This is a genomic window from Streptococcus orisasini, assembly GCF_001431045.1.
In the GTDB taxonomy this organism is placed as follows: domain Bacteria; phylum Bacillota; class Bacilli; order Lactobacillales; family Streptococcaceae; genus Streptococcus; species Streptococcus orisasini.
The window spans coordinates 1-53,571 of record NZ_BCLE01000025.1; the positions used below are offsets into that span (position 1 = coordinate 1).

General features: G+C 40.4%; 43 protein-coding genes and 1 riboswitch. Of the genes, 37 read left to right on the forward strand and 6 right to left on the reverse strand.

Annotated elements, in window-relative coordinates; translation table 11 throughout:
* A partial coding sequence (locus SCSH_RS04565; RefSeq protein WP_057490713.1) for an NAD(P)H-hydrate dehydratase occupies window positions 1-608 on the forward strand: 608 nt, incomplete at its 5' end.
* 19 nt (window positions 609-627) lie between these two features.
* Here the strand turns inward: SCSH_RS04565 and SCSH_RS04570 are convergent.
* Window positions 628-1,272: an HAD family hydrolase gene (locus tag SCSH_RS04570; protein WP_057490748.1), complete on the reverse strand. Its 645-nt coding sequence runs from the start codon at window positions 1,270-1,272 to the stop codon at window positions 628-630.
* A gap of 298 nt (window positions 1,273-1,570) precedes the next feature.
* Between SCSH_RS04570 and xseA the strand changes: the two genes are divergently transcribed.
* The 12 genes from xseA (at window position 1,571) to SCSH_RS11245 (ending at window position 10,671) form a co-directional block, all read left to right on the forward strand.
* Window positions 1,571-2,914: an exodeoxyribonuclease VII large subunit gene (gene xseA, locus SCSH_RS04575; RefSeq protein ID WP_057490714.1), complete on the forward strand. Its 1,344-nt coding sequence runs from the start codon at window positions 1,571-1,573 to the stop codon at window positions 2,912-2,914.
* A complete protein-coding gene (locus tag SCSH_RS04580) occupies window positions 2,889-3,104 on the forward strand; it encodes an exodeoxyribonuclease VII small subunit (RefSeq protein ID WP_027975732.1) in 216 nt (71 codons plus the stop codon). Before xseA ends, SCSH_RS04580 begins: the two co-directional genes overlap by 26 nt.
* 2 nt (window positions 3,105-3,106) lie before the next feature.
* Entirely contained in the window at window positions 3,107-3,976 is an 870-nt protein-coding gene (locus SCSH_RS04585) for a polyprenyl synthetase family protein (RefSeq protein ID WP_057490715.1), read from the forward strand.
* On the forward strand, window positions 3,969-4,796 hold the full coding sequence (locus SCSH_RS04590; protein ID WP_057490716.1) for a TlyA family RNA methyltransferase: 828 nt from the start codon (window positions 3,969-3,971) through the stop codon (window positions 4,794-4,796). The genes SCSH_RS04585 and SCSH_RS04590 overlap by 8 nt, the downstream gene beginning before the upstream one ends.
* The gene (locus SCSH_RS04595; protein WP_057490717.1) at window positions 4,783-5,244 is read left to right on the forward strand and encodes an arginine repressor; all 462 of its coding nucleotides are present in this window, start codon (window positions 4,783-4,785) and stop codon (window positions 5,242-5,244) included. Before SCSH_RS04590 ends, SCSH_RS04595 begins: the two co-directional genes overlap by 14 nt.
* Window positions 5,245-5,262: 18 nt before the next feature.
* Window positions 5,263-6,921 (forward strand): DNA repair protein RecN, encoded by a 1,659-nt coding sequence (gene recN / locus SCSH_RS04600; protein ID WP_057490718.1) that lies wholly within the window; start codon window positions 5,263-5,265, stop codon window positions 6,919-6,921.
* 223 nt (window positions 6,922-7,144) lie between these two features.
* The gene (locus tag SCSH_RS04605) at window positions 7,145-7,984 is read left to right on the forward strand and encodes a DegV family protein (RefSeq protein ID WP_057490719.1); all 840 of its coding nucleotides are present in this window, start codon (window positions 7,145-7,147) and stop codon (window positions 7,982-7,984) included.
* Window positions 7,977-8,825: an SGNH/GDSL hydrolase family protein gene (locus SCSH_RS04610; RefSeq protein ID WP_057490720.1), complete on the forward strand. Its 849-nt coding sequence runs from the start codon at window positions 7,977-7,979 to the stop codon at window positions 8,823-8,825. The genes SCSH_RS04605 and SCSH_RS04610 overlap by 8 nt, the downstream gene beginning before the upstream one ends.
* Window positions 8,800-9,399 (forward strand): YpmS family protein, encoded by a 600-nt coding sequence (locus tag SCSH_RS04615; protein ID WP_057490721.1) that lies wholly within the window; start codon window positions 8,800-8,802, stop codon window positions 9,397-9,399. Before SCSH_RS04610 ends, SCSH_RS04615 begins: the two co-directional genes overlap by 26 nt.
* A gap of 95 nt (window positions 9,400-9,494) precedes the next feature.
* On the forward strand, window positions 9,495-9,770 hold the full coding sequence (gene hbs, locus SCSH_RS04620) for a non-specific DNA-binding protein Hbs (protein ID WP_027975724.1): 276 nt from the start codon (window positions 9,495-9,497) through the stop codon (window positions 9,768-9,770).
* A gap of 181 nt (window positions 9,771-9,951) precedes the next feature.
* Window positions 9,952-10,422, forward strand: coding sequence for a Fur family transcriptional regulator (locus tag SCSH_RS04625; RefSeq protein WP_057490722.1), 471 nt, complete (start codon window positions 9,952-9,954; stop codon window positions 10,420-10,422).
* A gap of 99 nt (window positions 10,423-10,521) precedes the next feature.
* Window positions 10,522-10,671, forward strand: coding sequence for a hypothetical protein (locus SCSH_RS11245; RefSeq protein ID WP_193743681.1), 150 nt, complete (start codon window positions 10,522-10,524; stop codon window positions 10,669-10,671).
* 42 nt (window positions 10,672-10,713) lie between these two features.
* Here the strand turns inward: SCSH_RS11245 and SCSH_RS04630 are convergent, their stop codons facing one another.
* Window positions 10,714-11,751, reverse strand: a complete 1,038-nt coding sequence (locus tag SCSH_RS04630) for an oxidoreductase (protein WP_057490723.1) — start codon at window positions 11,749-11,751, stop codon at window positions 10,714-10,716.
* Window positions 11,752-11,867: 116 nt separating this feature from the next.
* Complete coding sequence (locus SCSH_RS04635) at window positions 11,868-12,803, reverse strand: dihydroorotate oxidase (RefSeq protein ID WP_057490724.1); 936 nt, start codon at window positions 12,801-12,803, stop codon at window positions 11,868-11,870.
* 214 nt (window positions 12,804-13,017) lie between these two features.
* Here SCSH_RS04635 and SCSH_RS04640 point away from each other — a divergent pair, with 214 nt between their 5' ends.
* The 4 genes from SCSH_RS04640 (at window position 13,018) to SCSH_RS04655 (ending at window position 17,821) form a co-directional block, all read left to right on the forward strand.
* The gene (locus SCSH_RS04640; RefSeq protein WP_057490725.1) at window positions 13,018-13,710 is read left to right on the forward strand and encodes a phosphoglycerate mutase; all 693 of its coding nucleotides are present in this window, start codon (window positions 13,018-13,020) and stop codon (window positions 13,708-13,710) included.
* Window positions 13,711-13,951: 241 nt separating this feature from the next.
* A complete protein-coding gene (gene pbp2b, locus SCSH_RS04645; protein WP_057490726.1) occupies window positions 13,952-16,030 on the forward strand; it encodes a penicillin-binding protein PBP2B in 2,079 nt (692 codons plus the stop codon).
* 9 nt (window positions 16,031-16,039) lie between these two features.
* Window positions 16,040-16,639, forward strand: a complete 600-nt coding sequence (gene recR / locus SCSH_RS04650) for a recombination mediator RecR (RefSeq protein WP_003089271.1) — start codon at window positions 16,040-16,042, stop codon at window positions 16,637-16,639.
* A 135-nt stretch (window positions 16,640-16,774) separates the two neighbouring features.
* Window positions 16,775-17,821, forward strand: a complete 1,047-nt coding sequence (locus SCSH_RS04655) for a D-alanine--D-alanine ligase (protein ID WP_057490727.1) — start codon at window positions 16,775-16,777, stop codon at window positions 17,819-17,821.
* A 55-nt stretch (window positions 17,822-17,876) separates the two neighbouring features.
* On the opposite strand, the gene SCSH_RS04660 is transcribed toward SCSH_RS04655, so the two are convergent.
* The gene (locus tag SCSH_RS04660) at window positions 17,877-18,437 is read right to left on the reverse strand and encodes a folate family ECF transporter S component (protein ID WP_057490728.1); all 561 of its coding nucleotides are present in this window, start codon (window positions 18,435-18,437) and stop codon (window positions 17,877-17,879) included.
* 46 nt (window positions 18,438-18,483) lie between these two features.
* Window positions 18,484-18,573: riboswitch (THF riboswitch) on the reverse strand.
* Between the two features lie 242 nt (window positions 18,574-18,815).
* Here SCSH_RS04660 and SCSH_RS04665 point away from each other — a divergent pair.
* From SCSH_RS04665 to SCSH_RS04745, 17 genes are all read left to right on the forward strand, one after another.
* Window positions 18,816-20,198, forward strand: coding sequence for a UDP-N-acetylmuramoyl-tripeptide--D-alanyl-D-alanine ligase (locus tag SCSH_RS04665; protein WP_057490729.1), 1,383 nt, complete (start codon window positions 18,816-18,818; stop codon window positions 20,196-20,198).
* Between the two features lie 50 nt (window positions 20,199-20,248).
* Entirely contained in the window at window positions 20,249-21,421 is a 1,173-nt protein-coding gene (locus SCSH_RS04670; protein WP_057490730.1) for a hypothetical protein, read from the forward strand.
* A gap of 52 nt (window positions 21,422-21,473) precedes the next feature.
* A complete protein-coding gene (locus tag SCSH_RS04675; protein WP_057490749.1) occupies window positions 21,474-22,151 on the forward strand; it encodes a YwaF family protein in 678 nt (225 codons plus the stop codon).
* A 200-nt stretch (window positions 22,152-22,351) separates the two neighbouring features.
* Window positions 22,352-23,896, forward strand: coding sequence for a peptide chain release factor 3 (locus SCSH_RS04680; RefSeq protein ID WP_057490731.1), 1,545 nt, complete (start codon window positions 22,352-22,354; stop codon window positions 23,894-23,896).
* Between the two features lie 406 nt (window positions 23,897-24,302).
* Window positions 24,303-24,776 (forward strand): Rrf2 family transcriptional regulator, encoded by a 474-nt coding sequence (locus SCSH_RS04685; protein ID WP_057490732.1) that lies wholly within the window; start codon window positions 24,303-24,305, stop codon window positions 24,774-24,776.
* Between the two features lie 365 nt (window positions 24,777-25,141).
* Window positions 25,142-25,570, forward strand: coding sequence for a YjdF family protein (locus tag SCSH_RS04690; protein WP_057490733.1), 429 nt, complete (start codon window positions 25,142-25,144; stop codon window positions 25,568-25,570).
* A gap of 500 nt (window positions 25,571-26,070) precedes the next feature.
* Entirely contained in the window at window positions 26,071-30,795 is a 4,725-nt protein-coding gene (locus SCSH_RS04695; protein ID WP_057490734.1) for an antigen I/II family LPXTG-anchored adhesin, read from the forward strand.
* A gap of 320 nt (window positions 30,796-31,115) precedes the next feature.
* The gene (locus tag SCSH_RS04700) at window positions 31,116-35,672 is read left to right on the forward strand and encodes an antigen I/II family LPXTG-anchored adhesin (RefSeq protein ID WP_057490735.1); all 4,557 of its coding nucleotides are present in this window, start codon (window positions 31,116-31,118) and stop codon (window positions 35,670-35,672) included.
* A 39-nt stretch (window positions 35,673-35,711) separates the two neighbouring features.
* Window positions 35,712-37,682 carry an Ig-like domain-containing protein gene (locus SCSH_RS04705; RefSeq protein WP_057490736.1) on the forward strand — a complete coding sequence of 657 codons (1,971 nt, stop codon included), beginning with the start codon at window positions 35,712-35,714 and terminating at the stop codon, window positions 37,680-37,682.
* Window positions 37,683-38,037: 355 nt separating this feature from the next.
* On the forward strand, window positions 38,038-39,591 hold the full coding sequence (cshA, locus tag SCSH_RS04710) for a degradosome RNA helicase CshA (protein WP_057490737.1): 1,554 nt from the start codon (window positions 38,038-38,040) through the stop codon (window positions 39,589-39,591).
* A gap of 1,078 nt (window positions 39,592-40,669) precedes the next feature.
* Window positions 40,670-41,131, forward strand: a complete 462-nt coding sequence (locus SCSH_RS04715; protein ID WP_193743683.1) for a PTS sugar transporter subunit IIA — start codon at window positions 40,670-40,672, stop codon at window positions 41,129-41,131.
* Window positions 41,124-41,408: a PTS sugar transporter subunit IIB gene (locus SCSH_RS04720; RefSeq protein WP_057490738.1), complete on the forward strand. Its 285-nt coding sequence runs from the start codon at window positions 41,124-41,126 to the stop codon at window positions 41,406-41,408. The genes SCSH_RS04715 and SCSH_RS04720 overlap by 8 nt, the downstream gene beginning before the upstream one ends.
* Before the next feature lie 21 nt (window positions 41,409-41,429).
* Complete coding sequence (gene ulaA / locus SCSH_RS04725) at window positions 41,430-42,692, forward strand: PTS ascorbate transporter subunit IIC (protein ID WP_057490739.1); 1,263 nt, start codon at window positions 41,430-41,432, stop codon at window positions 42,690-42,692.
* A gap of 60 nt (window positions 42,693-42,752) precedes the next feature.
* Window positions 42,753-43,373, forward strand: coding sequence for an SIS domain-containing protein (locus SCSH_RS04730; protein WP_057490740.1), 621 nt, complete (start codon window positions 42,753-42,755; stop codon window positions 43,371-43,373).
* A complete protein-coding gene (gene dapA, locus SCSH_RS04735) occupies window positions 43,370-44,272 on the forward strand; it encodes a 4-hydroxy-tetrahydrodipicolinate synthase (RefSeq protein WP_057490741.1) in 903 nt (300 codons plus the stop codon). Before SCSH_RS04730 ends, dapA begins: the two co-directional genes overlap by 4 nt.
* Before the next feature lie 3 nt (window positions 44,273-44,275).
* Complete coding sequence (locus SCSH_RS04740) at window positions 44,276-44,905, forward strand: beta/alpha barrel domain-containing protein (RefSeq protein ID WP_057490742.1); 630 nt, start codon at window positions 44,276-44,278, stop codon at window positions 44,903-44,905.
* Window positions 44,906-44,925: 20 nt separating this feature from the next.
* Window positions 44,926-47,028, forward strand: a complete 2,103-nt coding sequence (locus SCSH_RS04745) for a BglG family transcription antiterminator (protein ID WP_057490743.1) — start codon at window positions 44,926-44,928, stop codon at window positions 47,026-47,028.
* Window positions 47,029-47,192: 164 nt separating this feature from the next.
* Here the strand turns inward: SCSH_RS04745 and SCSH_RS04750 are convergent, their stop codons facing one another.
* Together SCSH_RS04750 and SCSH_RS04755 are read right to left on the reverse strand one after the other, a co-directional pair.
* The gene (locus SCSH_RS04750) at window positions 47,193-48,200 is read right to left on the reverse strand and encodes a GIY-YIG nuclease family protein (protein ID WP_057490744.1); all 1,008 of its coding nucleotides are present in this window, start codon (window positions 48,198-48,200) and stop codon (window positions 47,193-47,195) included.
* Window positions 48,201-48,236: 36 nt separating this feature from the next.
* Window positions 48,237-49,178, reverse strand: coding sequence for a polysaccharide deacetylase family protein (locus SCSH_RS04755; RefSeq protein WP_057490745.1), 942 nt, complete (start codon window positions 49,176-49,178; stop codon window positions 48,237-48,239).
* A gap of 448 nt (window positions 49,179-49,626) precedes the next feature.
* Here SCSH_RS04755 and SCSH_RS04760 point away from each other — a divergent pair, with 448 nt between their 5' ends.
* From SCSH_RS04760 to SCSH_RS04770, 3 genes are all read left to right on the forward strand, one after another.
* A complete protein-coding gene (locus tag SCSH_RS04760; RefSeq protein ID WP_057490746.1) occupies window positions 49,627-50,379 on the forward strand; it encodes a lysophospholipid acyltransferase family protein in 753 nt (250 codons plus the stop codon).
* Between the two features lie 161 nt (window positions 50,380-50,540).
* Window positions 50,541-51,203, forward strand: a complete 663-nt coding sequence (locus tag SCSH_RS04765; RefSeq protein WP_057490747.1) for a helix-hairpin-helix domain-containing protein — start codon at window positions 50,541-50,543, stop codon at window positions 51,201-51,203.
* Window positions 51,196-53,427 carry a DNA internalization-related competence protein ComEC/Rec2 gene (locus SCSH_RS04770; protein ID WP_193743682.1) on the forward strand — a complete coding sequence of 744 codons (2,232 nt, stop codon included), beginning with the start codon at window positions 51,196-51,198 and terminating at the stop codon, window positions 53,425-53,427. Before SCSH_RS04765 ends, SCSH_RS04770 begins: the two co-directional genes overlap by 8 nt.
* The last annotated feature ends 144 nt before the right edge of the window (window positions 53,428-53,571 follow it).

Here is a 53,571-nt window from a genome sequence, read left to right on the forward strand (position 1 = left end):
AAAAAAACCGCCTGTCAGAACTGACAGCTGCGGCTGATGTTATTCTTATTGGACCAGGCTTGGCTGAAGATGAATTAGCTCAAAAGACTTTTGATGCGGTGTGGAAGACTGTCAAGCCCAAGCAAACTCTGATTATAGATGGGTCAGCTCTAAACCTGCTGGCCAAAAAAGCCAGCATTCAATGGCCAACTAAGAACATTATTCTCACTCCTCATCAAAAAGAATGGGAAAGGCTGTCTGGTCTTGTAATTTCAGAGCAAACGAAAAAAGCAACACAGGCAGCGCTGGCTCATTTTCCCAAAGGAACCATTCTGGTTGCCAAATCGCATCGCACTAAAATTTATCAAGGCAATCGTGTCGGAGAGCTTCGCGTCGGCGGTCCCTATCAAGCGACTGGCGGCATGGGAGATACTCTGGCTGGCATGATAGCAGGTTTTGCCGCCCAATTTAAATCGGATCTTTTTGAAACAACTGCAGCGGCCGCCTACCTTCACTCTGCTATTGCCCAAGCTTTGGCACAAAAGGCTTATGTTGTTTTACCCACAAGGATCAGCAAAGAACTGCCAAAGTGGATGAAAGAAATGAGCGAGGATTCTCTGTCACAGTGAAAATACTGCAGCCAAGATCCTAGTCTTTCAGATACTGGTAAAGGTCATTGTAGTCTGTAATTAGTTGATCAGCTGCGCTTAGATCCTGAGCGGGGTAGTCTGGATTGGCAAAACCAAAACAATACATATTCGCAGCTTTAGCAGCGCGGGTGCCGTTTTTGGTGTCTTCTATGACAATACAGTCAGTCGGTTGAGCCTGTAAGAGCTGGGCGGCGTATAAGAAAACATCTGGAGCCGGTTTTGAATGAGGGACCTCTTCGCTAGTTACCATATAATCAAAGCAGTCTGCCAGTTCAAGTTCTGTTAAAGCGCGTTTAATCTCTTGCAAGGGAGAAGAAGATGCTACTGCTAAGCGGTAGCCATGGTCTTTGAGCCAGTGGATTAAGTCTTTAACACCTTTGATGGGCCTTACTCCGTCCCGTGCCATCAAGGCATCCCGACGCGCATTCATGTCGGCTATGTATTCGGCCACTGATTTTGGCAGGTTAAATTCATCTTTCATTTGCTGCCACATGAATTCAAAAGTAGTTCCCATGTATTGATACTGATGAGATTCATCTACGTCAATCCCTTCATCGCGCAGTATCTGTGTTTTAGTTTCAAAAAAGGTGTATTCTGAGTCAACAATAACACCGTCCATATCAAAAATAATAACTTTTTCCATATAACCATCCATTTCTATTCTATCTTATATTGTAAACGTATTCTTTTCTATTTTCAAGCGCAATTTGTCAGAAGCTGACAATTAAGAAACAAGGATAGCCATAAAATTTCAGTTGGTTCTTATCAGCAAAATAATTTTTATATGCACATATATACACAGAGCTGCCCCAGTGTTTTTAGGGCAGCTTTTTTCCTGTCTAAGGTCTGCTAAATTCTGTATTTTTTGCTATAATTGTATTACTATGCAGTTTGGATAGCTGAGGCAGATCCAAGACCTGATATCCTAGGAAAGGAGTTACATGGCTGAATATTTATCGGTGTCATCTTTGACTAAATATTTGAAGCTGAAATTTGACCGTGATCCTTATTTGGAGCGGGTTTATCTGACAGGTCAGGTTTCCAATTTTAGAAAACGGCCTAAACATCAGTATTTTTCGCTCAAAGATGAAAAAGCTGTCATTCAGGCGACCATGTGGAGCGGTATTTACCAAAAACTTGGTTTTGAGCTGGAAGAAGGCATGAAGATTAATGTCATTGGCCGCGTGCAACTTTATGAGCCATCGGGCTCGTATTCCATCATCATTGAAAAAGCAGAGCCAGATGGCGTTGGTGCCTTGGCGGTTCAGTTTGAACAGCTCAAGAAAAAGCTGGCTGAGGCCGGTTATTTTGATGAGCGTCATAAGCAGCTTCTGCCGCGTTTTGTCAAAAAGATTGGTGTTGTCACCAGTCCTAGCGGTGCAGTTATCAGAGATATTATCACCACAGTCTCGCGCCGATTCCCCGGAGTTAATATCTTGCTTTTTCCAACCAAGGTACAGGGCGAGGGAGCTGCGCAGGAAGTGGCTGACAAGATTCGTTTGGCTAATGAGCGTGATGATTTAGACCTGCTCATTGTCGGCCGTGGCGGTGGATCCATTGAAGATCTCTGGGCCTTCAATGAGGAAATGGTGGTGCAGGCTATTTTTGATTCACAGCTGCCAATTATTTCCAGTGTCGGGCATGAAACAGATACAACCTTGGCCGATTTTACGGCAGATCGCAGAGCAGCAACACCAACGGCAGCAGCTGAATTGGCAACACCTGTGACCAAGGCCGATTTGCTGGCCTTTCTTCAGGAAAGGCAGATGCGCTCTTATCAGGCTGTTATGCGCTTGATTCGGCAAAAGGATGAACAGCTGAAGAAACTGCAGCATTCTGTTATTTTCAGGCAGCCGGAAAGGCTCTATGATGCTTATGTTCAAAAGCTGGATCATCTGAAGACACGCTTGCTAACCAAAGTACAGCAGACTTACGATGTCCACGACCGAGAAGAAAAGCTTTTAAGGCAGCGTTTGCTGTCTCTTGATCTGTCAGGAACAATCAAACGATACCAAGAACAATTAAAACAAACTCAGCGTCTGCTCCTAAGCCACATGACTAGCCAGTATGACAGTAAATTAGCCCGCTTTGAAAAGGCACAGGATGCGCTGCTGTCTCTGGATACAAAGCGAATTGTTGCACGGGGCTATGCTATTGTCCAAAAGGACGATCAGATTATTCAGTCAGCTAAAGACCTTAAAAAAGGAGATCATCTCAGTCTGGCAATGAAGGACGGACACGTTCAAGTGGAGGTAGAAAATGTCGAACAAGAAGAAAACATTTGAAGAAAATTTACAGGAATTAGAGGAGATTGTTGGGAAACTCGAAAACGGTGATGTCCCTCTGGAAGAAGCCATTGCTGAATTTCAAAAGGGCATGGTGCTTTCTAAGGATTTGCAAAAAACATTGGAATCAGCTGAAAAGACCTTGGTAAAGGTTATGCAAGCTGATGGCAGCGAAGCGGAAATGGACTAACTGTGGATAAGAAGATTAAAAAAATTGACCAAGCGCTGCAGGACTACTATGCTCAAGAGGCTGTCTCCAAAGATCTTATTGATGCTGTCTTGTACTCCATTCATGCAGGCGGCAAGCGGATTAGACCTTTGCTGTTTTTGGAGATTCTGCAAGGCTTTGGTTTGAACTTAACAGCAGCTCACTATCAAGTGGCGGCAAGTTTGGAGATGATTCACACGGGCAGCCTCATTCATGATGATCTGCCTGCTATGGATAATGATGATTACAGGCGGGGACAGCTGACCAATCATAAAAAATTTGACGAAGCAACAGCGATTCTAGCGGGCGACAGTCTTTTTCTGGACCCTTTTGGTTTGCTGGCCAAGGCTGACTTAGCAGATAAGATCAAAATACGCTTGGTAGCCGAATTATCAGACGCTTCAGGCACCTATGGTATGGTGGGCGGTCAGATGCTGGATATTAAGGGCGAACACGTTCAGCTGGATTTGACTGATTTAGCCAAGATTCATGCCAATAAGACAGGGAAACTCTTAACCTTTCCTTTTGTAGCTGCGGGCATTGTAGCAGAGCTGCCGGAAAAAGCTATTAGTCAACTTCGTCGAGCAGGAGAATTGGTTGGCCTAGCCTTTCAGGTACGTGATGATATTTTGGATGTAACAGCAGAATTTGCTGAAATAGGCAAAACACCGCAAAAGGATTTGGCTGCTGAAAAATCAACCTATCCCAGTCTTTTGGGACTGGATAAGTCTTACGATATTTTAGAAGATGCTCTTAATCAAGCCCAGGCTATTTTTCAAGAATTAACTGCAGAGTTGCAGTTTAATGCTGATGGAATTAAAACGATAATAGAAAGGTTGCGTCTCCATGCCTAAGGAAAGAGTGGATGTTCTGGCCTATAAACAGGGACTTTTTGCTACCAGAGAACAGGCTAAACGAGGAGTTATGGCTGGTTTGGTTGTCAATGTCATCAATGGGGAACGTTATGATAAACCTGGTGAAAAAATTGATGCAGCTGTCGAATTAAAATTAAAGGGCGAAAAGTTAAAATATGTCAGCCGCGGCGGACTAAAATTGGAAAAAGCCTTAAATGTTTTTTCGCTTTCAGTGGACAATCTGATAACCCTTGATATTGGTGCCTCGACAGGAGGATTTACAGATGTTATGCTGCAAAATGGTGCCAAGCTTGTTTATGCTGTTGATGTTGGCACTAATCAATTGGTTTGGAAGCTGCGTCAGGATGAGCGCGTGCTGAGCATGGAGCAGTATAATTTTCGCTATGCAGAACCCAAGGATTTTAAGCAGGGGCAGCCGGCTTTTGCTTCCATTGATGTCAGTTTCATTTCCCTGTCCTTGATATTACCAGCCTTAGCCAGTATTTTAGCAGATGGCGGGCAGGTTGTTGCCTTAATCAAGCCGCAATTTGAGGCGGGGCGCGAACAGATTGGCAAGCATGGAATTGTCAAGGACAAAAAAATTCATAAAAATGTCTTAGAAAAGGTACCAGCATTTGCGACAGAGTATGGATTTACCGTCAGGAATCTAGATTTTTCACCCATTCAAGGGGGACATGGCAATATTGAATTTTTAGCCCATTTAGAAAAATCAAACCATCCTGAAAACAAGGCGGCATCAAGCATTGAGGCTCTTGTTAACCAAGCACACGAGGAATTTAAAAAAGATGAAAAAGCGTGAACGTTTAGAATTAATTAAAAAAATTGTTTTAGAAAATGATATTGAAACTCAAAACGAACTGGTTGGATTATTGAAAAAAGAGGGGTTGCAGGCAACTCAGGCAACTATTTCCCGCGATATTAATGAAGTAGGAATTATCAAAGTGCCGGCTTCAAACGGCCGTTATGTTTATGGACTGTCTAAAGGAACTGGCAGAAAAGAAACGTCTGTTCCTAAGCCAGAAGAAAGTTCCATAAAATCCATTTCAGAGCCAGCAGTCGGTTTAGAAAATTACCTTCATATTGATGTTGTTCCAGGTACCAGCTATCTGCTTAAGCGTTTTTTGCTGCAGCAGTTTAAGGGGCTTATTTTCAGTCTGATTGCTGATGATGACAGCCTGCTATTAATTGCCAAAAGTCCTAAGGACAGTGCTAGTATTCGTCGGGAGATTAATTCCTGGATGAATTAGACGAAAAAAGGAGTGAGTATGCTTTTAGAAATTGCTATAAAAAACTTTGCCATTATTAAAGAAATCTCACTCAGCTTTGAGAAGGGGATGACCGTTCTAACCGGTGAAACAGGCGCAGGAAAATCCATTATTATTGATGCCATGAATATGATGCTGGGCAGCAGAGCTAACACGGAAGTTATTCGTCATGGCAGCACTAAGGCAGAGATTGAGGGCTTTTTCTCCATTGATGCCAATCCGTTTTTGGAGCAGCTTTTGCAAGAAAATGGAATAGAGTATTCTGATGAATTGATTATCCGTCGGGAGATTTTGCAAAATGGCCGCAGTATTAGCCGTATCAACGGTCAAATGGTCAATTTGAGCACTTTGCGTGCAGTAGGCCAGTATTTGGTTGATATTCACGGCCAGCATGATCAAGAAGAGCTCATGCGTCCGCAAAAGCATATTCAGCTGTTAGATGCATTTGGAGATGAGGCTTTTCAGGCAGTCAAAGAGACCTATCAAGATTTATTTGATCGTTATAAAAGTCTGCGCAAACGTGTTTTGGACAAGAGGAAAAACGAACAAGAACACCAAGCACGAATTGAAATGCTGGAGTATCAGATAGCTGAAATTGAAGCAGCAGCTCTCAAATCTGGTGAAGATCAAAAACTGCAAAAAGAGCGGGATAAGCTCATGAATCATAAGCTCATTGTTGATACCCTGACTAATGCCTATGTTCTGCTGGATAATGATGATTTCTCAAGCCTAGCCAATGTCCGTTCTGCTATGAATGATTTGCAAAGTTTGGAAGAATACGATACTGACTACAAAGAACTATCTGACAGTCTCACCGAGTCTTACTATGTTTTGGAAGATGTGACCAGGCGCTTGGGCGATATCTTAGATGATTTAGATTTCGATGTCAATGCTTTGGCTGGAATTGAAGCGCGGCTGGATACCATCAATACGATTACCCGCAAATATGGTGGTTCTGTGGATGATGTTTTAGACTATTTTGCTAATATCACCAAGGAATACAATCACTTGACAGGAAATGATCTGTTCGTTGATGATATTGAAAAGGATTTAAAATCATTAGAACAGTCTTTAGTGGCCAAGGCAGCAGAGCTCAGTCAGAAACGCCGAGATATTGCAGATTATCTATCTAAAGAAATCAAGCAGGAATTAAAGGATCTTTACATGGATAAAGCTGATTTCAAAGTCGTCTTTTCAAAGGGAAAATTTAACCGCGAAGGAAATGAAATCATTGAATTTTATATTTCAGCTAATCCAGGAGAAGGTTTTAAGCCCTTGGTTAAAGTCGCTTCTGGAGGAGAACTTTCTCGCTTGATGCTGGCCATTAAATCAGCTTTCTCCCGCCGTGAAGATAAGACCAGTATTGTTTTTGATGAGGTTGATACAGGAGTTTCAGGCCGTGTAGCACAGGCTATCGCCCAAAAAATCTACAAGATTGGCAGCCATGGACAGGTTTTGGCTATTTCGCACTTGCCGCAGGTTATTGCTGTCAGTGATTATCAATATTTCATTGAAAAGAAAAGCAGCGAGGACTCTACCGTTTCTACTGTCCGTCTCCTAACTCCAGATGAACGAGTTGAAGAAATTGCCAAAATGCTGGCAGGGGACAATATCACTCCAGCTGCTCGTCAACAGGCCAAAGAACTGCTGAAAAAATAATGACTAAAAATCACCAATGATACCTCTAAAGCTGCACTTAACCATTAGCTTTAGGGGTATTTTTGACGTCTTCTTAATATTTATAGAAAGAATTGCTTGTTAAATGCTTCAAGACCTTGAAATATTGCATGAATTTCTTTCATAAAAATTCCCTTAAAGATGATTATTTGGTATAATAAAAACGATACTATAAAATTAGAAAGCTAATGAAACAGGATAGAAAATGAGCAAGATAAAAATTGTCACTGATTCTTCGATTACCATTGAACCAAATCTGGTTAAAGAATTAGATATTACTGTGGTTCCTCTAACGGTTATGGTAGATGGTGTTGTTTATTCCGATGATAATCTTAAGGAAGAAGGCAAGTTTCGCGCTCTGGCTAAAAACAGCAAGGCGCTTCCTAAGACCAGCCAGCCGCCAGTTGGCTTGTTTGCGGAAACTTATGAACGCCTTCTTAAAGAAGGAGCAGAGCAGATTGTTGCCATCCATATTACCCATGCCTTATCAGGGACAGTTGAGGCTTCACGTCAGGGAGCTAATATTGCTGGAGCAAATGTCACGGTATTAGACTCTGCTTTTACAGATCAGGCTATGAAATTCCAAGTAGTTGCCGCTGCTCAAGCAGCCAAAGCAGGAAGCAGTCTGGAAGAAGTTTTGACCAAGGTCGAAGAAGTCAAAAAGAAAACAGAGCTTTTCATTGGTGTATCTACCTTGGAAAATCTCGTTAAAGGCGGTCGTATTGGCCGTGTGACAGGACTCCTTAGTTCTCTGCTTAATATCAGAGTTGTCATGGAATTAAAAAATCATGCCTTGAATCCAGTTGCTAAAGGACGGGGCAATAAGACCTTTAATAAATGGCTGGATAGTTTCATTGTTCACATTAAAGACCGAAAAATTGCTGAGATTGGTATTTCTTATTCAGGAACTGCTGAACTTGCCAACAGTCTCAAAGACAAACTAAAGGCTCATGTTGAAAAAGAAATTGCTGTTTTGGAAACAGGTTCGGTCATTCAAACTCATACAGGAGAAGGGGCTTTTGCGGTGATGGTGCACTATGAATAAGAGATTCTCTCAAGGACTTGCTTTTTTTCTTGCAAGCCTTCTTGTTTTCAGTCTGCTGTTTTACTTTTTGATTCCGGCAAAAGATCCTGCTGTTAAACATCTAGGGCATAGATCCTCTGTAAAAAAATCAAGGGCTTTTAATTATGTAGCTATCGGTGATTCCTTGACAGAAGGTGTTGGCGATACAACTGAGCAGGGTGGTTTCATTCCACTGCTGTCCCAGGAGCTGCAAACGAGCTATCGTTATGAAGTATCCAGCAATAATTATGGGGTTTCAGGCAATACTAGCCAGCAGATTCTAACGCGGATGTCTCAGGGAAAAAAGATTCAAAAAAGTCTTACAAACGCTAATTTGATGACGTTGACAGTCGGTGGTAATGATGTATTGGCAGTTATCCGAAAGGATTTGGCCAACTTAAAAGTCTCCTCTTTCACAAAACCGGCTAAGCTCTATCAAAAAAATCTTAGAAAAATTATTGAGCTAGCCAGACAAAATAATAAACATCTGCCTATTTATGTGGTTGGTATCTACAATCCTTATTATTTAAATTTTCCAGACCTAACGCAGATGCAGGATATTATTGACAACTGGAATGAGGGAACGCAGAAAGTCACGACAGAATACAGGAACGTTTATTTTGTGCCTATCAACGATTTGCTTTATAAGGGGCTTGACAACAATCAAGCTGCTGTTGAAGCTTCAGACAGTGATGATTCTAGTAAAGTGACCAATAATGTCTTATCTGATGGTGATCGTTTCCATCCTAACAATATCGGATATCAGATTATGTCAAAAGCAGTAATGGAGAAAATCAGTGAAACAAAAAAGAATTGGAACTAAACAAAATTGGTGGAAGTGGGGCTTCTTGCTTTTATTAGCCCTCAACATTGCTTTTTGGGGAGTTATTATCAGTCGAGTATTGGGAGGTTCCCCTAATGATACAAAAAGTGCTCAGACAGTGACAAATCCGGTTAAAGTTGGGACAATTACAACAACTAAGGACGAACTTAACCAGACGCTGACTAGCTATTTAAATGACTATCAGTCTAAGGATCTGAACTATAGTGTCCGTTTAACATCAACAAATATTGAATTTCAAGGAACCTACAAACTTTTGGGGGCTGAAGTTCCACTCTATATTTACTTTGAGCCTTACCACCTAAAAAGTGGAGCTGTTCAGCTTAAAGTAACCTCATTGTCGGCAGGAAATCTGCCTCTACCAGAAGCAGAAGTGCTCAGCTACATCAGATCCAGCTACAAGCTGCCGAAATTTGTTGAAATTCTTCCCCAAAAGTCTGTTGTTAACATCAATTTGCAAAATATTGACAATGATAGCGGCCTTTATCTAAAATCAACGGCTATCAATTTAGCAACTGATGAAATTAACTTTGATATTTTAAAGAAAAACCGTTAAAAGAGCATTAAATACTTGACCTATATAAGTTTTTTAGGTATGATAGAATCTGTTAAAGCCTACAAGGCTTATAAAATTATTGGAGGATTTGTTAAATGGCTAACAAACAAGATTTAATTGCAAAAGTGGCAGAAGCTACTGAATTGACTAAGAAAGATTCAGCTGCAGCAGTTGACGCTGTCTTTTCAGCAGTATCTGAATACCTTGCAAAAGGTGAAAAAGTGCAACTTATCGGTTTTGGTAACTTTGAAGTTCGCGAACGTGCAGCACGCAAAGGTCGCAACCCTCAAACAGGTGAAGAAATCGAAATCAAAGCTTCTAAAGTTCCAGCATTCAAAGCTGGTAAAGCTCTTAAAGACGCTGTAAAATAATTATTATTTTTAAAGCCTGTCATAGCAAGCTTTTCGGCTTGTGCGACAGGCTTTTTTGTGTAAAAAGTGCATTTCCGAACAAAAATTCAGTATCCCTTGTCATTTAAGCCTTCTTGTCTCTTCTTCTCACAAAAATAGTGTATAATAGAAAAAGATAAATAGAAAGGAGCCGGGACTAAGAATGGCGCTGCATTTTTATGATAATGACCCAAAACAGGCTGCCTATAATCATGTGCTGGCACACCTCAAAGAAAAGCATATTCGTATTACGGAAACCCGTAAGGCAGTTATTGCTTATATGATTAATGCTCACCATCACCCAAGTGCAGAGCAGATTTATCGTGATCTTCTTCCTCAGTATCCCAGCATGAGTTTAGCGACCGTATATAACAATCTCAAAGTCTTGATAGACGAAGGCCTTGTTGCGGAGCTCAAACTCAGTAATGATAATACGGCCTATTTTGATTTTATGGGTGATGAGCACCTGCATATTGTTTGTGAGTCCTGCGGTAAGATTACGGATTTTGTAGATGCTGATATTTCTCCTATTAAAGAAGAAGCTAAGGAGCAAACCGGTTATGAGATTACCAGAGCACAGCTTCTGATATATGGCCTTTGTCCGGAATGCCAAAAAAGAGAGAAAAAGACATAAAAATTTAAACAAACCAGATGATTTGCTGCTGTCTGCGTTTGAAGAAATCTAGAAGAGTCATTCCTTGCATGTACTGTAACTAAAGGAGAAAAATCTGTTATGGAAAAATTGTTTCTCGTTTTTCTTATTGTATTTTCATTTGCCAAAATGATCAGTGTTATTTTTGTCAGCAAAACAATGAAGGCTCCTGACTTAAAAGCGCAGCATCAGTCTGAGACGGTCAAGGACAGTAAAGACGATTTTTCATAAAAGAAAGCACCCACAGAAAAATAACTGTAGGTGCTTTTCACTTTATTTGACCTGTCCGCGTTCATAGGAATTATTGTAAACCTTAAACTGGTGGTCGTGTAAAATCGCTGCAGCGTCTGCCAGCCAATTAACATTTCGAATCAGGCCCCGACCGATTTCAATCAGGTCAGCCTGTTGGGTTTGCAAGAGGTATTCATCTAATTCTGGAGAATTTAGCAAACCGACAGCAGTAGCAGGAATGGAAACAGCTTCTTTCATGCGGCTGGTGTAAGGTGCCTGATAGCCGCCGTAAACGGGAATGTTTGGACGGATATCGAGCAGCCCGCCAGTTGAAACATCAATACAGTCGATACCGTCACGTTCCAGCCAGCGTCCGATATTTTGCCAGTCCTCAATTGTATTTTGTATACCGCTGTCATCATAAGCGGTCAAGGACAGGCGGATCCAGACAGAACCACTAAAATTAGCTTTAATGTGAGGAAGCATTTCCTGAACAAAGCGGTAGCGGTTTTCCAGACTGCCGCCGTAACTGTCCTTGCGATGATTGGTTAAGGGCTCAAGGAATTGATTGATGAGATAGCCGTGAGCTCCGTGGAGTTCAATCAAGTCAAAGCCAGCTTCTTGGGCGCGCTTAGCTGCTGCTGCAAAAGAGTTTTGAACCCGTTTGATATCTGCAACTGTCATTTCGCGCGGAACTCCATAATCTTGGTTGTAAGCAAGGGCACTCGGTGCGATCCTGTCTATAGCATTAGCAGCTTTTCGACCGCCATGGCCCAACTGAACACCGACTTTGGCACCAAAAGCATGCAGCTCATCTACCAAAGACTTCAGCCCCGCAATATGGTCATCACTCCAGATACCTAAATCATTATTTGTTAAACGGCCATCTGGTTCTACGGCTGTCGCCTCTAAAATAATCAGACCAACTTGGCCAATGGCACGTGCTCCATAATGTGCATGGTGAAAAGGTGTGACTTTTCCGTCTTCTTTTTCAACAGCGTACATGCACATTGGCGGCATAACCACTCGGTTTTTAAGAGAAAGTCCTGCGACTTGAGCAGGTGACAATAGTAGTGACATTTTAAACCTCCTTTTTTGCTTCTTGCCTTCATTATAACAAAACTAGGGCTAAAAAAAGCAAGAAAAACTCTCAGATTCTGATTACTGAAGAATCTGAGAGTTAAGAAAGTCAATTATTAGTCAATATAATTTAGCTTGCCGCGGAAATCTTCTAAGCTTTCATAGCCTTTGGCTGCCATGATGTCTTTAAGTTCTCTGGTAATACGTTCAAAAACCTGAGGACCTTCTTGGTGGAGGGCTGTTCCGATTTGAATCATGCTGGCACCACAGAGAATATGTTCAAAAGCATCGCGGCCTGTTTTGACACCGCCTGTTCCGATAATTTGAATAGATGGATTGAGGCGCTTGTAAAAAGCGTGAACGTTGGCCAGAGCTGTTGGCTTAACATAGTCACCACCAATACCGCCAAAGCCGTTTTTGGGTTTAATAACGACTGTTTCGTCCTCGATGACTAATCCATTGCCGATAGAGTTAATGCAGTTGACAAAAGTGAGAGGGTATTTATTGAAAATCGCAGCTGCCTGATCAAAATGCACAATATCAAAATAAGGCGGCAGCTTGACACCGAGAGGCTTGGTGAAGTATGAAAAAACTTCTGCAAGAATTTGGTCGGTTGTTTCAAAATCATAGGCAATCTGCGGTTTGCCAGGAACATTTGGGCAGGAAAGATTGAGTTCGACTAGACCTTGGTAGCTGCTGGCTTCAACCTCTTTTAAAATCGTATGGGTCTCTTCCGGCGACATACCAACGAGCGAGAGGAAGTGGTTCTTGCTGCCTGGCTGATTTTGCAGTTCAATGACATAGTCCAGATAATATTGGAATCCTTTATTGGGAAGCCCCATTGAGTTGATAGAACCTAGAACCGTATCGGCGTAACGCGGTTCAGGATTGCCTGCACGCTCTTCAAGGGTGCCGGTCTTAGTCACAAATGACCCTGCCGCAGATTGTTCAATAGCGTCTAATTCTTTACGCGTCATGCAATAGACACCGGCCGCATTCATGAGACAGTTGTCAAAAGTAAAGGTGCCGATTTTTGTGTGAGTTGAAACCATGTGACCTCCAAAAAGTTAAATTTTTTCTATTGTAACACTAGATATGCGCAGCTGCAAGCCTGTTTGAGAATATTTTATGGCCCTTAAGACATTCGTAACAGAATCAAGGGATTTTCAAATCTTTTTAGAAAATATAGTAGATTTTTTCACGATATTTTTGTAAAATAAAACAGTAAACTATTTGACATTCGGTCAAGAACAAAGGAGAACTTTAATGGTAAAATTAGTATTTGCTCGTCATGGTGAATCAGAATGGAACAAGGCTAACCTTTTTACTGGCTGGGCTGATGTTGATCTTTCAGATAAGGGAACACAGCAAGCTATTGATGCTGGTAAATTGATTAAAGAAGCAGGCATTGAATTTGATATTGCTTTCACATCAGTTTTGACACGAGCTATCAAAACAACTAATTTGGCTCTTGAATATTCTGATCAGCTTTGGGTGCCTGTTGAAAAATCATGGCGCTTGAATGAACGTCACTACGGTGGTTTGACTGGTAAAAACAAGGCTGAAGCTGCTGAACAATTTGGTGATGAACAAGTTCATATCTGGCGTCGTTCTTACGATGTTTTGCCACCAGCTATGGCTAAAGACGATCAATACTCTGCACATACTGACCGCCGTTATGCTAATCTTGATGACACTGTTGTTCCAGATGCTGAAAACTTAAAAGTAACTTTGGAACGCGCTCTTCCATTCTGGGAAGACAAGATTGCTCCAGCTCTTAAAGATGGTAAAAATGTTTTTGTGGGTGCACACGGTAACTCTATCCGCGCTCTTGTAAAACATATCAAACAATTGTCAGATGACGAAATCATGGGTGTTGAAATTCCTAATTTCCCACCGTTGGTATTTGAATTTGATGACAAATTGAATGTTACTGCTGAGTACTACCTCGGAGAATAAGCTTTTGAGCTTGCATAATAAAGAGTGAGATTGGACTTATGTTCCAATCTCATTTTCTGTAGTAGAAGGCTTAAGTTTTTGTAAAAATAAGACAGCTGTTAAAACACTTTAGCATGAAGCTTTGCCTTGCTTTTTCTTTGCAGGAACTTTTAATTTTGTCTAGAATTGAAGAAAATGTCACAAGTTTTTACTTAAATTATGATAAAATAAAAGACGTAGTTTCATGAAAATAGGAGGAAAAATGGTAGGCAAACTAAAGAAACCAAAGAAGAATCAGTCCAGAACTTTTGTTCTTATCTCTAACAGAATCAATCTCCTATTTTTCTTCATTGTAGCTCTGTTTACGATTTTACTGCTGAGATTGGCACAGATGCAAATTTATGATGCTAAATTTTACAAGGCCAAATTAACGGAATCAACGAATTATACGATAAAAACTTCCAGTCCTCGGGGACAGATTTATGATGCCAAGGGTGTTCCGCTAGCGGAAAATGAGGTTAAGGAAGTGGTTGCTTTTACAAGAAGCAATACGATGACTGCTGAGGATATTAAAAAGAATGCGCAAAAGCTGGCAGATATGGTCACCCTTACAGAAAGTAAGGTAACTAAGCGTCAGATGAAAGATTACTATCTGGCAGATCCAAAGACCTATCAGAAAGTGGTAAAAAAGCTGCCTGATAAGAAAAAATATGATAATTTCGGCAATAATTTGAAAGAGTCAGATGTTTATGCTAATGCTGTCAAGGCAGTGCCGGATAGTGCTATTAGGTATTCTGAAGACGAAAAAAAGATTATTTATATTTTTAGCCAGATGAATGCGACATCGGTCTTTAACACGGCTTCTTTGACAACGGGAGATTTGACTGCCGAACAGATTGCCGTACTGGCAACCAACAAGTCAGATTTGGATGGTATTTCGGTTAAGACAGACTGGGAACGTAAGGCCGATAAAAATTCCATTACCTCCATTATCGGTAAGGTGTCCAGCCAGAAAACAGGCCTGCCTGCCGAGGAAGCCAGTGACTACGTTAAAAAAGGTTATTCGCTGAATGACCGTGTCGGCACCTCCTATCTGGAAAAGCAATATGAAGATTATCTGCAAGGCAGCCGGACAGTTCAGTCTATTAAGGTTAACAAGGAAGGCAAGATTATCAGCAATAAGACAACAGCCAAGGGAACCAAGGGTAAGAATTTGAAACTGACTATTGATTTGGAATTCCAAAAGGGTGTTGAGCAGATTCTCAGCCAATACTTTAAATCAGAATTAGCTGCTGGGAATACCAAGTATTCTGAAGGTGTTTATGCTGTTGTCTTAAATCCCAATACAGGCGCTGTCTTGTCCATGGCAGGCCTTGAGCATGATCTCAAATCAGGAGAGGTTTCCTCTAATGCGCTAGGTACCATTACCGAAGTTTTCACTCCTGGTTCTGTTGTCAAGGGTGCTACTTTGACTTCTGGCTGGGAAAACGGTGTTTTATCTGGCAATCAGGTGCTCAATGACCAAGCCATTCAGTTTGCAGGTTCTGAGCCTATTAAATCGTGGTTTACCAATGGTTCCATTCCTTTGACAGCCAGCCAGTCTTTAGAATATTCGTCTAATACTTACATGGTTCAGTTAGCCTTAAAACTAATGGGACAGGATTACCGAAGCGGTATGACACTGTCAACAGATGGCTATGAGAGTGCCATGGAAAAATTGCGGGCAACCTATGCCCAGTATGGTCTTGGTGTGGCAACTGAGATTGATCTTCCAGGAGAATCGAAAGGCTACACACCGGATAAATTTGATGTTGCCAATGTCCTGACAGAATCATTTGGTCAGTTTGACAACTATACAGCCATGCAGCTGGCTCAGTATGCTGCTACTGTTGCCAATGGCGGCAAGCGCATTGCTCCCCATTTGGTGGAAGGAATTTATGATAACAACAAGACTGGTGGCTTAGGCAAATTAGTCCAGTCTGTTGATACCAAGGTCTTAAATGAGGTACCAATTTCCAGTGATAATATGGCTATCATCAAGGATGGTTTCTACAATGTTGTTAATGGCGGCAGCTATGCGACAGGGAAAACTCTTGCTAAAGGTGCCAGTGTTCCTATTTCTGCTAAAACCGGAACGGCCGAAGCTTATGTCACTGGTGAAGACGGCAAATCTGTTTACACGTCTAATCTGAATGTTGTCGCCTATGCTCCCAGCAATAATCCGCAGGTTGCTGTAGCTGTCGTTCTGCCGCATGAAACGGACTTGCACGGGACAACCAGCCATGCCATTACCCGCGATATTATCAACCTTTACCAAAAAATGAATCCGATGAAACAGTGAGGAAAAAGAATGCTTTACCCAACTCCCATAGCTAAATTGATTGAAAGCTTTACCAAGCTTCCCGGAATTGGGATTAAAACGGCGACACGTCTAGCCTTCTACACAATTGGCATGAGCGATGAAGATGTTAATGACTTTGCCAAAAATCTTCTGGCTGCTAAGCGGGAGCTGACTTATTGTTCAGTTTGTGGCAATCTGACCGATGATGATCCTTGCAGCATTTGTACAGATGACAGCAGGGATAATTCGACCATTCTCGTGGTGGAAGACAGCAAGGATGTGTCGGCTATGGAAAAAATTCAGGAATATCATGGCCTCTATCATGTTTTGCATGGTCTCATCTCTCCCATGAACGGTATTGGTCCGGATGATATTAATTTAAAAAGCCTTTTGACGCGCCTGCGAGACAATAGTGACATTACTGAAGTTATTATCGCAACCAATGCAACAGCAGATGGGGAAGCAACGGCTATGTATATTTCCAGAGTGCTAAAACCAGCTGGAATCAAGGTCACACGGCTGGCCCGCGGGCTGGCAGTCGGTTCTGATATTGAATACGCTGACGAAGTAACTCTCCTGCGTGCCATCGAAAACAGAACAGAATTATAGTAGTGCTTTTTTCCGGCAGACGCTGCACCTTTTTGCTTGGTTAATTGTTAAAAAGAACCTTTTCAATATTTTTTGAAAAGGTTCTTTTTTTATGATATGATAAATGAAAAATGAGAAAAATAGAAAAGGTAGTTTATGTCAAAAGAAACACTGATTTTGTTATATGGTGGCCGTTCTGCTGAGCGTGATGTCTCGGTTCTCTCAGCTGAGAGTGTCATGCGGGCAGTGAATTATGATAAATTCTTGGTCAAGACTTATTTCATCACCCAAAAAGGTGATTTTATAAAGACTCAGGAATTTAGCAGTCAGCCTTCAGATTCGGAAAAATTAATGACCAACGACACTCTTGTTCTTTCTCAGAAAATCAAGCCTAGTGATATTTATGAAGAAGGAGCTGTCGTTTTTCCTGTCCTTCATGGACCGATGGGAGAAGATGGCTCGGTTCAAGGTTTCTTGGAAGTTTTAAAAATGCCTTATGTGGGTACCAATGTGTTGGCTTCTAGCGTAGCCATGGACAAGATCACTACCAAGCAAGTTTTAGAAAATGTCTCTATTCCTCAGGTGGCCTATGTGACCTTTATTGAAGGGGAAGACTTAGAAGCTAAACTGGCTGAAGCCGAAGCTAAACTGACTTATCCAGTGTTTGTCAAGCCGGCTAATATGGGCTCAAGCGTAGGTATTTCTAAGGCCAGTCATCAAGCAGAGCTGAGAGCAGCAATTGAACTTGCTTTGAAATATGACAGCCGCATTTTAATTGAACAAGGTGTCAATGCGCGTGAAATCGAAGTCGGCATTCTAGGAAATAAGGACGTTCAGACAACCTTGCCTGGAGAAGTGGTCAAAGATGTCGCTTTTTATGATTATGAAGCTAAGTATATTGATAATAAAATTACCATGGCTATTCCAGCTACGGTTGATGACAGTACGGCCGCAAAAATGCGCTCATACGCTGCGACAGCTTTCAGAACTTTGGGAGGCTGCGGTTTATCGCGCTGTGACTTCTTTTTGACAGCTGAGGGAGATATTTTTCTCAATGAACTAAATACCATGCCTGGCTTCACCCAGTGGTCCATGTACCCTTTGCTTTGGGAAAATATGGGACTTACTTATCCGGAATTAATTGAAACACTAGTCCAGCTGGCAAAAGAAATGTTTGCCAAACGAGAAAGTCATTTAATTTAATCGGCTATAATAAAAAATCAGAGATGGGATGGTTCTCTGATTTTTATTTTTATGGTTATGTTTTATGAATTAGTTTTTGTAATTCAGGAATTCGCTGCAGCTGCGGAATAATGGTCATAATCACAAGGACACGAATGGGAATCTCAAAGATTTTTAACCAGCGGCCAGCGATAAACTGAGCAATAATGGGTACACCGTAGTAAATTTGGATGAGCAATGGTGTAAAAATGAAGCTTCCGACAAGCATAATGACAGTCGTTGCTAAACTGACATGAAGCCAGTCTTTCCGACAAGTCCAGCTTAAGGATTTTCCATAGAAAAAAAGTCCATACAGCAGTCCTTGGAAGGCTTCTACAAGAGTCCACCAAATGATAAAATTACCGGCATTGCCTGAGAGAGTGTCCACAATGTCAAGCAGCCCTAGAGTTATGAAACTCCAAATAGGTCCAGCAATCATTCCGATAATAGTATTGGGAATGAAGGTCAGGCTGACTACCAGCTGCTGAGGAATAATGGGAATGGATAGTTTCCCAATGATAAAGGACAAGGCAATGGCCATAGCAAGGGTGACCAGACGTTGAACAGTTAATTGGGGAAGTTTGAAAAATGATAACATAGTTGCTCCTTAATATAAATGGAGCTGTTCATCAAGTAAACTTGAAAACAGCGGATGCAATGATTTACCGCGCGTTAGCTTCGTTGTGTGACAACATCCCATTCACACACACTTGACGCAAATCATCTACTCTGTGCAAATTAACTTTGCTTTTTTATCCAGTCAGAAAGTGATATCTCAGCCAAAAAATCCAGAAACAAAAGTTGATTCTTGTTTTTTAGATTGGCTGAAAAACATTGCCATCTAGGCAATGAACAATCACCTAATTAGTGGATAATACAATATTATACCACAAAGATATTTGTTGGCTAGTATTTATGGTATAATGGGCATAGTGATTTTAAATTAAATTAGAGTTTTCCTAAAAAGGATTTATGAATGAAATTAAGTTTATATGAGGCAGCCAAAGCTGTTGGTGCCAAAAATGATGTGACCCATTTTGAAGATCTTGATCTTCATCAGATTGAATTTGACAGCCGGAAAATTGTGTCAGGCGATCTTTTTTTACCGCTTAAGGGTGCGCGTGATGGCCATGATTTTATTGACATAGCCTTTGCAAACGGCGCAGCTGCTGTTTTTTCAGAACAAGACTTAGCTGGTACAAACCCCTACATTTTGGTTGATGACTGCTTAAAAGCTTTTCAGGATTTGGCTCAGTATTACCTGAAAAAAATGCGTGTTGATGTGATTGCTGTGACAGGTTCAAACGGCAAGACAACGACCAAGGACATGATTGCAGATATTTTGGCCAGTACCTATAAAACTTATAAGACCCAAGGTAATTACAATAACGAAATTGGCCTTCCTTATACGGTTTTGCATATGCCGGATGATACTGAAAAAATTGTTCTTGAAATGGGACAGGATCACCTTGGTGATATTGCGCTCTTATCTAATCTAGCTCATCCGCACATCGCTGTGGTGACACTGATTGGTGAGGCGCACTTAGAATTCTTCGGCAGCCGGGAAAAGATTGCCCAAGGAAAAATGCAGATTACGCAAGGAATGGACGGCCATGGTATTTTGATTGCACCGGCTGACAAGATTATCAATCAATTTCTGCCGGATAATCAAAAGGTTATTCGTTTTGGCTCTGACGCAGATATTTATGTGACAGAATTAGAAGAGCACAAAGATTTTCTAACCTTTAGCACTAACTTTTTGGAGCAGAGGGTTACCTTGCCTGTTACTGGCAAGTACAATGCTGCCAATGCTATGATTGCTGCTTATGTAGGCAAGCTGCTGAATGTGTCGGAAAAAAAGATTATTGCTGCCTTGTCTGAACTTCAGCTGACCCACAACCGTACTGAGTGGAAAAAAGCTGTCAATGGGGCAGACATTCTTTCAGATGTCTACAATGCCAATCCGACGGCCATGCGTTTGATTTTGGAAACTTTTTCGGCCATTCCAAGTAATGAAGGCGGTAAAAAAATTGCCGTTCTGGCAGACATGAAAGAGTTGGGGCCGGATTCTGTTCAGATGCATACCAATCTGATTACCAGTTTAAGTCCTGATGTTTTGGATACTGTGATTTTTTACGGGGACGATATTGCTGATTTGGCCCAGTTAGCCAGTCAGATATTTCCGCTGGGCAAGGTTTACTATTTCAAAAAGACAAAAGATCAGGATCAATTTGAAGAGCTGCTCAAACGGATTAAAGAAGTCTTGCAGCCTGAGGATCAAATCTTGCTTAAAGGGTCAAATTCAATGAATTTAGGCAAGGTCGTAACGTTTTTGGAGGCAGGTGAACTGCTGTCTTAATTTAATTATCAGACAGTAGTCTAGTTTGATAAATATTTTTGGAGAAAAAAATGAATTTAATAAAAGAACAGTGGCGCTTTTTCTTAGAAAATAAAAATAAGGTTTACCAGTGTTTTTATACGATTGCACTTATAGCTGTCGTTTATACATATTCTTTTAAACGTTATATGGTAGATGATACTTATGTAGAATTTACTTTGTTTTCTCTGTTGCTGAGCCTTGTGACCTTTATCTGGCATCTTTATTTGCATAAATGGTCAAAGGAAAACTTATTTGCCATAATTGCAGTAGCTATCTGTTTGGTCTTACTGCCTTCTGAGTTTTATTTGATAGATTTTGCTCCGGATTTTTCCCTGCTGTCTTTTTTCTTGCTGTCCGTTTCGGTTGATCCCAAGCAGCCCAATCTTGTTGCGATTATTTTTTATGCTAAAATTCTTTTAGCTATTGGAATTTTACTGTTTTACATCAGTGGCAAAATACCAGATGTTACCCTTTATAGGCCTGACAAGCATCTGGTTCGCCATTCTTATGGTTTTATACATCCCAATTCCTTGAGTATGTTTATCATAAGTTTGTTTTATGATTTTTCGCTCATGCGTAAAAAGATAGTGCCGGTATCTGAGGTTCTATGGCTGATTGTCTTAGGCCTTCTGGTTTTTTCAATTACAGATTCAAGGACAGGCCTTCTTATTTTTGCACTTATCTTGGTTACCTCCTTGTTTAAAAAGCAGTTGCTGGCTTACAAGATATCAGGAAAATTTGTCTTTCAATCAATTGTTACGGTCTTTGTGCTTGGTACTCTAATTTCCTATTTTTACCAGTCTAAGTCGGCTGTTTTTGATTTTTTAAATTCAATATTGTCCGGCCGTCCGAGAAATGCTCATGCCTATATCAAGGCTTACGGCTTTAAACTTTTACCTAGACGGGTTCCAGATCTGCACTATGCAAATGGCAGCAGAATCTTTAATGAGAATTACTATGTTGATTCTCTTATGCGTCAAGGAATACTGGTTTATCTTTTGTTTCCAATTATGATTGCCCTGCAGACTTTAAAGAAACGATTTACCCTTTACCATTTTATCTTGATTTTATCAGCTTTTCTGATAGCAATGGTCGAAGATTATGGTGTCAGTCTTGGTATTTGTACAATTTTACTGTTTAACTATTTTGCAGTTCCTGATCAAACATCGTATAGCACGGAAGAAATTCAAGATCTGAATTAGGCAGAAAGCTAAAGAGTAAGTTCAAATGTATAAAATTAAAAGAAAGTTTATGATGAAGGCATTTTTAACTTCCCAGCAGACTCAGCCGCCCGAGATTTCTCTTTTATGGTATCTTGTGATGATGGCTGTCTTGCTTTTACTGATTTATACTTCTGTTAAGTATTACCAAAATCCTATTTATGTTAAGACCTTTAAGCTCTTTCAGGCTTTTCAGTTGGTGGCGCTCTATACTTGGTATGGGTTTGCAGCTATTCCCATTTCTAATAGTCTGCCGCTCTATCACTGTCGTCTGGCTATGTTTGCTCTTTTACTGCTGCCTGACGGGACCAAGCTAAAGCAGTATTTTGCCTTGATGGGGGCAAGCGGAGCTATTTTTGCTTTAGGTTATCCTATCATGGATGCCTACAATTTCCCTCATATTACTGCTTTTTCGTTTATTATCGGCCATTATGCCCTATTGGTTAATGGCTTGGTTTATCTGCTTAACCATTATGAAAGTCGTCTTCTTAGCCGATATAGCATTATTGCTTATACATTGAGCCTCAATCTTTTTTTGGTTCTTGTCAATAAAGTAACTGGCGGCAACTATGGAATTCTGCGCTATACCCCTTTTATCACTCAAAGTGCTTTATGGATGAAGTATTTGGCCGTTTCCATGGTTTTAATAGCCATGCTGCTGCTGATTGATGAAATTTTCAAAAGAGTGAAAGAAAGAAAATTTGTTCTTTAAAGAATTTATAGACAGAAGAGTCCGTTAAAGATGTCCTTCTGTTTTTTATAGCAGCAGAAGGTTTGAAGATGATTGAAAAAAAGCTGAAAATTCAGTATACTAATAAGGCTGATATGCTAAAAATTTCAGGATTCATCATTGAACAAATCAATGCCTGACAAGCATCAAAAAATGTGTATGATAAACTAAAAAGAGGACTTATGACTTTACAAGACGAAATTAAAAAACGCCGCACTTTTGCTATAATCAGTCACCCGGATGCCGGAAAGACGACCATTACTGAGCAGCTGCTCTATTTTGGCGGCGAAATCCGTGAAGCAGGAACAGTCAAAGGGAAAAAAACAGGCACCTTTGCTAAATCAGACTGGATGGACATTGAAAAGCAGCGCGGTATTTCTGTGACCTCATCTGTTATGCAATTTGATTATGCGGGCAAGCGTGTTAATATCCTTGATACACCAGGGCACGAAGACTTTTCAGAAGACACCTACCGAACCCTCATGGCAGTGGATGCCGCAGTCATGGTTGTGGACTCGGCTAAGGGGATTGAAGCACAGACCAAAAAACTATTTGAGGTCGTTAAACATCGCGGAATCCCAGTCTTTACCTTTATGAACAAATTAGACCGTGATGGCCGGGAACCGCTGGATCTTCTGGAAGAGCTCGAAGAGGTGCTGGGGATTGCTTCTTATCCGATGAATTGGCCAATTGGCATGGGAAAATCTTTTGAAGGCCTCTATGACTTGTATAATAAACGTTTGGAGCTCTATAAGGGTGATGAGCGTTTTGCGGATTTTGCTAAAGGTGCAGAACTTTTTGCCAACAATCCTTTTTATGAGCAGGTCTTAGAAGATGTCGAATTGCTGCAGGAAGCCGGCAATGAATTTTCAAAAGAAGCTATTCTAAAAGGAGAACTGACGCCCGTCTTCTTTGGCTCTGCCCTGACTAATTTCGGCGTTCAGACGTTCTTGGACTCCTTCTTGGAATTTGCGCCAGAACCGCATGGACATCAGACGGCTGATGGCCAGACGGTTGATCCGCTTAACAAAGATTTTTCTGGCTTTGTCTTCAAAATTCAAGCCAATATGGACCCTAGACACCGTGACCGGATTGCCTTTGTCCGTATTGTATCGGGTGAATTCGAACGTGGAATGTCAGTCAACCTTGCAAGAACCAAAAAGAGTGTCAAACTGTCAAACGTCACCCAGTTCATGGCTGAAAGCCGGGAAAATGTCACCAATGCTGTTGCTGGAGATATTATCGGGGTTTATGATACAGGAACCTATCAGGTCGGAGATACGCTCACAGTCGGCAAGAACAAATTTGAGTTCGAACCCCTGCCAACCTTTACTCCAGAATTATTTATGAAGGTGGCTGCTAAAAATGTCATGAAGCAAAAGTCTTTCCATAAAGGCATTGAACAGCTGGTACAAGAAGGAGCTATCCAGCTCTATACAAATTATCAAACGGGTGAATACATGCTAGGAGCTGTTGGTCAATTGCAGTTTGAAGTTTTTAAACACCGCATGGAGAATGAATACAATGCAGAAGTTGTCATGACTTCAATGGGCAAAAAGACTGTCCGCTGGATTAAAGAAGAAGACCTTGATGAGCGCATGTCCTCCAGCCGCAATATCTTAGCGCGTGATCGTTTTGATCAGCCTGTTTTCCTCTTTGAAAACGACTTTGCCCTGCGCTGGTTTGCGGATAAATACCCGGATGTTGAATTGGAAGAAAAGATGTAAAAAATAAGCTGTCCTATCAGATATCTTTCTGCTTCATAATTTCTGTGAAAGGAATAGTTGAACTGTTGAATTTTTAAGAGGCCTGATTTCTAAAGTTTTCCTCATTCAGGCCTCTTAAAGTTTTTCTAGAATTTTTGAAGGAGCATCCACTCCTTCATATTTCTTCAAAAATAAAAATGTAATAAGAGCAGTAATACTCAATAAAAATCAAAAATAGATTAGGCGACGAGTTGCAGGCTATACCAGAATACGGCAAAGTGAAGGCAAGAACCTATAGTTTTGATTTTTGAAGAGTATAAAAGTACGGTCTTTAGAGTTGCCGTTTTTTAAGTGACTGTTGGTTGGAATAAAAATGTTGTTGTCTTTTGTAATATAATAGTGAAAATCAATTAAGAAAAGAGTGAAAATGAAACAGTCCGTACAATTTAGTGATGCCATTCATATCATGGTTTATGTGGCCTGTACCAATAATCCTGATTTTTTAAAAAGTGAAATGATTGCCTCCAGCATCAGAACCAATGCTTCTAATGTTCGTAAAATCATGGGTAATTTAAGAAGGGCTGGTTTGATTATCAGTCAGCGTGGTAAGGCACAACCACGATTAGCAAAAGATATCTCAGATATCACCCTATTAGATATTTTTGCGAGTCTGCCTGTCGAAAAGACCCTGCTGCAAGTAGACAAAAATACTAATGCTAACTGTATTATTGGTGGTAGCATTCAGGAGGTTTTAACTGCCAGATATCAAGAAATACAAGAAGCAGCTGAAAAAGTAATGGCAAGTATTACCTTATCAGATATTATGGCAGATTTCTCGCAAATTGTTGTACAAAGACATCCTGATTTTACTGAGGAGGTTAGGCGTTTTTTACCGGACTAAACAGCTATAGCAGTCCTGAAATTTACAGGAAATTTTCATAAAAACTGTAAAATGCTGAAGAATCGTTAAGCAATAAAGAAAAAAAGCTGGCTGTGTTCGGCTTTTTTTCAGTTTTCTGGCAGAAAATTGCGGATTTGTTTAGCCTTTCCTAGATTTCTCTGATAGAAAATGTAGATACTTAAGTGAGAAACTTTTGCTTCTACTCTGTTTTTGCTACAATAGAAGTGGTATAAAAACACATTGCAGTTGGTAGTCTGCAAGCATCATTAGATGTCAGTAACCTTCCCTCCAAGGTCGTCCCATACCAAATAGTTATCATTGAACAAGGGTTAAATTTCCTTGTTTCTTAGTTTGGAGGGACTGGCATGAAAATGACAGTTTATTTTGACGGTGCCTTTTGGGCAGCCTTGGTAGAATATACTGATGCCAAGGGTCGGTATAAGGCCTTTCGCTATGTCTTTGGTAAGGAACCCAAAGATGAGGATGTCCTTGCTTTTATTTATGGAGATTTGGGGAAATGGCAGAGCAGGTATGCTCATATTGACACACATATTGAGGCAGGCAGCTCAGCTCTTTCGCCAAAGAAAAGCAATCCTAAGCGCATGCAGCGAGAAATTAATAAGGCCAAAAGAAGACCGATTGTTTCGACCAAAGCGCAACTGGCTATGCAGAAAATTCACGACAGCCTGAAAAAAGAGCGTAGTTCTCAAAGTAAACAGGAACGTGAAGCGGTCAAAGAACTTAGGTATCGGCAAAGGCAGGAAAAGCGCCGTCAGAAGAAAAAGGGACACTGATGTGTCTTGAAAAACGAGTTCAGCAGAGCTCGTTTTTTAGATAGGGCGAGTTACATTTCAAATTTTTGTTAAAGTTATATTAAATTATATTTCTGTTTAGTTACAACAACGACTAGGATGATATTCTTTGATAGAAGGTAAGAAAAGAAGTAGAAGGCCACTAATGGATCAGCTAGGTATCATAATACAACGACATTCACCGCTACCTTATCATTAACTAATGATGTTAAAAAAGCATTATCATACAAATTAAAATAAAAAAAGTTTCCTACTTTTACTAGAAATGGAATTGGACAGGTGTTTATACAGATTCAAAAAGTCTTGATCTTGCATTTAAACATATAGCGTAAAACAGGACAGTTAAGCGATTTTTTGAGATTATAGTACTAATTAGTAAAAAAATGAGCAAAAAGCTTGACACTTCAAATAATAATGGTACAATTATATTCGTTGTATGTTACAAAAATGTAATTTTTATTACAACTAGAAGAGGAATAGAGATGAAATTTAAGAAAACTTTTGGTTTTCGTAAGAGTAAAATTAGTAAAACATTATGTGGAGCTGTTTTAGGAACTGTTGCTCTTGTATCTTTTGTTGGTCAGCACTCTTCAGCTGATGAAGTAACAGAAACAAACAGTAATGTTGAAACTGAAGCTATTCAAAGAACAGAAAATCCTGCAACAAATTTATCAGAAGCTCAAGGACCTGCCAGTCAAGCAGCTGAACAAAACCAAGCACAAGCAGGACAAACCGAAGGAGAAATACAGGTCTATGTTCCAGCAACAGAGTTGGAACAAGCGGTTAAAGAGGCCTACCAAGCAGGTGTGACTGTTGAACAGGATAACGGTGTGGACAAAGGGACCGTTCAGACCTCTGATGAAGCAGCTGCAAAGCAAGCTGAGATTACAGCTGACTATGCTAAACAGACCGAAGAAATTAAGAAAACAACTGAAGATTACAAACAAAAAGTTGATGAGCATAAGGCAGAAGTTGAAAAAATTGATGCAGAAAATAAAGCTCTTCAGGAAAAGTATGAAAAAGATCTAGCTGCTCATAACGCTGAAGTTGCAAGAATCAACGAAGCCAATGCTAAAGCCAAAGCAGATTATGAAGCAAAGTTGGCCCAGTATCAAAAAGATTTGGCTGATGTTCAAAAGAACAATGCAGACAATGAAGCGGACTATCAAGCTAAGAAATTAGCCTACGAAACTGAATTGGCCCGTGTGCAAAAAGCCAATGCCGATGCAAAAGCAGCCTATGAAAAAGCTGTTGCTGAAAATACAGCCAGAAATCAAGCGATTGCAGCAGCGAACGAAGCTATTAAACAGCGCAATGCTAAAGCCAAAGCAGACTATGAAGCCAAATTAGCCCAGTATGAAAAAGATTTGGCTGCTATTCAAAAGAACAATGCAGACAATGAAGCTGACTATCAAGCTAAGAAATTGGCCTATGAAACTGAATTGGCCCGTGTGAAAAAAGCCAATGCGGATGCAAAAGCAGCTTATGACCAAGCTGTTAAGGACAACAAGGCTAAAAATGCTGAGATTGCAGCAGATAATGAAGCTATCAGACAGCGCAATGCGGCTGCCAAAGCTAAATATGAAGCTGATATGAAGCAATATGAAGCCGACTTAGCAGATGTTCAACAAAAGAACAAGGATAATGAAGCGGATTATCAAGCTAAAAAGGCAGCCTACGAGCAAGAATTAGCTCGTGTGAAAAAAGCCAATGCGGATGCCAAGGCAGCCTATGACCAAGCTGTTAAGGACAACAAGGCTAAAAATGCTGAGATTGCAGCAGAAAATGCAGCTATTAAGCAGCGTAATGCACAGGCAAAATCAGATTATGAAGCCAAATTAGCTAAATATGAAAAAGATTTAGCTAAATATCAAAAAGATTTGGCTGAGTATCCTATCAAAAAACGGGAATACGAAGAGGAACAAGAGCGAATTAAAAAAGCTCTTGAAGAACTTGAGAAGCATAAGAACGAAGATGGTAACTTGACAGAACCATCTGCTCAAAGCTTGGTCTATGATCTTGAGCCCAATGCTCAGTTATCTGTTACCACAGAAGGATCATTCCTCAAGTCCAAAGCTTTGGATGAGTCTTTGGAAAACACTTCTTACTATAAAAATAAGCAACTCTATCTGGACAGACTTGATGTCACTAAGCTAGAGCAAGCAGATGATGTCACTGATAAGATGGAACTTTACGGTAATATTGATGACAAATCGGACTGGGAAACCATCATTAATGGTAAAGAAGAAGTTAAATGGGCTTCTGTCCTTCTGAAACGTGGTCAAAGTGCAACAGCTACCTATACGAATCTTAAAAATTCTTACTACAATGGTAAGAAAATTTCTAAGGTAGTTTTCAAGTATACAGTTGACCCAGCCTCGACTTTCCAAAATCCAAGCGGTAATGTCTGGTTGGGAATCTTTACTGATCCAACTCTGGGTGTTTTTGCCTCAGCTTATATGGGTGATGGACCTACCGAAGACCAAAACAAGATTGAGACACACACCTCCCTCTTCATCAAAAATGAATTCACCTTCTATGATGAGGACGGCAATCCGATTGACTTTGATGATGCCCTCTTCTCAGTAGCGTCATTAAACCGTGAGGCTAACTCCATTGAGATGGCCAAGGATTATACTGGTAAATTCGTTAAAATTGCTGGCTCATCTGTCGGTGAAGATAATGGCAAGGTTTACGCGACCGAATCAGAAAACTTTAAACAAGGTGTAGGTGGTTCTAAACATACCATGTATAAACGCAACGGCGAAGAAGGTTCTGGTTGGGATTCAGCTGGAGCGCCTAACTCATGGTACGGTGCCGGAGCTATCAAAATGTCTGGTCCTAATAATACGATTACCCTGGGAACAATTTCTTCAACTGATGTTCTAGGTGAACCTGATGCTAATGATCCACGTTATGCAGAAAAGACAGCAGGTAAAAAACCAAATATCTGGTACTCTCTCAACGGCAGAGTCCGTGCGGTAAATGTCCCTAAAGTGACCAAGGAAAATCCAGAACCGCCAGTAGAACCTACTAAACCAGAAGAACCTGTTTACGAGATTGAAAGGGAATTGGATCCAGCACCAATAGAACCAAACTATGATCCAGAGCCAACACCGCCGACTCGTACGCCGGATCAACCGGAGCCAAACAAGCCGGATGAGCCTAACTACGAAGTAGAAAAGCCATCCGAACCAGCACCGGTAGAACCCAAATACGATCCAGAGCCAACACCACCGACTCGTACGCCGGATCAACCGGAGCCAAACAAACCGGATGAGCCTAACTATGAAGTAGAGCAGCCTCAGGAACCAGCACCGGTAGAACCCAAATATGATCCAGAGCCAACACCACCGACTCGGACACCAGATCAGCCGGAACCAAACAAACCGCAAGAGCCAAATTATGAGCCAGAACCGACTCCACCAACGCAGCCGATTCTAAAACGGTTCCCAGATGATCCAAAAGCTCCGACAGTTCGCTTCCGCTTTGCTTACTTTGTTGTTCAGCCACAAATCAATAAAGAAATTAAAAACTCAGATAATGTTGATATTGACAAGACTTTGGTGGCTAAACAATCTATCGTTAAATTTGAACTCAAAACAGCAGATTTGCCAGCTGGTCGTGAAGAAACAACTTCATTTGTTCTATCTGATCCGCTTCCAACGGGATATCAAATTGATCTGGAAGCTACCAAGGCTGCAAGTCTAGGATTTGATGTTACTTATGATGATAAGACTAATACCGTGACTTTCACAGCAACAGCTGAAACTCTAGCTATGCTTAACAAGGACTTTACCAAGTCTGTTAAGGCGCCATTCCCAACTGTTGTTGGACAGGTTATGAACGATGGTGCAACCTACAGAAATAATTTCACGCTGATTGTCAATGATGCTTATGGTATCAAATCAAACATCGTTCGTGTAACAACCCCAGGTAAACCAGAAGATCCAGACAATCCAAATAATAACTACATCAAACCGCATAAGGTCAATAAAAATAAAGATGGTGTTGTCATTAACGGTCAAACAGTCCTTGCAGGTTCAACCAATTACTATGAGTTGACTTGGGACTTGGATCAATACAAGGGTGATAAATCATCCGCTGATACCATCCAAAAAGGATTCTTCTATGTAGATGATTATCCAGAAGAAGCTTTAACCTTACGTCCAGAATTGGTCAAAATTGTAGATGCTAACGGCTCTGCCGTTTCTGGTGTCAGCCATACAGCTTATGCCAGCCTTGAAGCAGCACCAGAAGCTGTTCGCAGCATGCTGCAAAAGGCTAAGATTCAGCCAAAAGGTGCTTTCCAAATCTTCACAGCCGATGATCCTAAAGCCTTCTATGATACTTATGTTGTCACTGGTATCAACCTGACAATTACAACGCCGATGACTGTTAAAGCAGAAATGGGACAAAGAGGCGGTTCATATGAAAACAAGGCTTATCAGATTGACTTCGGTAACGGTTATGAAGCAGACCTTGTTGTCAACAATGTACCTAAGATTAATCCGAAAAAAGATGTGACTCTAACACTTGATCCTGCTGATACAGCAAATGTTGATGGCCAATCAATCTCACTCAACCAAGTCTTTAATTACCGTTTGATTGGTGGTATTATTCCGGGCGATCATTCTGAGGATTTGTATGAATACACTTTCCGTGATGATTATGATCAGTCAGGTGATGCCTACACCGGTCAATATAAAGTATTTGCTAAGATTGACATCACTCTGAAAGATGGTACAGTTCTTAAAGCAGGTACAGACTTGACAGCTTATACGACAGCAGATGTTGATATAGATAATGGCATTATTACAATTGCCTTTAAGGAAGACTTCCTGCGTTCTGTTGCTTTGACTTCTGGCTTCCAAGCAGAAAGCTTTATCCAGATGAAACGTATTGCCGTTGGTACTTTTGAAAATACTTATGTCAATATTGTCAATGGCATCACTTACAGTTCAAACACAGTAACAACAACAACGCCAGAGGATCCAAAAGATCCTAATCAACCACCGGTTCCGACTCAAGATGGTAACCGTATTGTGACATCAGTGACTTACAAGACCAAGGAAGCAAACCCAGCACAAGAATTGCCAGTGACAGGCTCTCAAGATAATAGTTATATGCCTATTTTGGGACTTGGAGCGATTTTGGTTAGTCTTGGCTTGGTGAGCAGCCAAGGTCGAAGAAAAGAAGAAGAGTAAAAGAATTAGAAAAATACTTAGTAATAAATTCTATTAACAATCTTCAGTATCTTAATTAACAGACACAAGTAAGTCCTACTTTTGGCGTCTGCCGGTTTAGACTTGCTTGTGTTTTTGACTATCAGTGATTAGCTGGTAAGTAATAACTAGCTTCTTTTAAAATGATAGATGAGCATTATCGGATGAATCATTAAAACATATGATAATGATAATATAGTATAGTTGATTAGTTCCCGATAAAATGATACTATGGCATCAATGTAACAATTGTTTAAATAAGGTTACCTTAAAAACTACATACTACATAATAAGGAGTAGAGATGAAGCGCAAAGAAACGTTTGGCTTTCGTAAAAGTAAAATCAGTAAGACTCTCTGTGGCACCCTTTTGGGAACTGCTATTATTGTGTCCGTAGCAGGCCAAAGAGTACTTGCTGAAGAAACAACCACGACTTCAACATCAGATGTTGAAACGGCGGTAGTAGGTACGGAGACTGGAAATCCAGCAACCAACCTGCCAGAAAAGCAAGCTAATCCTAGCTCGCAAGCAGAAAATAGTCAGGCTCAAGCAGGTCAGATCGAGGGAAAACTGCCAGTTGAAGTGCCAACAACAGATGTTGATAAAGCGGCTGAAGAGGCTAAAAATGCTGGCGTTAACGTTATTCAAGATGAAACTGTTGATAAAGGAACAGTAAAAACCGCTGAAGAAGCAGCTCAAAAAGAGACGGAAATTAAAGACGATTATGCCAAACAAGCAGAAGAAATCAAAAAAACAACTGATCAATACAAGGCTGATGTAGCTGCTAATCAAGCAGAGACTGATCGTATCAATGCTGAAAATCAGGCCAAAAAAGAACAGTATGAAAAAGATTTGGCTGCTCATAACGCTGAAGTTGCAAGAATCAACGAAGCCAATGCTAAAGCCAAAGCAGATTATGAAGCAAAACTAGCCCAGTATCAAAAAGATTTGGCTGATGTTCAAAAAAACAATGCAGACAATGAAGCGGATTATCAAGCTAAGAAATTAGCCTACGAAACTGAGTTGGCTCGTGTGCAAAAAGCCAATGCGGATGCAAAAGCAGCCTATGAAAAAGCTGTTGCTGAAAATACAGCCAGAAATCAAGCGATTGCAGCAGCGAACGAAGCTATTAAACAGCGCAATGCTAAAGCCAAAGCAGATTATGAAGCCAAATTAGCCCAGTATCAAAAAGATTTGGCTGATGTTCAAAAAAACAATGCAGACAATGAAGCGGACTATCAAGCTAAAAAGACAGCTTATGAGCAAGAATTAGCTCGTGTGAAGAAAGCCAATGCCGATGCTAAGGCTGCTTATGACAAGGCTGTTGCTGAAAATAAGGCTAAAAATGCTGATATTGCAGCAGAAAATGAGGCTATTAAGCAGCGCAATGCGGATGCAAAAGCTAAGTATGAAGCAGCCTTGAAGCAATATGAAGCCGACTTAGCAGATGTTCAACAAAAGAACAAGGATAATGAAGCGGATTATCAAGCTAAAAAGACAGCCTACGAGCAAGAATTAGCTCGTGTGAAAAAAGCCAATGCCGATGCAAAGGCTGCCTATGACAAGGCTGTTGCTGAAAATACGGCCAAAAATCAAGCGATTGCAGCAGAAAATGCAGCTATTAAGCAGCGCAATGCACAAGCAAAATCAGATTATGAAGCCAAATTAGCCAAATATGAAAAAGACTTAGCTAAATACCAAGCCGATTTTGCTGACTATCAAAACAAGTTAAAAGCTTATGAAGCTGCCCTAGTCGCTTACAAGTCTGCCTTGGCAGAGCTGGAAAAACACAAAAATGAGGATGGGTATTTACCTTCACCAGAATCGCAACCCTTTATTTTTGAGCAAGAAAAAAATGCTACCCTCGAAATTACATCGGGAGATAAAGTCTATAATGCTGACGAATTTTATGCCGAAGCAGATAAAATGGACTATATTAAGGCAGATACGCCATTTAATACAGAAAAGAGACGAGTGGCCTATGAACACTTTAGAGGAGGAATTCAAGATAGTGCAGATTGGCCGGGCAAGCGAGTATTTTTACCAAAAGGTAAACCTGTTGTTGCGCGGTATAGCAACCTAAAGAATTCAGAGCTAAATGGTAAAAAGATTGCGTCTGCAGAATTCATATATACGCTAAAAGATACCAGTCTTAATGCCGATAAAATACCTGCGATGCTATATGATGATCCCACACAAACAATATATTATTTTGAGTTCTTTGGTTCGCAGAGTATTGATGTAGAAATTAAGTTTTATGATGAAGATGGAAATCAAATCGATGCAACGGGTGCATTGCTAGATTTTTCTTCACTTAACAGAGGACATGGTTGGGCACAGTATAATGGTATAAATGCAATTGAAAAGGTTAATTATCATACAGGAACGGCCATTGAAATAAACGGCTCTTCTGTAAAAGACAATGGGGATGGCTTATATGCCGCTACTCCAAACTATACTAAGACCAATCAATCGAGATTTGAAAGCAATGAGTGGGATACTACGGATTCCCCAGTGAATTGGTATGGAGCTATTGTTGGTAAACAAACTGGTCCTGACGTTAAATTTACGCTTTCTGCCGAAAACGCTTCGGGAATCTGGTTCGCTTTTGATTCTAAGATAAAGGCCAAGGACATTCCTAATAAACCGATGGAGCCAACGCCACCAGTTGCTCCAACTAAGCCAAATGAACCTGTTTACGAGCTTGAAAAGGAATTGGAACCAGCACCAATAGAACCAAACTACGATCCAGAGCCAACACCACCAACTCGGACACCGGATCAGCCGGAGCCCAATAAACCTGATGAACCTAACTACGAAGTAGAAAAGCCATCCGAACCAGCACCGGTAGAACCCAAATACGATCCAGAGCCAACACCACCGACTCGGACACCGGATCAACCGGAGCCAAACAAACCCGATGAACCTAACTACGAAGTAGAAAAGCCATCAGAGCCCGCACCGGTAGAACCCAAATACGAACCGGAGCCAACACCACCGACTCGGACACCGGATCAGCCGGAACCCAACAAACCACAAGAACCGAATTATGAACCGAATCCAACGCCACCAGTTGAACCTATTTATGAGAAGGTTCCTAATCCGATTAATGTGCCAACTGTTCACTACCGTTACTATAAATTAGCAATACAACCGAGTGTAAGCAAGGAAATCAAAAACAAGGCTAATCTTGATATTGATAAGACCTTGGTTGCTAAGCAGTCAACCGTTAAGTTCCAATTGAAGACAGCTGAACTGCCTGCCAACCGTGAGGAAACCACCTCCTTTGTCTTGGTTGATCCTCTTCCAAGCGGCTATCGGTTCAACCTCGAAGCGACAAAGGTAGCTAGTCCAGACTTTGACGTTGCCTATGATCAAGCGACTCATACGGTAACCTTTACAGCCACCGCTGAAACTCTGGCTATGCTTAACAAGGACTACACCAAGAGTGTAACTGCGCCAGTTCCAACTATTGTAGGACAGGTGATGAATGATGGGGCTGTCTATAAGAATAACTTCACCCTGACGGTCAATGATGCTTATGGTATTAAATCAAACATCGTTCGTGTAACAACACCAGGTAAACCAGAAGATCCAGACAATCCAAATAACAACTACATCAAACCACACAAGGTCAATAAAAATGAAAATGGTACAGTCATTGACGGTAAGACAGTCCTCGCCGGTTCAACCAATTTCTATGAACTGTCTTGGGATCTGGATCAATACAAGGGAGATAAGTCTTCCCCAGATACCATCCAAAAAGGATTCTTCTATCTGGATGATTACCCAGAAGAAGCTTTGACCTTGCGCCCAGAATTGGTCAAAATCGTAGATGCTAACGGAAAGGCTGTAACAGGGATCAGTGTCACTGATTATATCAGTCTTGATACTGCCCCAGAAGAAGTTCGTACTATGCTCCAAAAGGCTAACATCACACCAAAAGGCGCCTTCCAGCTCTTCACAGCCGATGATCCGCAGGCCTTCTATGATGCCTATGTGGTTAAAGGGATTGATCTGACCATTGTGACGCCAATGACCGTTAAAGCCGAGATGGGTAAGACCGGCGGTCAGTATGAGAACAAAGCCTACCAAATTGACTTTGGTAATGGCTATGCGACTGACATCGTTGTCAACAATGTACCTAAGATTGATCCTAAGAAGGACGTCACCTTGACCCTAGATCCAGCCGATACCACCAACATTGACGGCCAGACCGTAGCGCTCAACCAAGTCTTTAACTATCGTTTGATTGGTGGTATCATTCCGAGCGATCATTCTGAGGATTTGTATGAATATACTTTCCGTGATGATTATGATCAGTCAGGCGATGCCTACACCGGTCAGTATAAAGTATTTGCTAAGATTGACATCACTCTGAAAGATGGTACAGTTCTTAAAGCAGGTACAGACTTGACAGCTTATACGACAGCAGATGTTGATATAGACAACGGCATTATTACAATTGCCTTTAAGGAAGACTTTCTGCGTTCTGTTGCTTTGACTTCTGGCTTCCAAGCAGAAAGCTTTATCCAGATGAAACGTATTGCTGCTGGTGAATTTGAGAACACTTATGTCAATATTGTTAATGGTGTTACTTATGGTTCTAATACCGTTCGAACAAGGACACCAAAACCAAATGATCCAGAAGATCCTGCTAAACCAAATACACCGAAAACATCTGAATCAATCCATGTTCGCTACACACCTAAAGCGTCTGAACCAGCAGCTGTCAGCCAAGCAGTCTTGCCAGTTACAGGTGAAGAAAATTCTGTTTACATGCCTTTCTTGGGAGCTGTCAGCTTCTTAACTGCAGCAGGTTTAGCGGGTTATGGATTTAAGCGCAAAAAGCAAGATTAAATTAAAAGCTAGCAAAATTTATTTTTAGGGTATTTATATATGTTTAAAAAGAATCGATTATTAAAGTTATTAATAGCAACAATTACAACTCTGATTTTTCTTCTTCAAACAGGTTCGCAAGTTTTTGCAAAAGACGCAACTGAACGGACTAATATTTCGGTAACTGATTTTACTATCAGTCATAAAGATAATAGCACAGACTCATCTTTTCGATATAATGAAGAGTTTGATTTGAAAATGAATTGGGATGCCAGTGCCTATAAAAATAACTTAAAGGAAGGAGACTATTTTTATATAACTCTTCCTGACAATATGAAATTCCCAGATATTTCTTCAGCAAATAATTTTGATATTACAAATGATAAGGGAGATGTTATTGCTAAAGCTGTTGTTACACCGAATGCTGAAGAAGGAGGCGGAAAGGTTAAGGTAACTTTTACTAAAGAGGTAGAAGATAAGTTTGATATTAAAGGGAAGATTCAATTATCAGCTTCTTTTCACCGTGTGACTAATAATGATGAGAATTCTTTTAGTATCAGTATCGACGGTAAAGTTACATCAACAAAAGTAGACGTAACAGGCCCTAAAACGCTAAATGACGAAGTCATTGCTAAATGGGGAGATGTCGTTCGTGGAAATGATAAGGCTGTGCAATGGTTTGCGCGTATAAATCATAACAAGGGAACTTATAATAATTTCGTTTATGAAGATGAACTCTATGTTACAAACGGTGATTTGAGTGGAATGCAATATATCCCAGATTCATTTCATCTATATGAAGTAGAATTCGATGAATACGGTGGTTTAAGCAAAGTTATTAGAGAAATTGATCTTGCTGACAAACTCGTTATTGACCCTTCAGGCAGTAAGTTTACACTGAATCTTGGCAATATTGATAAAACGCAGTACAGACTGACTTATGGAACGACTTTTATTCCGGGGTCAACATTAAGAAACCGAGCAACAGCCAAGTATGATGGTGGCAATAGAGCTTATGAAGCAAACTATACAAACTCAACTTCAAGTGGCAGCGGCGATGGTAGTTTGACAAGTAAAATTCGTATTCGCAAAGTTGATGAAAAAGATCATAGTATTGCATTGAGCAATGCTAAGTTCACATTAAAGAGCTTGGCCGATGGCTCTACTTATCAATTAACAACAAATAGTAAAGGTGAAGCTACTAGTGGTACTTTAGTTCCCGGGCAATATGAGCTTGTTGAAACAAAAGCACCTGATGGTTATCAATTAGATAAGAAAGTTTATACCTTAACGGTAAGCTCTGGTGAAGCAACGCTCAAGACAATTACAAATAAAAAAGAAGAAACAACTACTACGGAAACTTCTACTACAACAACAGAGGAGCCAACCACAACGACAGCTCCAAGTACCACTGAGGGAACTACAACAGAAGCTTCGACAACGACGTCTGAAGAAACGACCACAGAGGAATCTACGACGACCGAGGCAACCACAACGACTGAGGAGTCGACGACCACGACCGAAGCACCAACCACAACGACAGAAAGTCCAAGTACAACTGAAACTCCAACGACAACAACTGAGGAACCAACCACAACAGCGGCTGAAACGACGACTGAGTCAGTCACAGAAAGCACGACCGAAGCTCCAACGACCACAAGTGACGCTTCTGAGACAACCACCCAAGGTGAGTCGACAACAGAAGGGCTGACAACAACCGAAAGTTCAGCAACTACTACAGAAATGCCGACAACGACAGAAAATCCAAGCACAACTGAAGCTCCAACGACAACAGAAGCACCAGCTACTACAAGCCAGAAAACGACAACAACAGAGTCTGGTACCACTCAGGCACCGGCAGCGACGACATCGTCAGCCGGAACAAGTTCTAAGCAGTCAGGCGGCAAGAAAAAAGCTGCCTCACACGGACTGCCAAGTACCGGTGACGAAAGCGGCTTTGCTCTGTCACTTCTGGGACTTGTAAGTGTTACTGCGATGGGAATAGTTTACTACAGAAAGCATTTTAGTTAAGTTTTAGTTCAAAAGCTGGCTCAGCTCTTTTAGTCCTTTCGAGTTAGGGTCAGTCTTTTGTTTAAATAAAAAGATTTTTAAAATGTCTGACTGTTCTATTATTGCAATAATGCTAAACTAAGCTGAATAACAATTTTCAATTTTTGGTTGATCCCACTCCCTTTTTAATTTTTGAAGCGTATGAGAGCATGGCAGATTTGAATGTTGCTGCAGGTTATGAAATTATAAAATGTATTATTTCTGAAAAGGGACTGAAAAATACATGTTTCGTTTTTATTATGTTATAATAGTTAAGTTGTTAAATAACTAAAGCCTTATAAGGCAGCTTCGCACTGCCTTTTAGAAAGAGAAACCATTGAAATTTACAGAATTAAACTTAGCGAAAGATATTCTTTCTGCCGTTGAAAAAGCTGGCTTTACTGAGCCCTCACCTATTCAGGAATTGACCATTCCTTTGGCCTTGGAAGGCAAAGACGTTATTGGTCAAGCCCAAACAGGGACAGGAAAAACAGCAGCTTTTGGTCTGCCGACCTTAAATAAAATTAATGTTGCCAGCAGCCTTGTGCAGGCTCTTGTGATTGCTCCTACGCGTGAATTGGCTGTTCAAAGTCAGGAAGAGCTGTTCCGTTTTGGCCGTGAAAAAGGAGTAAAGGTTCGTTCGGTTTACGGCGGATCCAGTATTGAAAAACAAATCAAGGCTCTGAAATCAGGTGCTCATATTGTTGTTGGGACGCCGGGCCGCCTGCTTGACTTGATCAAACGCAAAGCGCTTAAACTTAATCATGTTGAAACCTTGATTCTTGATGAAGCCGATGAAATGCTTAACATGGGCTTCTTAGAGGATATTGAAGCGATTATTTCCCGTGTGCCCGAAAACCGTCAAACGCTGCTCTTTTCTGCTACCATGCCTGATGCTATCAAAAATATCGGCGTGAAATTCATGAAGGAGCCAGAGCATGTTAAGATTGCTGCCAAGGAATTGACGACTGATTTGGTTGATCAATATTATGTCCGTGTTAGGGAAAATGAAAAATTTGATACCATGACGCGCTTCATAGATGTGGAGCAGCCAGATCTTGCTATTGTTTTTGGTCGGACCAAGCGTCGGGTGGATGAATTGACCCGCGGTTTGAAACTGCGTGGTTATCGTGCAGAAGGAATTCACGGTGATTTGGATCAAGGGAAACGCCTGCGTGTTCTTCGTGATTTTAAAAATGACAACCTTGATATCTTGGTGGCGACAGATGTGGCTGCACGTGGACTAGATATTTCAGGAGTGACTCATGTCTACAACTATGACATTCCTCAGGATCCAGAGAGTTATGTTCACCGCATTGGTCGTACAGGCCGTGCCGGTAAGCACGGACAGTCTGTGACCTTTGTTGCTCCCAATGAAATGGGCTACCTGCAAATCATTGAAAATCTAATCAAAAAACGTATGAAGGGAATGAAACCAGCAACTGCCGAGGAAGCCTTTCATGCTACTAAAAAAGTCGCTCTTAAGAAAATTGAACGTGATTTTGAAGATGATAAAATCCGTTCTAATTTTGAAAAATTCACTGATGATGCTAAAAAATTGGCTGCTGAATTTTCACCGGAAGAACTGGCGCAGTACATCCTGACTCTAACAGTTCAAGATCCGGAGATGATGCCTAAGGTTGAAATTGCCAGAGAAAAACCGCTGCCCTTTAAATTTGTCGGTGGTAAAGGCAGAGGCCGCGGCGATGACCGCCGTAACGGTCGGCGCGGCCGCAATGACAGCCGCAATCGCGATAGGGGTCGCCGTGAATTCAAGCGGATATCCAACAAGAACCGCAAGGATTTTGAAAACAAGGGCAACAAGCGCCCTCACCGCACCTCGAATGAAAAGAAAAACGGCTTCACTATCCGTAATAAGGGTGACAGATAAGCATTCAAACTCTCTTGAAACCTGTGTTTCAGGAGAGTTTTTTAATTTAAATCAAATGAATAGTTCAGGGGGAATAATCAGAAAATTTACTCTTTTTTTGTGGTTCAGTATCGATTTTATTAAATAACTAGAATTGCCTTTGAATAGGAAAAAATTAAGGATTAAAATGACCATGTGGTTTTTGAAAACTTTCGGAAATATTTCATGCTTGGTTAGAAATTTTATGAAAATAAAAAACAGTAAGGTTCTACCTTGTCTTAGAACTGAAGCAATCGGTGTCGTTTCGGGCGCCTATGCTGGTGCTAAAAATGGTTGGGGAGATGGCGGCTTTTGATAATATACCGTTTTTTGATTAACTTCGCTTGGCCTTATTGTAATGGTTATACTTATCTTATTAAGTAAAACAGACTTAGAAAAGGAAGGACATGTCATGGAAGGATTTTCTGGACTTCTATTAATGCTGGTTCTCTGCGCCTTAGCAGTTATTTCTTACCGCAGTAAACATATTATTGTTTCATTTATTTGCTTTTTTCTTTTTGTTGGTCTTTGTATTTATAGCATTTTACACTAAAAAACAAGCAGCAGGTACTGGTATTTAATAACGGGAGGCGATTGAGATTAATTATGAAGTATATTGTGCTTATAATCATCGGTGCTATATCAGCAATTGTAGGACGAATTATTTTGAATAAACTAAATAAAAACATGGTAACAAAGTGATGCAGTCTTCTCCTATCGGAGATGGTGCAATTTGATGCGCTTGCTGACAGATTTGCAGGACTTGCAAACACAGCTCCTATTTTTCGGCTATAATTTTCTGTCAAGAATGTTGAGGAGATGCTTAAGCAATCTTAATCCTCATGTCTATCATGGTGCCGGGGATTTTTCTGAAAATCTCGAATACTATTAAAAATAAAAGGAAGGCTGGGACAGTATTTGTCTCGGTTTTTTTTGGTGTATTTTTTCTAAAATATTTTTAGAAAAGATGAACCAAATTAAAGTAGAAAGCGCTTTATTAAATGATATGATAGATTTAGAAAATATCTCGAGGTAAATTTGGATGAAAGGAGGGATTAAACTGTTAAGCAAACAATTAAAACGGGCCTTTATTCAGTTAGATATTGATGCTGATAGCTTTGAGGAGGCTATTGAGAAATCTATGCTGCCCCTAAAAGAAGCTGCTGCTGTTTCTCAGCAGTACATTGATGAAGTGATTAAGATTTATCATGAAACAGGTCCCTATATTGTATTAATGAGACATGTTGCTCTGCCCCATGCACCGGGCCATTTTGGAGCCCAAAAAATGGCTATCGGATTTACGAGACTTAAACGTCCCATCGTTTCAGGAAATAAAGATAATGATCCAGTCAAATTCTTATTTCCGCTCAGTGCTCCTGACAGCCACTCGCACATTGCTTTGCTGTCAGAATTGGCGGATTTGCTCGGAAATTCTGATTTTTTGGAGGAAATGGCTCTTGTTAAGGATGCCGATGGATTTATCGCAATTTTAGAAAAATATGAAGGAGATCAAAATGTATAAAGCTTTAGTAGCCTGCCGAGCTGGTGTTGGTTCCAGTTTGATGTTAAAAATAAAAGTAGCAGAAGTCGTGAACGAAAATAATCTGCCTGTTGAAGTGGAACATTCGTCCTTGGATGCAGTTCCTGGATTTGACGGTGACTTTATTATAACTCTTGTCGATGTTGCAGAAGAACTGCGCGAACAAGGGGTTAAGCAGACCGTTATCGGTATGACAAGTGTTGTTGATAAAAATGAGATCAAAGAAAAATTAGAAGCAGCCTTGAGAGAAAAAGAGTAAGGTTTAAAGGAGAACATGATTATGGCATTCATTATTAGTTTTTTAAGTACGCCTGCTGTTTTATTGGGATTGGTTGCTATGATTGGTCTTTTGGCACAGAAAAAACCGATGACAGATGTTTGGCGGGGGACGTTTAAGACTATTATTGGTTTTTTGGTATTCAGTGCAGGCGGTTCCTTGATGACAACGGTTCTGCAAAACTTTAATACCCTCTTTCAAACCGGCTTTAAAATTACAGGTGTCATTGCTTCGCCGGAAGCAGCAACGGCTCTGGCTCAGACTTCTTTTGCCTTGGCTACCAGCTGTACCCTTATTTTAGGCTTTGTAATGAATCTTATTATCGCCCGTGTGACGCCTTTTAAAAATATATTCTTTACGACAGGGCACAGCCTGTTCTTTGCCTGTGTGTTAACCCTTATTTTTAAAGCTCATCATTTTTCTGATTTAGCAACTATTTTACTGGGCGGTACCCTTTTGGGCTTCTTTTCTGCCTTTTTGCCTCAGCTCTGCCAGCCTTTTATGAGAAAGATTACCGGCAGTGATGCGGCTGCGATTGGTCATTTTAATATGGTTGGCTATGCGCTTTCAGGCTATATTGGAAAATTGTTCAGCAAGCACGAAAAAAATTCCACAGAGAATATCAATTTCCCTAAATGGCTGTCTTTCTTTCGCGATTTTCTGATGGGTGTAGCCGTAATTATGCTGGTTCTGTTCTATGTATCAGTCTTTGCCGCGGGCAAAGCAGCAACTGACAAATTAGCGGGCGGAACACACTGGCTGGTATTTCCTTTTGTTCAAGCCTTTACCTTCACAGCAGGAATGTCTGTTTTGATGACAGGTGTTAGGATGTTCTTGGCTGAGATTACTGCTGCCTTTGTTTCTATTTCAGAAAAATTTATTCCAAATTCCCGTCCTGCCCTGGATGTGCCAACAGTCTTTCCTTACGCTCCGACAGCTGTCATTGTAGGTTTCTTGTCTTCTTACACCGCTGGATTGTTTGCTGTTTTAATCATGGCAGCCTTGAAGTTTCCGGTAATCATTATTCCGGCTGCTCATATCTGTTTCTTTTCTGGCGGAACAGCAGGAGTATTTGGCAATTCTACCGGAGGCTGGCGAGGAGCTGTTTTAGGCTCGTTTGTTGTTGGTTTGCTTCTGGCCTTTTTACCAGTCGTTCTTTATCCACTGTACGGTTCCTTGGGCATTGAAGGCTCAACCTTCCCAAATGTGGACTATAATGTTATGGGCATTTTACTCCATAAGCTGCTGAGTCTGTTTGGGCTGTAATCATTTAACTTGACAAGGAATTTCTTGTTAAGTTTTTTTAGAAGAAAGTGGGAATTGAATATGAATACAGAAACTGTAACAAACTACATTAAGGCAATAGAAGAAAACTATAATCATTTTTTGAAAACTGTAGCTATTGAAGACTTGGAAAAAGCTGCTGATTTAATTTTGACCAGTCAAAAAGAAAAGGGTCGGGTTCATGTGACTGGAATAGGAAAACCCAGCCATGTTGCCCAATATATTTCAGCTTTGCTGTCATCAACAGGAACCAAGGCTTATTTTTTAGATGCTACCGAAGCTGTCCATGGTTCTGCTGGTCAAGTTGAATCAGGAGATGTTGTTATCGCTATTTCAAACAGCGGAGAAACTTCGGAATTAAAAGCCACGGTTTCAGCGCTGAAAAACATTGGTGCCAAATTAATTGGAGTCAGTGGTGGGAAAGAGTCGTGGCTAAAGAAAGAATCAGATGTTTTTCTTTATGCCGGTGTTGCAAGTGAAGGAGACTCGACCAATAAACCGCCGAGATTATCTATTTTAGCAGAAGTAACTGTTTTGCAGTGTCTGTCTATTTTGCTGCAAGAAGCATCAAACCTAACGATGGAAAAATATTATAGATGGCATCCGGGAGGCCGTCTGGGGGACTCTGTCAAAAAGCAATTAGAGGCGGTGAATAAGTCATGAAAATAAAGGGACTGATTACGGCAATGGTGACGCCCCTGGATGAAAAGGGCATTAATGAAGCAGCAACTCGCCGTTTGGTTAATCGTCTCATTGCAGAAGGTGTGAGTGGTCTTTTCATTCTGGGAACAAATGGTGAGTTTTATGCTTTGAGCAGGGAAGAAAAGGAGAAATTAGCTGCTCTTGTTGTTGAAGAAGTTCACGGCCGTGTTCCTGTTTTTGCAGGTTCAGGCGGTATTTCTACTGCCCAAGTTATTGAGTTGTCTAATCGGTTTGCAGAACTGGGAGTCGATGCTCTTTCTGTCATTACGCCTTTTCTGATGAAGCTGACAGACAGAGAGCTGATAAATCATTATAAAGAAATTGCTCGTGCGGTTTCGCTGCCGATTATTCTCTATAATATTCCAGCAAATACAGGCAACAATATCTCAGCAGCAGTTTATCAGGAGCTGTTGAAAATACCTTCTATTGTCGCCATTAAAGACAGCAGCGGAGATTTACAGCAGCTGAAGACCTACATAAAACATAATCACCGAGATGATTTTGCTGTTCTGGTTGGGTCTGACTCTAAAATTTTGGCAGGCTTGCAGCTGGGAGCTGACGGTGCAGTGGCTGCCACATCAAATGTCTTAACAAGGACAGATGTTGGCATATATGAGTCTTTCAGAAAAAATGATTTAGAGACCGCTCGACAGCTGCAAAATAGTATTGAAGACTTTCGATACCTACTGAAACTTTCGAGTGTTCCAAGTGTTCTGAAATATTCGATGAATATGATTGGCTATCAGGTTGGTTCCCCTAAACTGCCGATTCTGCCAGTTTCAAAAAAATTTCACGATGAGATAAAAAAGACCTTGGAAAGCTATAAGGTTGTTGAAGCATTTGACTTTGTAAAGGAGTAAAAGATGAGAAAATTAGCAGTATTAAATCGCATTCATGATGAAAAAGTCATGGCCATTGTACGGGTTGATAATCTAGAGAGAGCCAAGGAAATAGCTGAAGGCTGTTTGGAAGGCGGCATTTCCATTCTTGAAATCAGTTATACCAATAATAATGCCGGAGATATAATCGAACAGCTGCATGCTATTTATGGTGACGAGCTGCTAATCGGTGCTGGGACTGTTTTAGACAGTGAAACCGCCAGACAGGCCATGTTAAAGGGGGCACAGTTTATTATTGCTCCAAATTTTAGCAGCAGTGTTGCCAGCATTTGTAACAGATATCATATTCCTTACATGCCGGGCTGCTTTTCGCTTACTGAGGTAACGGATGCCTTGACAGCAGGAGCTGATATGATCAAGGCCTTTCCTTCTTCTGCCTTTTTCGGGCCTAAAATCGTCTCAACCATCAAGGTTCCCCTGCCCTATGTTCCTATATTATCATCAGGCGGAGCTACTGTAGAAAATATTAAAGACTGGCTGGAAGAAGGGGTTGACTGCATTGGCATTGGCACCCTGTTGACTAAGGGAAGCAAGACCGAAATTGCTGAAAATGCTAGAAAAATAAGGGCAGCTATCTCTAACTTTAAACAATAAATTCTAATGAGGAGAGCGTTTTGATAGATCAAAGAACCAAAAGAGTAATTGAAAATCTTATCGAAAACAACTGTGTATCCAGAACGGCACTTTTAAGCAAACTCTCATTAACAAACAATCAATTAAACTATGCCATTGAAAAACTCAATGATATCTTTATTGACAACCATAAACCAACGATTCAGCTAAAGAATGATCTGATTATGTTGTCTACTCAGAGTGCTCAGTTTTCCATTGATTTTTTGCAAGATGGAGCGGTGTTTAAAAACTATGAATTAAACACCGAGGAAAGAAAAAGATACATTTTGTTCATGCTTTATTATTATGTTAATGATTTTCTGTCTGTCAATCATTTTCTAAGTTCAATGTCTATCAGCAAGTCTACCTTCATGAATGATTTGAAAAAATTGGGAGCTGAACTGAAGCTAAAAAATATCAAAATTGAGTACTCCAGAAAAATCGGCTATCATCTTGTTGGGCGTGAATCAGAAATCAGGTATGATGTTCTGGAGCGTATTCTGAAAGATTTAAACAGCCAAGAGTTTGATTTTTTCTATCGCTATTTCTTAGCCCATGAGAAAATAGCTTATAAGGATCAATTAAAGTTAAAAATAAGCAAGTATCTAAAGAAATATGAGTTGCAGCTGCCTGAAAACAGATCAAATGAGCTCTATTATGCCATCTTGCTCAATATTCCCAGGATGGCAGCTGAAGGTCTGTTTCAGTATGATGAAACAGACCTAGCTCTTATCAAGGAATTGAAAGAATACCGTCTGTCAGGAGAGCTGCTAAAGGAGCTGGTGGCTATTGACAATCAATACGCACAGATGTTTGTTGCAGGCTTGATTTTAAGCTCAGGGAATGGCATTCCCAATGCTCATTTTTCAGATCACAGGCTCATCCATTTTTTGACAAATCAGAGCTTAACACGCTTTGAATCCCTCATGGGAATTGAAATGGACAATCGAAAGTTTATTTACGAGCAGCTCTACACTCATATCAGACCGGCCTTTTACCGCATACTTTTTAATTTGCCCATTGTCAATGTTCTCCATGAAAAAATCATTCAGGAATACCGTAACATTTATCAGATTACAAAAGAGGTGATGCAGTTTTTCAAGCCGATAGTCGGCAAGGATATTCCTGAGCAGGAAATCTCTTTTATTACCCTTTACTTTGCCAGCATTCTGCAGGACTGCTCTTTAAATTTAAAAAGAAATCAGTGTAAAGCAGTGATTGTCTGCCAAAGCGGGGTAGGAAGTTCAGTCATACTGCAAAAAGAACTCAAGGCCTTATTTCCGGGTATCAGCTTTTTAGGCCCTTATTCAGTCAGTGATTTATTGCAGCTGGAAGATGATTTTCAGCTTATCTTTACGACAGTATCTGATATACAATTTGCAAAACTGCATAAACCTGTCTATAAAGTCAATCCTATCATGACTGATGAGGAGCGAATTCAGCTTGTAAGAGATGTCAATGGCAATGACAGTTTGCAAACCCAGGATTTGCAATCCCTGATGACGATTATCAGAAATCATAGCAGTATTGATGACGAAAAATTACTGGAAAAGGAACTGACCAAGTTCATGTTCCACCAATCCTCAGCAAGAATACCGCCAGAAATAAAAAAAGCCCCTGAAATCCTGGGCCTGATGGATTTATTAACAACAGAAACTATCTTGATTGAAGAAGACAGCCCGTCCTGGCAGCAGTCAGTCAAGCAGCTGGGTCAAATTTTATATGAGACAGGCTGTATTGAAAACAGCTATATCAGTGCTATTATTGATAATTTAAATAAGCATGGTCCCTTTATGGTTATTTCTGAAGGCATTGCTTTACTGCATGCTAAACCTGAGACGGGTGTCAAAAAGTTAGGCGCCGCTCTGTCAGTTTTTAAAAAGGCTCTTGACTTTATGGGCAAGCCAATTTCTTTGCTGTTTATGATATCAGCAGTTGATTCCTATCAGCATATTGGGGTCATTGAAAATATCGTTAAAATCTGCGAAAGTGACTCCCTATTGCGTGACCTAAAGTGCTGCAGCAGTAATTTGGATGTTTATCTTATTTTACAGGAATTTTTGCTGCCAGAAGCTAAAGGTCTGCTCAGCACCGTGGATTTTTAGACGGTAAAAGCAGATAAGTCCCTTTAGTACTTATCTGCTTTTTTCAATCTATGCCTATGCAGCATCAACTATTGACGAAGTAGTTGAAAGAAAACCTGTTGATTTTTGTCAACCTAGAGTTCCCTCGGCACACAGTTCATTGGGTACTCATTGGAAAAATCAGTTCAGTTTTTATCCCTTGTCTTTTCAGCAATGTAGCGCAGTTTTTGATCGCGTGTTTTTTGTTTGAATTTTGCTTCAGCACTCATAGCAGCATTTTTGTGGTTAAAAGTTTCAACATAAACCAATTCAACCGGCAGTCTCGTTTTGGTGTACTTTGCTCCTTTGCCTGCCTGATGGGTAGCCAAACGTTTGTCAATATCGGTCGTGTAACCAGTGTAGAGGCTGCCGTCAGCACATTTGAGGACATACATATAGGCCTTGTGATCTTTACCAAAATAAATATCATGAATCTCATCGGTATAATCACCATTATTCTTATGGACAATTAAAGGCGGCAGGAACTTCATACCGTCAGGAGAACCGTCTTTGATAGCCTCGATTAACAGCATATTAGCTTCTTTATTAGCCTTAGGATAGACAAACTGCACTCTCTTAGGAGCCAGTTTATACTGTTTTAAAGTGTCAATTATCTCTAAAAAACGCTCAGGCCGGTGCACCATAGCCAAGCGTCCCTTGGTTTTTAATGCTTGTTGACTGATTTGGCAAATTTCGTCAAGGTTGGTTGTGATTTCATGCCGAGCTAAAAGATAGTGCTGGCTGGCATTTTTCTTAGATGTTTCTGTCGCTTTGAAATAGGGTGGGTTGCAAAGAATTAAATCAACACGTGATCTGGGTACATGAGTCATGAGATTTTTTAAATCATCATTCACCATAGAAACTTGCTGACTTAAATCATTAAGCTCAATAGAACGCCTTCCCATGTCAGCCAGCCGTTCCTGAATTTCAATCTCAATAATCTTGGCCTTTGTTCTAGTTGAGGCAAAAAGTCCAACAGCTCCGTTTCCAGAACACAGGTCAACGATCAGTCCCTTGCTGGGGAATTTTGGAAAACGCGAAAGTAGAACACTGTCAATCGAATAAGAAAAGACATCTTTATTTTGAATAATTTTAACATCAGTTGAAAAGAGCTGGTCAATTCGCTCTTTCTTTTTTAAAAGGGAATTCTTCATGGGATTTATTATAACAAAAAAGCAAAACTCTGTCTGTCACTTCAATATGCCAAAGCTGTAGCCCCGATCTTTATAATATTGAATAACTTGCGGAAGGCTGGCCAGTGTAATTGTTTTATCAGCAGTGTCATGCATAAGAACAACCTGAACATTAGGATTTGCGGCGACTTTGACAGTATTATCAAGGAAAGCCAGCATACTGTCTACTGATTGTGGCCTTCTTCCTAAGGGCTCCGCATCACCAACCATGGCATTCCAGTCAATCCACTGGATTCCCCTGTTGGCCAATTCTTTATCTGAAGCCTCTAGTCCTGTCCAGGACAAATGACCGCCTGGATAACGCCACACATTGGATTGGAAATTTTGTCCAAGCTGGGCTTTAAGAGCATTCTGAGTTTGATCGGCCTCACTGATAATTTGGCGGCTGTTGCCGACACGATTAGGATACAAGAGTGAATAAACATGGGAAAAACTGTGAGTCCCAATAGCGTGCCCCTCAGCAATCTGTCTTTGTAAGATAGGCTTAGTTTTATCATTAACGTTACAACCCAGCACAAAAAAAGTTGCCGGAACTTTCTTTTGTGCAAGAACATCTAAAATCTGCGGGGTCATTTTGGGATCCACCCCGTCGTCAAAGGTTAAAAAGACCAATTTTTTATCAGTTGAAGCATTTTTATCAGCCATCATCTGCCGGATAAACTCTGTCGAATAAGCATAATTTTCAGCTTGATTATTGTGATTGCTGCCAGTTCTCAAAGCAGTAGGACTGGGTTTTGCAGGTTTTGGCCTTGGTTTTTTGGTTTTGACAGCTTTGCTGGTTTTGATTTGTTCTTGTCGATGTGTTTGCGGTAATTTCAGCTGAATAAGGATAAGGCTTAAAACAAGTCCGCAAATAAATATACTAAAGAGTAAGTTAGCCCCTTTTGCTGTTGAGAAAAAATTTTTCTGCAACTTTTTCCAATAATCTTTATATTTCATTCATCTTTCTCCTCAAAATCAAACAATTTTATTATACACTAAATAGCAGCTCTATGATATTTCTTCTGTAAAAAATGTTAAATTTTTAGTATAATGGAATCATTATCATGTGATTAAATTGAAGAGGTAGCCAATTCACTATGGTGATTGGCGTTTGTTATCAAGTGCGAAGCACTTAGATAACATTCCTCTGCCGTATCTTACTAATCGAACACGGGCTAAAATCCTAGTAAAAAAGATAAACTTCCTTGTGTCTTAGGGACACAGCGTCAGTTTCCTATTTTTATACGGATTTTTTAACGCCCTTTGTATCTTACTAATTGAACACAGGCTAAAAGCGTCGAGAAAAAGAAAGCCTACCTGATGCGCCAAAGCGCATGGCGTTAGGCTCCTATTTTCTTCTCGCTTTCTTAACGCCCTTTGTATCTTAATAAAAGGAGAATTGACAGTGTTTTACACTTACCTGCGCTCTTTGCTTGTCTTTTTAATTTGGGCTGCCAATGGCAATATTCATTACCACCATCGAAAGAAGCTTTTGCCTCAGGATGAAAACTATGTTTTGGTAGCTCCCCACCGTACTCTCTGGGATCCAATTTTTTTAGCATTTGCAGCTCGGCCCAAGCAATTTATCTTCATGGCTAAGAAAGAACTTTTTGGCAACCGAGCCTTTGGCTGGTGGATTCGCATGTGCGGAGCTTTTCCTATAGACCGGGAAAATCCAGGAACTGAAGCTATCCGCTACCCTGTGACAATGCTTAGAAAGAGCGATCGTTCTCTTATTATGTTCCCAAGCGGCAGCCGCCACTCCTCTGATGTTAAGGGAGGTGTTGCTGTTATCGCTAAAACTAGTAAGGTTAAGATTATGCCAGCGGCCTATGCTGGACCTACTTCTATTAAGGGACTGCTCAAGCATGATAGGATTGATGTGACTTTTGGAAATCCTATTGATATTTCAGATATTAAGCGTATGAATGATGAAGGTATTGAAAAGGTCTCCCACCGTATTGAAGAAGAATTTGCTCAGATGGATGCAGAAATTGCAACCTTTAAAGATGACAGCCGTCCGAGCTGGTGGAGCTTAATTTACCGCATACCAGCTATGATTTTAGTAGCTGTTGTGCTGGGCTTAACCTATCTCTTTTCATGGTTTGCTAGCTTTGTTTGGAATCCTGAAAAACATCGGGAAAAGAAATTAAAATAATTATACTTAAAGAAAATTGTTAGAAAAACTGAATGAAATAGTCAGCTTTTCTAATGATTTTTTATTTTTGCCTACAAGCAGAAAAGGAGCTATTTGACAAAATCTTTTTTAACTGCTCAGTTTTTTCTTTAGTTTACGAATAAATAGGTAAGGAGAATTATATGACAGAAGAAATCCTAGATAAACTTAAAGAAAACAAATGGCTGCTTGCTGCAGTGACTGCTTTTGCTATATTAGGACTAGGTTTTTATTTTCTTTCTTCAAGCAAAAAAGAAGCTAAAAATTATTGGCAACATTCACAAGAGCCGTCCCTTTCGACAACAAGTCTAGCTATTCATTCAGAGAAAGTAAAGAAAACACAAGCTGCCTCAAAAATAATGGTTGATATTAAAGGAGCCGTTAAAAACCAAGGAGTGTATAATCTGCCTGCTGGCAGCCGTGTCAATGACCTTATTGAGAAGGCGGGTGGTTTTTCTGAGAAAGCCGACCGAAAGTCAGTCAATCTTGCGCAAAAATTGCAGGATGAGGCTGTTATTTACGTAGCAGCAGTCGGCGAAAATATTAGTGCTGTTGGCAATTCACAAGAAGGAACCATCGGTCAAGCTCAAACCACTCAGTCAGCAGCAAAAGATAAGATTAATTTGAATTCTGCCAGCCTTGCTGAGCTTCAAACGATTTCTGGAATCGGGGAAAAACGAGCCCAGGATATTATTGATTATCGTGAAAGTAATGGTGGCTTTCAATCAATTGAAGACTTGAAAAATATTTCTGGCATCGGAGAAAAGACAATTGAAAAACTAAAGGACTTGGTGAGCATTGATTAAAATTTTTCCAATAAGACCCATTTATCTGGCTTTTTTAACTGTTTTAATCTATTTTTTGGTCTACCATTTTTCTTTAATAACAGTTCTTTTAGTTTTTTTAAGTTTTCTTTTTCTTATTGCTCAGTATGATCGCAAGACGTGTTTCAAAACTGTCTCCTTTTTATTATTTTTTGTGCTGTATTTTTATCTGTCCTACCGGCAGGCAGAATATGACTATCAAAATGCTCCCAAACAAATTAATCAGCTTAGAATTATTCCAGATACTATCAGTCTTAATGGTGACAGCCTTAATTTTCGGGGGAAATCAGGTTCTAAGATTTATCAAGCCTTTTATACTTTAAAAAGTCAAAAAGAAAAGCGTTACTTTGAAAATCTTTGGAAAACAAGCAATATGAGGGTATCTGCTGATTTGACTGAAGCTGACAGTCAACGGAATTTTGGTGGCTTTGATTATCGAAGTTATTTAAAAACGCAAAAAATTTACAGGCTGGCTACTATTAAGAAAATAGAGAGAGTGCAGCCTGTACAAGATTTATCTTTATTTGACTATTTGCATGAATGGCGGCGCAGGGCTTTTGTAGCTGTTAATCATAAATTTCCAGTCCCTATGCGTCACTATATGACGGGGCTGCTGTTTGGCTATTTGGATAAATCTTTTGATGAAATGAGTGATATTTATTCTAGTTTAGGCATTATTCACCTTTTTGCCCTTTCAGGAATGCAGGTTGGTTTTTTTATAGGTTATTTTCGTTACCTAGGTTTACGTTTAGGAATAAGGCGAGATTATATGAATTGGCTGCAGCTTCCTTTTTCCTTGCTTTATGCAGGTTTAACAGGCTTCTCAGTATCTGTTGTCCGCAGCCTTTTGCAGAGCAATTTGGCCAATCTTGGTTTTACAAAAACGGATAATTTTGCAATAACTATAATGCTTATGTTTTTTATGATGCCTCATTTCCTTTTAACAGCAGGAGGAGTGCTCAGTTTTGTTTATGCTTTTATTTTGAGCATGATTGACTTTCGGCACTTATCACAGCCGAAGCGATGGGGTGCCCAGATGCTGACATTGTCTTTGGGTGTTCTGCCCTTTCTGATGTGGTATTTTAGCAGTTTTCAGCCCTTGTCTGTTTTTTTGACTGCAATTTTTTCACTTATTTTTGATGGACTTATCCTGCCAATTCTGACAGTCGTTTTCCTTTTATCGCCTTTTGTATTGCTGACGAAGGTCAATTTGTTTTTCATTTTTCTAGAGCGAATAATTGTTTTTATTAATCAAATTTTTAGCCGTCCTTTTGTCTTAGGTCAGCCATCTCTTTGGGTTTTAGTGTTTATGCTGCTGATTTTAGGCTTGCTTTATGATTATCGCAATAAAAGAAAAATTGCAGCTGTGCTTACTGCGAGTTTTATTCTTTTACTTTTAATAGCGAAAAATCCTCTGGTTAATGAAGTTACAATTCTTGATATTGGACAAGGAGACAGCATTTTTTTGCGAGATATCAAGGGAAAAACAATTCTGATTGATGTAGGTGGACGAGTAGTTTTTTCAAGACCAGACAAATGGCAGGAACGTGTGAGCACTGCTAATGCTGAAAAAACATTGATTCCCTACTTGAAAAGCCGTGGGGTCAGCAAGATTGATCAGATGGTTCTCACACATACTGATGCAGATCATGTAGGCGATATGAAAACTGTGGCCAAAGCATTTAAAATTGGTGAGGTTTTAGTTAGTTCAGGCAGTCTGACGAATGCAGATTTTACAGCCAAACTAAAAAAGATGCAGGTCAAAGTAGCTGTCCTTAAAGCTGGCGACAGACTGCCTCTTATGGGGAGCCAGCTCCATGTGCTTTATCCCTTTAAAACGGGAGACGGTGGCAATAATGACTCTGTGGTTCTTTATGGCAAACTTTTAAATTTAAGCTTTCTTTTTACAGGAGATTTAGAGAAAGAAGGAGAAGAAAAACTGATGACGGCCTATCCCAGATTAAAAACCGACGTTTTAAAGGCAGGCCACCATGGTTCTAAAGGTTCTTCTTCCTTAAATTTTTTAAGACAGATTCAGCCTAAAACAGTTCTTATTTCAGCAGGCAAAAACAATCGTTACGGCCACCCTCATCAAGAAACTCTAAAGCGCATAGCCAAAGTTAAAAGTAGGGTTTACCGAACAGATCAGCAAGGAGCTCTCCGTTTTAAAGGAATCAGAAGCTGGACCTTTGAAACAGTAAGGTAGAATTAGTGGATCAGACTGAAGAAAAAGTCAATTTTTATCAAAAGAACTATTGTGTTATGATACTTTCCTTAGGTAGCACGGACGGCAAAACCAAACGCCAACGCTATAGCTTTTGCATTAGATTGCCGTTAGAAATAGTATCGA

Bases quoted from the DNA above. Each gene is read 5' to 3' on its own strand.
- SCSH_RS04665 (WP_057490729.1), top strand. From the start codon at position 18,816: ATGAAATTAAGTTTATATGAGGCAGCCAAAGCTGTTGGTGCCAAAAAT.
- xseA (WP_057490714.1), top strand. From the start codon at position 1,571: ATGGCTGAATATTTATCGGTGTCATCTTTGACTAAATATTTGAAGCTG.
- SCSH_RS04765 (WP_057490747.1), top strand. From the start codon at position 50,541: ATGACAGAAGAAATCCTAGATAAACTTAAAGAAAACAAATGGCTGCTT.
- recN (WP_057490718.1), top strand. From the start codon at position 5,263: ATGCTTTTAGAAATTGCTATAAAAAACTTTGCCATTATTAAAGAAATC.
- SCSH_RS11245 (WP_193743681.1), top strand. From the start codon at position 10,522: ATGGAAAAATTGTTTCTCGTTTTTCTTATTGTATTTTCATTTGCCAAA.
- hbs (WP_027975724.1), top strand. From the start codon at position 9,495: ATGGCTAACAAACAAGATTTAATTGCAAAAGTGGCAGAAGCTACTGAA.
- SCSH_RS04755 (WP_057490745.1), bottom strand. From the start codon at position 49,178: ATGAAATATAAAGATTATTGGAAAAAGTTGCAGAAAAATTTTTTCTCA.
- SCSH_RS04740 (WP_057490742.1), top strand. From the start codon at position 44,276: ATGAGAAAATTAGCAGTATTAAATCGCATTCATGATGAAAAAGTCATG.
- SCSH_RS04630 (WP_057490723.1), bottom strand. From the start codon at position 11,751: ATGTCACTACTATTGTCACCTGCTCAAGTCGCAGGACTTTCTCTTAAA.
- SCSH_RS04670 (WP_057490730.1), top strand. From the start codon at position 20,249: ATGAATTTAATAAAAGAACAGTGGCGCTTTTTCTTAGAAAATAAAAAT.
- SCSH_RS04705 (WP_057490736.1), top strand. From the start codon at position 35,712: ATGTTTAAAAAGAATCGATTATTAAAGTTATTAATAGCAACAATTACA.
- SCSH_RS04580 (WP_027975732.1), top strand. From the start codon at position 2,889: ATGTCGAACAAGAAGAAAACATTTGAAGAAAATTTACAGGAATTAGAG.
- pbp2b (WP_057490726.1), top strand. From the start codon at position 13,952: ATGGTAGGCAAACTAAAGAAACCAAAGAAGAATCAGTCCAGAACTTTT.
- SCSH_RS04675 (WP_057490749.1), top strand. From the start codon at position 21,474: ATGAAGGCATTTTTAACTTCCCAGCAGACTCAGCCGCCCGAGATTTCT.
- SCSH_RS04690 (WP_057490733.1), top strand. From the start codon at position 25,142: ATGAAAATGACAGTTTATTTTGACGGTGCCTTTTGGGCAGCCTTGGTA.
- SCSH_RS04720 (WP_057490738.1), top strand. From the start codon at position 41,124: ATGTATAAAGCTTTAGTAGCCTGCCGAGCTGGTGTTGGTTCCAGTTTG.
- SCSH_RS04625 (WP_057490722.1), top strand. From the start codon at position 9,952: ATGGCGCTGCATTTTTATGATAATGACCCAAAACAGGCTGCCTATAAT.
- SCSH_RS04655 (WP_057490727.1), top strand. From the start codon at position 16,775: ATGTCAAAAGAAACACTGATTTTGTTATATGGTGGCCGTTCTGCTGAG.
- SCSH_RS04635 (WP_057490724.1), bottom strand. From the start codon at position 12,803: ATGGTTTCAACTCACACAAAAATCGGCACCTTTACTTTTGACAACTGT.
- SCSH_RS04680 (WP_057490731.1), top strand. From the start codon at position 22,352: ATGACTTTACAAGACGAAATTAAAAAACGCCGCACTTTTGCTATAATC.
- SCSH_RS04590 (WP_057490716.1), top strand. From the start codon at position 3,969: ATGCCTAAGGAAAGAGTGGATGTTCTGGCCTATAAACAGGGACTTTTT.
- ulaA (WP_057490739.1), top strand. From the start codon at position 41,430: ATGGCATTCATTATTAGTTTTTTAAGTACGCCTGCTGTTTTATTGGGA.
- recR (WP_003089271.1), top strand. From the start codon at position 16,040: ATGCTTTACCCAACTCCCATAGCTAAATTGATTGAAAGCTTTACCAAG.
- dapA (WP_057490741.1), top strand. From the start codon at position 43,370: ATGAAAATAAAGGGACTGATTACGGCAATGGTGACGCCCCTGGATGAA.
- SCSH_RS04685 (WP_057490732.1), top strand. From the start codon at position 24,303: ATGAAACAGTCCGTACAATTTAGTGATGCCATTCATATCATGGTTTAT.
- SCSH_RS04595 (WP_057490717.1), top strand. From the start codon at position 4,783: ATGAAAAAGCGTGAACGTTTAGAATTAATTAAAAAAATTGTTTTAGAA.
- SCSH_RS04640 (WP_057490725.1), top strand. From the start codon at position 13,018: ATGGTAAAATTAGTATTTGCTCGTCATGGTGAATCAGAATGGAACAAG.
- SCSH_RS04750 (WP_057490744.1), bottom strand. From the start codon at position 48,200: ATGAAGAATTCCCTTTTAAAAAAGAAAGAGCGAATTGACCAGCTCTTT.
- SCSH_RS04610 (WP_057490720.1), top strand. From the start codon at position 7,977: ATGAATAAGAGATTCTCTCAAGGACTTGCTTTTTTTCTTGCAAGCCTT.
- SCSH_RS04695 (WP_057490734.1), top strand. From the start codon at position 26,071: ATGAAATTTAAGAAAACTTTTGGTTTTCGTAAGAGTAAAATTAGTAAA.
- SCSH_RS04570 (WP_057490748.1), bottom strand. From the start codon at position 1,272: ATGGAAAAAGTTATTATTTTTGATATGGACGGTGTTATTGTTGACTCA.
- SCSH_RS04605 (WP_057490719.1), top strand. From the start codon at position 7,145: ATGAGCAAGATAAAAATTGTCACTGATTCTTCGATTACCATTGAACCA.
- SCSH_RS04730 (WP_057490740.1), top strand. From the start codon at position 42,753: ATGAATACAGAAACTGTAACAAACTACATTAAGGCAATAGAAGAAAAC.
- SCSH_RS04700 (WP_057490735.1), top strand. From the start codon at position 31,116: ATGAAGCGCAAAGAAACGTTTGGCTTTCGTAAAAGTAAAATCAGTAAG.
- SCSH_RS04660 (WP_057490728.1), bottom strand. From the start codon at position 18,437: ATGTTATCATTTTTCAAACTTCCCCAATTAACTGTTCAACGTCTGGTC.